This is a genomic window from Aerococcus viridans, assembly GCF_002083135.2.
GTDB classification, from domain to species: Bacteria; Bacillota; Bacilli; order Lactobacillales; family Aerococcaceae; genus Aerococcus; species Aerococcus viridans_C.
This window is the reverse complement of sequence record NZ_NBTM02000001.1, coordinates 230,686-288,356: the sequence shown is the minus strand read 5'-3', so window position 1 is coordinate 288,356 and position 57,671 is coordinate 230,686. Positions and strand designations below refer to the sequence as shown.

Sequence of the window (57,671 nt, the reverse complement as noted above, 5' to 3'; positions counted from 1 at the left end):
ACACGTTGTTCAGTTATCTATGGATAGCTACACGTTAGATTTGCGAGAATCTATTCGTGACAACATTCTTCTAAATCTACCAATTCAGATTTTGACTGAAGAGGAAGAGGCTGACGATGCGTTTCCTGAAGGGAATGACTGGCGAGTTGTAAGTCAAACAGAGTTTGAAGCTGAACGCGAGGAAGAGGAAGTTATTAATCCTGAATTCGCTAAACTTCAAGATTTGTTTAAAGATTCGGAATCGTCGGATGAAGCATAATTGATATTTAATTAGGAGGTGTAATGATGGCAGTACCAAAACGTAAAACGTCTAAACAAAGAAAAAACAAACGCCGTACACATTACAAGTTAGAAGTACCTGGAATGAACGCATGCCCTAACTGTGGTGAATTACGTAAATCTCACCATGTATGTGCAAACTGCGGTTTCTACGATGGTAAAGATGTAATGACTGACCCAGCAGCTGAATAATTTTATTTAGCGCAAGATTCATAGAGGATTACCGCATAGTTGATATGTGGGAAACTTAAATGTTTACTTTGATTATATATAATTAAAAGGGCATTAACCGCTTTTGGTTAGTGCCTTTTTTTGGTTTTACTTGTTCAAAGGGAAAATCATTCTAGACATTTTTAGACATCTTAGCTAGTATTAATGGATGATATACTTATGGTTGATATAGAAAACAATGGAAAGGTTGACGATTATGGCTTTCAAATGGAGCGAAATACTGTTTTATCTACTACCCATCGTGAGCTTAATGCTTGTGGGCACAGTTGGAAAACCCTACCTCTACTTTAACAAGCGGATTAAATTTGCACCGATTGATGTTGTTTTTCCCATTCTTTTAGTTTGCCTCCACTTTATCTCCAAGGATTTATTATTCTTTTCAATTATTCCCCACTTAGTGGTTGTGATTTCCTTATTGGCGATTGGTATTTTAGTTTGGCGATTTGTGAAAAAAAAAGAAGTTATTGTTGGAAAATTCTACCGCATGCTGGTAAATATTACTTTCTCCATTACTTTCATTCTTTATGTGATGGTAACAGTCTGCCGAATTATTCAAGTAGTGACAATGTAAATATTAGCTAGCTATCAATTTCTATTGGTTAGAAACCTAAAATTTTTAAAAATGTACAAGAAAGAAGTTTTGAACTTGTTAAAAACAGGTTGAAAGCTTTTTTTTGTGGAAAAAGATCGAAATTACGTCTTTTCCACAGAATGTTTAAAAAATAGCAAATTTTTGGGGAATTGTGGTGAAAAGTGGGGAGATATGGTAGACTAAAACCAATAAAGGTTAAGGTTAGGCACAGAGGGTGATAAAAGATGTTAATGGGCGAATTCCAACATAATATCGACGCCAAAGGGCGAATCATCATTCCGGCAAAATTACGTGAGGACTTAGGTGCTAAGTTCGTGATTACACGTGGGTTGGATGGGTGTGTTTTTGGCTATCCTTTAGAAAATTGGGAGAAAATTCAAGAGAAATTGAAACAATTACCGTTAGCTAAGAAAGAAGCACGTGCTTTCACACGATTTTTCTATTCTGCAGCGGCTGAAGCTGAAATTGATAAACAGGGTCGTATCAATATCCCATCAACCCTAGTAGACTACGCCAATCTTGAAAAAGAATGTTTGGTCTTAGGCGTTTCGGACCGTATTGAAATTTGGTCGAAAACAAAATGGGAAAGTGTTTCTTCTGAAATTGAAGAAAGCTTTGAAGAAATTGCGGAAGACATGTTAGATTTTGGCCTTTAATTAAAAACTTAAATTAGAAAAACAAATGTAATAAATTTTGAAGAGATAAAGAATTATAGAAGAAGAGGATGGCAGAAGAATGGCAAATGAATTCCATCATATCTCAGTGTTATTAAACGAATCAGTAGACGGATTGGCAATCAAACCTAATGGTATTTATGTTGATTGTACTTTGGGTGGTGCTGGACATAGTTCTAAAATTGCAGCAGCCCTATCTGACGAAGGTCGTTTAATCGCCTTTGATCAGGATTTAGTGGCTATTGGCAATGCCGAAAAAGTATTGGCAGCGGAAATTGAAAATGGCAAGGTTACCCTTGTCCACAATAATTTCAGACATATCCAGTCAGAACTTGAAAAAATGGGTATTACTGGCGTAGACGGTATCTTGTATGACCTTGGCGTGAGCTCACCTCAATTAGATGAGATTGAACGCGGATTTTCATACCACCAAGATGCACCATTAGACATGCGTATGGACCAAACCCAAGTATTAACAGCAGAAACCATTATTAATGAGTGGGATTTCAATGATCTTGTACGTATTTTTTACCGCTACGGAGAAGAAAAATTCTCTAAACAAATTGCCCGTAAAATCGAGCAAAGAAGAGCGGACCACCGTATTACGCGTACAGAGGAATTGGTGGACATTATTAAGGAAGCGATTCCGGCACCAGCACGTCGTAAGGGTGGACATCCGGCCAAACGGGTTTTCCAAGCAGTACGTATTGCAGTCAACGATGAATTAGGTGCGATTGAAGATTCCCTAGAGCAAGCACTGAATTTATTGAATGTTGGCGGACGGGTATCGACGATTTCTTTCCAATCATTAGAAGACCGCATTGTGAAACAAATGTTCAAGGACGCTTCAACAGGCGAGGAATTACCGGCGAATTTACCGGTAATTAATGCAGATATTGAAGCCCCATTTAAATTGGTCAATAGAAAACCAATTTACGCCAGTGAAGAAGAATTGGCGCATAACTCACGCGCACAAAGTGCCAAGTTGCGTATAATCGAACGCATTAAATAGACATTTAAACAACTTTAGACCAACAAGCAAAAGGAAGCCAACCAATAGAAGGGAGCAGTATTTATGGCAATATTTCTACTACAAGACCAAGTAAATATTAAAATGAACGCCATGCCGGCCGAAAGAGCCATTCCAAATATTCCGGCTTACCCAGAAGAAAGTCAACAGGCACAACCAAAGCGGAATATGACTGCTCTTCCGGCGAGTATACCGGCCAGTAAAAGTAGATCAAAAGTAAAATTCTCACTGATGCAGAAAATGTTGATGACAGTAACCTTTCTAGTTATGATTTCGGGACTATTAGGGGTGACCATTATGCGTGCTAACGTGAATGCAGCGTCACAGCAGTTACAAGAAGTACAACAGAACGCAGAAGATTTAGGTGTTCAAAAAGAGAATCTAACCCAAGAAATCCACGAATTATCTAACTACTCACGAGTGGTAGACATCGCTGAAGAACAAGGGTTGAATATGAATGAAGAAAATATAAGGAATGTGGAATAATGAAAGACAGTAAAAAACTCAAAAAGAATCGCAAAAAAACAATAAGAGCGATGATGGGCTTGGCAGGTTTTTTACTACTCATATTTGGCATTCGTTTAACACAAATAATGGTTATTGGGACTGTGAATGGTCAAGATTTATCAGCGCAAGCCCAAAACCTCTATGATAGAAGTAGCATATTGTCAGCACAACGTGGAACCATCTATGATGTAGGTGGAAATCCATTGGCAATGGATGCTACTTCTTATTCATTGTACGCTGTTTTAACGGATGAATGGTCTGAACCAGAGGACCCGCAATATGTAGTGGATAAGGAAAATACTGCTCAAGTCTTGTCGCAATATATCAACCTGACGGCTGATGAAATCTTAGAACGACTAAACACTCAAGATGCTTCTCAAGTAGAGTTTGGTACAGCAGGGCAAGACCTGACGTACGCTGAGATGAAGGCCATTGACGACCAAAACTTACCAGGTATTATGTTTAATGAAATGCCAACTAGAATGTATCCAAACGGCGTCTTTGCCTCTCATTTAGTTGGGTATGCCGAGTATATGGAAGCTGGTACTGCTATCGATAGTCGTTTAACTGGGCAAATGGGCTTGGAACTGTCTATGGATGAAACCCTAAAAGGTACCAATGGCCGTAAATCTTACAAATCTAGTTCGACCAATGTTGAGTTAAGTGGGACGGGTCAAGTGGAGGAAGAACCTACCGATGGGTCTGACGTATACTTAACCTTAGATTCACGATTACAAACTTATTTAGAAACCTTGATGACAGAGGTTTATGAAAAATATCAACCAACGTCAATGACAGCTATGCTAGTTGAGCCAGAAACTGGAGAAATTGTTGCAGCATCACAAAGACCAACCTTCAACCTAGAAACAAAAGAAGGTATCGACGATATGTGGCAAAACTTATTAGTTGAAAAAGCTTATGAACCAGGATCTACGATTAAAGTATTAACGGTAGCAGCAGCCATTGAAGAAGGGGTATTTGACCCAGATTCATTCTACGATTCAAGTCCCGTAACTATGGGTGATTCAAAGATTGCCGATTATAACGGGATTGGTTGGGGTGTGATTACCGAATTAGAGGCGTTATCACAATCATCAAATACCCTGATGATCCATTTAGTAAAAGAGATGGGTTATGACGTTTGGGAATCTTATATCCGTGAGTTCGGTCTACTACAAGAAACGGGTTCAGGATTTGCCAACGAAGCAAGCGGGTCAATGAACTATGATTATGAAGCAGATAAAGTAACGACTGGTTTTGGACAAGGGATTTATGTAACACCTTACCAAATGATGCAAGCCTTCACGGCAATTGCTAACGATGGGAATATGATGAAATTACAATTAGTTAATCGTTATGAAGAAGATGGCAGCATGCAAGTTGTGGAACCAGAAGTAGTCTCTTCACCAATTTCAAAAGAAACTGCCAATAAGACCCTTGAATACTTACAATCTGTTGTTTATGCAGATACAGGTACCGGGGCCGCTTATGACTTAGACGGCTATACAGTATCTGCTAAGACAGGTACTGCTGAGGTCTTCAACCTTGAAACCAATACCTATGAAGCAGGTTTAACCAAATACTTATACTCTGTAGTTGGTTTTGTCCCAAGTGAAGATCCGCAATATGTCCTTTATATCACAACGGAACAACCGAAGAACTTGGAAACAACCGCAAGCGATATGATGACAGAAATTTATACACCACTATTAACCAGGGCCCTAGAATATAATGCCTTAAGTGATAGTGAGTCAGTTGTGACGGCAACCGTCCCTGATGTGTCAGAATTAACTGTCAGTGAGGCACAACAAACCTTATCAGATGCGAGCTTTGTCAATGTAGAAGTGATTGGTGATGGGGAAAATATCGTCAGCCAAACGCCTGTAGTGAACGAGGAAGTGTCTGTTACACAACCAATCTTCTTGATGTCTGACGATGAAAATCCAACCATACCAGATTTTACCGGATTGAACGCGTCAACTAGTCAAGCTCTAGCCTCATTACTTGGTATTGAAGTTGAACTTGAGGGTGAAGGCGTCGTCGTCGGTCAGTCGATCACAGTAGGCGAACAAGTCAATAGCAACAAGACGATTGTGTTACAATTAGCTGAGTCGTAAACACTTAAGAACAAGGAAAATAAATCTACATTAACCTATAAACAAAAGGGAAGAGAAAGGGAAAATTATGGTATTACTATTTATCACGACACTAGTGTTAACACTAGTTGGTATGCCGTTTTTCATTCAATTTATGCGTGAAAAACAATTCGGACAAGTTACAAGAGATGAGGGACCAGCTTGGCATAAAGCCAAATCTGGTACCCCAGCAATGGGTGGGGTGGTTTTCCTATCCGCAGCCCTAGTCAGCTTATTGATCTGGTCTATCCTTACTGGGCAATGGCACGGTGAAGTTTGGTTGTTAGCTGGGACAATGATTTTCTTCGGTGGTATCGGATTTGCCGATGACTTCTTAAAGATTTTCAAGAAACAAAATGAAGGGTTAACTTCACTACAAAAATTGATTTTACAAATTGTGGGTTCAGCCCTAATCGTATTATTAATGCGTGTGATTACCTTCCATGTGTCGATTCCATTTCCATTTACAACAGGCATTACAAATGTCTTGTTCGTATTCGTATTCTTATTACTATGGATTACAGGATTTTCAAATGCCTTCAATCTAACGGATGGACTTGACGGCCTATCATCAGGTCTTGGTGTCATCTCATTCTCAACTTATGCACTGATTGCCTTTAGAATGGGTGAACGCGGCATTGGGGCCTTCTGTATCGCTATCGTTGCCGGCTTATTAGGCTTCCTATTCTTTAACCGCAAACCAGCCCGTATCTTCATGGGAGATGCCGGGTCACTAGCTCTAGGTGCTTTATTAGCTGTTATTTCAGTAATGTTAGGCAACCCTTGGTCATTACTATTGATTGGATTCGTATACGTAGTTGAAACAGCTTCCGTTATCATCCAAGTCACTTCATTCAAATTGACTGGTAAACGTGTCTTCAAAATGTCACCAATCCACCATCACTTTGAAATGATTGGTTGGAGCGAGTGGAAGGTAGATATTATCTTTTGGGCAGTTGGTTTAGTCACAGCCCTAATCGGCTTATTATTCTTTTAACTTAAATTTTTACTAAAGGGGAAATCATTATGGAAGCATCACAATGGCGCGAATCAGTTCGCAATAAAAAAATATTAGTACTCGGACTTGCAAAGACTGGTGTTTCAGTCGTGCAACATCTACAAGCATTGGGGGCAATTGTTACTGTCAATGACTTCAAACCCCTTGAAGAAAATAAAGATGCCCAAGCGCTAATCGATGAAAATAACGCCCGTGTTGTTGCTGGCGGTCATCCCGTATCACTATTGGACGAAGACTTCGCCTTTATGGTTAAAAACCCAGGTATTCCTTATAGCAACCCAATGGTCGTTCATGCGCAAGAAATTGGCCTACCCATCTATACTGACATCGAACTTGCAGATAAGATAACCGATGCCACAATCATTGGTATCACTGGTTCTAACGGTAAAACAACAACTACTAGCCTAGTTGGCGAAATGTTAGGGAAAGCAGATTCACTGGCAGGTGAAAGTTACATTGGGGGGAACATTGGGATTCCGTCATTAGATATCGCTTCTAAAGCTGAAGCAGATGACCGGTTGATTTTAGAATTATCTTCCTTCCAATTAATGGGGACAGATGCATTCAAACCCCATATCGCAGCCATTACCAATATTTACGCAGCCCATTTAGATTACCATGGTTCAATGGACGGCTATATTTCTGCAAAATGGCAAATCACTGCCAACCAAACGGCAGATGACTTCTTGATTTTAAATGCTGACCAATTGGACGTATTTGGTGACCGGACTACAAAAGCCACAATTGTTCCGTTTTCAGCGACATCTATTCAACCTGATGGTGCGTGGTTTGACCAAGATAGCCAAAACTTTATGTGGCATGATGAAATTGTTTTCAATAGAAAAGACTTCTTCCTACCTGGACACCACAACTTAGAAAACATGCTCGTGGCAGTCGCTATTGGTAAATTACTGGGAATTTCAAACGAAGAAATCAGAAACGGTGTATCTGCCTTCCACGGCGTGAAACACCGCCTACAGTTTGTTGCTGAAATCGACGGTCGTCGTTTCTACAATGATTCAAAAGCGACAAATAACGATGCCTCCATTACAGCCCTTGATTCATTCAGTCAAAAACAGGACAATGTCATTTGGTTAGCGGGTGGTTTAGACCGCGGGAATGAAGTGATTGAATTAGCAGGTCATATGGACCGGGTGAAAGGTATGGTTGTATTCGGACAAGCAGCAAATAAATTTGCTGACCTAGGACAAAGTCAAGGTCTAACAGCGATTGATAAAGTAGAATGGATTGAAGAAGCTGTTAAAGCAGCCTATGATATGTCAGCACCTGGTGATACCATTCTATTGTCACCAGCTTCAGCTTCGTGGGATCAATATCCAAACTTTGAAGTCCGTGGTGACCGTTATATCAAAGCGATTGAAGACTTAGACAAATAAATTAATTAGCGAGAAAAAGGAGTTTATTATGCGAATTTTACTTTCCGGTGGTGGGACTGGGGGCCATATCTACCCAGCCTTGGCCCTAAGAAAACAAATTTTAGCGCAATATCCGGATGCAGAATTTCTGTATGTGGGGACTGAAGGCGGATTGGAATCAAAAATCGTGCCTAATGAAGGTGTCGATTTCAAAACTATCCAAATTCAAGGGATCAAACGTTCATTCTCTTTAGACAATGCTAGAACTGTATACTATATGTTTGATAGTATACGCAAGGCAAAACAAATCGTCCGTGATTTCAATCCGGATGTAGCAATTGGTACAGGTGGTTATGTCTGTGCGCCGGTTTTATATGCAGCTGCACGTACAGGTGTACCAAGTATTATCCATGAACAAAATTCCGTTGCAGGGATGACCAATAAGTTTTTAGCGCCTTTTGTAGCAAAGATTGCTATTTGCTTTGAGGATGTCGCGAAAGATTTTAAACGATACGCAAATAAGGTAGTTTTCACGGGTAATCCACGTGCCCAGGAAGTAGCGTCTATTTCAGACAAGGCAGATTTAACTGCTTATGGTTTAGAAAACGGCAAACCGACAGTATTAATTTTCGGTGGTAGTAGAGGCGCTTTACGTATCAACGAAACTGTTAAAGAAGCTATACCTGCCTTTATTGAAAAAGATTATCAAGTGTTAATCGCTTCAGGGGATACTTACTACGAAGAATTTAAAGAAGCATTCGCTGACTTTAATAACTGGGACAATGTACAAATTGTGTCATATATCGATAACATGCCCGCCTTGTTCAACACCATTGACCTAGTCGTGTGTCGTTCAGGCGCAACGACTATGACTGAATTAACCGCTTTAGGGACACCATCTATTTTGATTCCAAGCCCTAATGTGACAGCCAACCATCAGGAAATGAATGCCCGCTCACTAGTGAAGCACGATGGGGCCCGCATGATTTTAGAAAATGAGCTTAATGTAAATGGTTTATTAGATGAGATTGACGGCTTGATGGCTGATAAAAATGAACGTAACCGGATTGCGACGAACGCCTTGAACCAAGGGGTGCCAGATGCGGGGGACCGTTTAATCAAGATCATTGAAAGCCTTGTGAAATAGGAAGTCCTTTTTCCAAATAAAATAGATAGAAAGGGGGCGTGATGATGGATTGGGAAGAAGAACGTATTCGCCAAGAGCGACGCGAGAGAAGACGGCGTGTGCATGAAAAATTAGCTAAAAACGGTCAGACAAATGTCGACAGAAGGCAAGAGAAAGATGCTGACAAATCGAACCAAGATGAAGCACAAAATGGTGTAGATAGCAGTCGTCAATACGAAGATCAGGACCAAGCTAAGCTTGTAGATAAGCAAGTAGCAGGCAAGAAAAAACCTGTGAAGAAAAAAGGTAAAACAAAACAAAAAGCTAAGTGGCGATTCCCTAAATTCAATATCAAGGGCAAAGACAAAGCCAATAGGCAGAAACAAAATCCAGGCCAAGCAGGCAAGCAAAAGCAAATGGTGTCAAGTAATCATGCAATGCCTCCAGCTAAGAAGGGTCAAAAAAGTGAACCGACGAACTGGAAGAAAATGGCCCTATTATTGCTGCCATTTGTAATTGCATTATTTGTGGCTGGTTACTATGCTTCACCCTTTAATCATGTGTCTTCAATCAATGTTGAAGGTGTGGAGGATACAGAAAGTGTGAATTTGTATCCTCTAAAAGAAGGGATGTCAGTGACGGACTTGAAAAATTCTAAGGGTGAGGTAGAACAAGCTATTGTAAACCAAAACCCTTCGGTCAAGTCAGCAACTGTGAATGTGTCGGATTGGAATAAGGTAGCTGTGAACGTGTCGGCCTACCGCCAATTGGGCTATATCCAGATTGCGGACTTTTTCTACCCCTTACTAGAAAATAATGAAATCATCGATACACCACTGCCATCACTTGAAAAAGAGTTACCCTTATTTGAAGGTTATGATATTGCCAATGAAGATCAAAGAGCCAAGCTAACAGAAACGGTTAAGGCGTTATCAAGTCTGTCAGATGATATCGTTCAAAAGATTTCCTGGGTGACTTATACAGGTGATAAAAGTAACACTGACCGGATTGCTTTACAAATGGATGACGGGAATGTGGTGAGGGGCTTTATCAGCTCAATTGGTGACCGGATGAGTTATTATAATGGTATTGCCAGTCAATTGGACGGGCAAATGGGACTGATTGATATGGAAGTAGCCATTTACTTTACTGAATTAAACGATGGGAATAACCCTTATGCTTCGGAAGAAGATAAAAAGGCTTATGATGAATCGGTGGCTGCAGAATCAAGTGCAGCGAGTGAAAGTGAAGCTAGTGAACTAGATGCTTCATCAACAGATTCAGGGAGTGAGACGACAGATAGTTCAACTACTGAATCAACTAGCGGGTCAAATGCTTCATCAGCATCATCTAGTGAAGGTAGTCAGGTCGAAAGTACTGATGCACAAGCAGCATCTTCTAGTGTAGAAACGGATGCAGCAAGTGGCAATTCAGTTGTTGAATCAGTGAGTGAATAAAGTGGCGAAATCATGTGAAGGCAATTAAAAACATTTGCGTGTAGGAAAACGTCATCACTATTGACAGACCGTGACTATGTCAACAATTTCTATGAGAAAGTAGAGGTAATTCCGTTGGTAATTGGTACCGTCTATGTTAAAATAGTAACGATACGATTAAATATTAAATTTTCTAGGAGGTTTCAATAAACATGGTTCAGCCAGAAATTTTTGCAAGTTTAGATATTGGAACCACTTCAATAAAAGTAGTAGTTGCAGAATATGTTAACCAACAAATTAATGTTATTGGAGTAGGTCATGAGCGCTCACAAGGACTCAGTAGAGGTGTGATTGTAGATATTGACAAGACTGTTGAGTCTATCAAGCGCGCGATTAAAAAAGCCGAACAAAAAGCTAATTATACGATTAACGATGTCATTGTAGCTGTCCCAAGTAATCAGGTGAACATCGAACCTTGTTACGGTATGATCGCTGTGTCAAATGACAACAGAGAGATTACAGATAAGGACGTCAAAAATGTTTTAGCGGCAGCAAAAGTTCGTTCAGTACCAGCTGAAAGAGAAATTATTTCAGTGATGCCGGAGGAATTCATTGTTGATGGCTTTGACAACATTAAAGACCCACGTGGCATGATTGGTGTAAGACTAGAGTTATACGCTAGCTTAGTCACTGGTCCAAAAACACTCGTTCATAATATTCGTCGTTGCGTGGCAATGGCAGGTTTGAATATTCGTGACCTAGTTGTTCAATCTTATGCAAATGCATACGCTGCGATGAGTAAGAGTGAACGTGAATTTGGGACAATCTTAATTGACATGGGTGGCGGACAAACAAGTGTGTCTGTATTCCACGATGATCAATTGAAATTTGCAACGGTTGACCATGAAGGTGGGGAACTTGTTACAAAAGATATCTCGACTATATTGAATACCTCAATTGAAAATGCTGAACAAATCAAATTAGAATATGGCTATGCCCTACCTAAAGATACGAGCGATTCAGAATTCTTCCCAGTTGAAACAATTGGTAAGGTGAATCCAGAACGTGTGAGTGAACATTACTTAGCTGAAATTATTGAAGCTCGGGAACGTCAAATATTCGAAACATTGAAAAAACCTCTAGATAAAATCGAAGCCTTTGCTTTACCAGGTGGTACTATTGTGACCGGTGGGGCAGCATCATTACCTGGTGTTTTAGATTTAGCTGAAGAAGTGTTTGGCCATGAAGTGCGTTACTACATTCCAGAATACGTCGGCTTGCGTAACCCAATCTTTACCACAGCGGTTGGTTTAATCCAATATGTGGCGCAATTAGATGACATTCATCACTTAGCACAAGATAATGGGCAACAAGTACAGGTCGCACCAACTACTCGGACTAGTCAACCAACTGCTGCGCCAAAAGAGCCAGTTGCTAGCACAAAGCAAACAGAATCAGTTGACAATTACAAACAAGTAAAAGATGATAGTGCTAACGATAAACCTAGCGTATCGCCTTCTAATAATGAACAAACCTATTATGAAGAAAGACCAGCTAGCCAATATGATGAATTAAATGACGAAACTGAAGCGGGCGAAGAAGAAAGCCCAGTTGATAAAATTAAAAATTTCTTCAAAGACTTTTTTGTTTAATTTAATTACCAGGAGGATATAAAATGGATATGGAATTCGAATACGAAAACATGGATATGAATAACGCATCAATCAAAGTAGTTGGTGTTGGTGGTGGTGGTAACAACGCTGTTAACCGTATGATCGAGGAGAACGTACGTGGCGTTGAATTTATTGTTGCAAATACTGATACACAAGCTTTGAAAAACTCAAAAGCTGATATTAAAATCCAACTTGGACCTAAATCTACTCGTGGTTTAGGTGCCGGTGCTCAACCAGAAGTTGGGGCTAAAGCTGCTGAAGAATCAGAAGATCAAATCCGCGAAGCATTACAAGGTGCTGACTTAATCTTCATCACTGCCGGAATGGGTGGTGGTACTGGTACAGGTGCCGCACCAATCGTAGCCCGTATCGCTAAAGAAGAAATCGGCGCGCTAACTGTAGGTGTTGTGACTCGTCCATTCACTTTTGAAGGACCAAAACGTGGTCGCTCAGCTGCTCAAGGTATCGCAGAAATGAAACAACATGTGGATACTTTAGTAACTATCTCAAACAACCGTTTATTAGAAATCGTTGACAAGAAAACACCTATGCGTGAAGCATTTGGTGAAGCTGACAACGTATTACGCCAAGGTGTTCAAGGTATCTCTGACTTGATTACTGCACCTGGTTACGTAAACTTAGACTTTGCTGACGTTCGTACAGTAATGGCTGACCAAGGTACTGCTTTAATGGGTATCGGTGCTTCTACTGGTGAAAACCGTACAGCTGAAGCAACTAAGAAAGCTATCTCATCTCCATTATTAGAAGTTTCTATTGATGGTGCTGAGCAAATCCTATTAAACATCAAGGGTGGCGACGATTTAACGCTATTCGAGGCACAAGATGCAGCGGATATCGTAGCAGCAGCTTCTTCTTCAGAAGTAAACATCATCTTTGGTACTACAATTGCTGAAGACTTAGAAGACGAAGTTATCGTAACAGTTATCGCAACTGGTATTGATACTGAAAAACGTCGCGATGAAAAACGTGCTAAACGTTCTGGCGGCCACTCTGCTTTCCAACAAAGTTCAGGTCGCGATTTCGCTAACCAACCAGACAACTTTAAAGAAAAACAAGTGACTGAACGTCGCCAAGAAGAAAACCGCGACATCTTCAACGACTTCGATAGCAGCCGTTATGAAGATTCAAACCGTTCACGCAGAACTTTTGATGACGCACCATCTGCACCTGTAGAAAATGATTACTCATCACACAACTCAGATGACGATGAATTAGATACACCACCATTCTTCAGAAAGCGTCGTCGTTAATATGACAATTCGCAATAACGTGCAGTCTATTGAAGGCATTATTGCAAATGCACAACAATCATCAGCGTTATCATCAAATGATGTGACGCTGATTTGCGTTTCTAAGTACCATTCAATAGATGAAGCAAACACAGTATATGATGCAGGCGTGAGACATTTTGCAGAAAATCGTCCAGAAGGCTTCCAGGAAAAATCTGCTGCTATGGCAGACGATATTGTATGGCATTTAATTGGCACCTTGCAAACCCGTAAGGTCAAAGATATCATTAATGAGATCGATTATTTCCATGCCCTTGACCGGTTAAAACTGGCCAAGGAAATTGACAAGCGGGCGGACAAGGTTATCAAATGCTTCCTACAGGTCAATGTTTCTGGCGAGGAATCTAAGCATGGGATTGCACCAGCTGAGCTTGATGCCTTTATCGAAGCAGTGGCGGAATTTCCTAAAGTAGAGATTGTGGGCTTGATGACAATGGCACCAATTGACGCGACGGATGAAGAGATTCACAATTATTTTGCCAACTTGCGTCAATTAAGAGATCAAGTGCAAGCTTTGGGTAAAGACTATGCACCGTGCCAACACTTGAGCATGGGGATGTCAGGTGATTATCCAATTGCAGTCGCTGAAGGCGCTGATTTTGTCAGAGTAGGTTCAGCTATATTTAACACAGAAACCGAGTAAACGGAGGAATCCAATATGGGTTTTAAAGACTATTTTGCAAATTTCTTTGACAATGATGATGATTTTGAAGACGACTACTATGAGCAAGAGACGGTAGATACTAGTGATTCAAAGTCATTTGAAGAGCCAGTTGCTGAAAATCCAGCTAAAGCTGCTCAAACTAGTCAAGCACAATTTACATTTGAACAACCAACTAAGGAGCAAAACAAAACGATGGCAAACGATGCAACGCGAAATAATGTAGTGAATTTAAGTGAGTCTCGTAAAAATGTGGCTACTGTAGAAATTTTTAAACCACGCATTTTTGCTGAGGCTGAGCGAATCAGTCAATCATTATTGGGCGATAAATCAGTGGTCTTAAACCTGTCACAAATGTCAGATGAAGATGCACGTCGATTTATCGATTATATGACAGGCGTTGTATATGCCGTGAATGGGGACTTACAACGTGTAGCAACTGACGTATTTATTGCCGTTCCAGAAACTGTACAAATTGAAGGTTTGTATGAAGAATATACAAATACACATGGCAAAGCATCTCGCGACCGTGGCAATATTTGGGATCGAGAGGGTGAAAGTCGTGAATAGTTTAGTGAACATTCTTCAAGATTTAATCTATGTCTATACACTAGTGCTAGTAGTATATGCTTTATTATCTTGGTTCCCAGGAGCTAGAGATTCTAAATTTGGTCAAATCATTGACCGACTAGCATACCCATATTTATCATTCTTTGATAGTATCCTACCTAGTTTAGGAGGCATTTCATTTTCAGTGATTGTGGGCGTTCTTGTCCTACAATTAGCTTCTAACGGCTTAAATATTTTACGCTAACCATAACAATAACTTTTAAATCAAACGGGTGGGTCTAGGTATCTACCCGATTTTTTTGTATAATAGAACCAAGCAACTGATAGAAAGGGATGGACAACTCTTGGCAAACTATGAAGTTTTACAGCACTTTCAACCAGACGAACATGCCTTTGTTGAAAAAGTGACGGACTGGATGAATCTGGTCTTAGACCAATATGCACCGGTAGTGACCCCGTTTTTGAATCCAAGAGAAGTGGCCATTGTATCAATGATCATTGGCCAAGACGATGAAATTCATTATGAATTTTTCGGTGGCTATCCTAATGCGGAGAATCAACGGTGTGTACTAGCGCCGACTTATTACGAAATTCAACCGGCTGATTTTGAAATTACCCCATTTGATATTCACTATGCCAGCAAGTTTAATACTATTGAGCACCGGCAAATACTAGGAACTATTCTAGGTCAAGGGGTTGAACGTAACCGTATCGGAGATATTATCCAGGCTGGGGAGAAATGGCAATTCTTCGTCGACGAGAAAATCGCCGATTTTCTTAGCTTTGAAATGGATAAGATAGGTGGTTCGAAAGTCAAGCTGGTGAAAATTAATCATTTTGACCAAATTATTCAACCAAAATCTGACTGGCAACCCATGGAAATCACACTTTCTTCATTAAGATTTGATACTATGATTTCAGATGGATTTAGAATTCCAAGAGCGAAGGCCAAGTTACTGATTGAGGGTGGCGCTGCTAAACTCAATTGGGCGCAAGTGCAAGACGCGAAAAGGCTATTAAATCCAGGGGACATTGCTTCAATACGAGGCTATGGCAGATTGAAATATGTGGCTACCCAAATGGAAACCAAAAAGGGTAAAATTAGAGTAGCGATTGAGATCATCAAAAACAAATAGGAGGCTCATTTTATGCGCGCATCAGAAATTAAAAATATGAAATTTAAACAGAAAATCTCAGGTTACGGTAAAACTGAGGTAGATGACTATTTGAATAAAGTCCGTGTCTCAATGCAGAAGTTAGAGGACCAAAATAAATCTTTACAAGACCAATTAAACGAAGCGAATAAAGAAGTAGATGCTGCCCACCGCAAGGAAGCGACAGTTAACCGTTCGATTTTTGTGGCCCAAGAAGCAGCTGACCGTTTGCGTGAAGAAGCGTTAAATGAAGCCTCTTTAATTGTAGAACGTGCTGAAGAAGAAGCCCGTCGTTTGCTTGCTGAAGCGGCTGAGAAAGCGGCTGTTATTAATACGGAAACAGATAATCTACAAGAAGCTGCTCGTACTTACTTGCACCAATCTTTTGGTATGATTTTACAAGCCAAAGATATGTACGAAGACCCACGTTGGGAGAACTTATTCTTTGAAAAACCAGTTGGAGATGTGTCGACGCCACAATTAGATGAAGTGGTGAAAGATTATGATCTACCAGTACGGTCAAATAAAGGGGAAGCAATCTTTGAGGCAGCTGCTGAAAAAGCTGAAAAAGAACAACGTAAAGAAGAGTTCTTTAACAATGATATTCCAGCTATTGCGCCAGTTTTTAGCGGTTTTAAAGACAGTGAACCGGTAGTAGAGGAAGCAGAAACAAGTTCTGTAGCAGAAAATGCTAGCGAATCTGTAGAAACTGCTTCATCAGAAAATACTGGTTCAGAAAATACACCTGATGCGGCTGAAGAAACACAAGCGGTAGCAGCTGATAATACTGATCAAACTGATACAAACCAACCAACAACTGACGTGCAAGATGTGACAGACGAACTGGTACAATCCGAGTCAACAGAAGCTGATTTGACCAATGCAGCAGATAAATCTGAAGAATAATCAGGAGTATTTGCGCGACAAAAGTTGTTTTTACAATATTTTTATAGTAATATTATGACGTATGGAAATAGAACACGTAGAGTGGAACACAATAAATAACGTAATTTATCGAAAGAGAATCTATGTTAGCTGCGAATTAGAGCGAGAGAAGTTATTTATTATCATCCAGGAGTAGTTTGTTGAACAGGTAATGCATTATTGCCCAAGTAGGTTAACCGTTGACTGCGATAAAGTTATTGAGTGTATACCGCATTATTTGTGGTATACAAAATCTGGGTGGTACCACGGTAGCTTCGTCCCTTTTGCGGACGGGGCTTTTTTTATTTCTAGGAAATCGATGAGGGGGCATTACGCAATGAAAATGAAAGAAACATTAAATTTAGGAAAAACAAAATTCCCAATGCGCGGTAACCTACCTGTTAAAGAGGTAGAGCGCCAAGCTGAGTGGAACGAAGAAGACGTGTACGCACAACGTCAAGAAAAAAATAAGGATAAAACACCTTGGATCCTACATGATGGCCCACCATATGCAAATGGGGACATTCATACTGGACATGCCATGAATAAAATCTCCAAAGATATTATCATCCGTTCAAAATCTATGTCTGGCTTCCGGTCACCTTACGTACCAGGCTGGGATACGCACGGTTTACCAATCGAGCAAGCCTTAACTAATTCAGGTGTTGACCGTAAGTCAATGACAGTTGCTGAATTCCGTAAATTATGTGAAGAGTACGCTTGGAAACAAATTAACGGCCAACGTGATGACTTCAAACGTTTAGGTGTTGCTGGTGACTGGGAGAACCCATACCTAACACTAGCACCAGAATTTGAAGCGCAACAAATCCGTTTATTCGGTGATATGTATGAAAATGGCTTGATCTATAAAGGGGCTAAGCCAGTTTATTGGTCACCATCTTCAGAATCTACTTTAGCTGAAGCTGAAATTGAATACCAAGACGTTGAATCACCTTCAATCTACGTAGCCTTTAAAGCACGCGATACAAAAGGCAAATTACCAGAGAATGCAGAATTCATTATCTGGACAACAACACCTTGGACTATTCCATCTAACATGGCTATCGCTGTAAATCCAAATTTTGAATACTCAGTAGTCGCTGTTGCTGACCGTAATTTTGTGGTTGCAACTGACTTAGTGAATAGCCTAGCAACAGAATTAGGATGGGCAGATTACACAGTTGAAGGCGAACCAGTTAAAGGTACTGACTTAGAATATATGGTTGCTGAACATCCATACTACGACCGTGACTCATTGCTAATCTTAGGTGACCACGTAACAACTGAATCAGGTACTGGTTTAGTCCATACGGCGCCTGGGCACGGGGAAGATGACTACTTTGCGTCATTGAACTACAACTTAGACGTTCTATCACCATTAGATGACCAAGGTCACTTTACAGATGAAGCACCAGGTTTTGAAGGTGTCTTCTACGAAAAAGGTAACGAGCTTTCAATCGAAAAAATGAAAGAAAATAATCGTTTACTAAAACTAGATTACTTCTCTCACTCTTACCCACATGACTGGCGTACGAAAAAACCGGTTATCTACCGTGCCACACCACAATGGTTCTGTTCAGTAGAAAAAATCCGGGAACGTACTTTAGACGTCATCGATAATGAAGTGAAATGGTGGCATCCATCTGGTCAAACACGTATCTACAACATGATTCGTGACCGTAAAGACTGGGTAATTTCACGTCAACGTGTTTGGGGTGTACCATTGCCAATCTTCTACGCAGAAAATGGCGAACCTGTATGTACACCAGAAACAATCGAACATGTAGCCAACCTATTTGACGAATTCGGTTCAAATGTCTGGTTCGAGCGCGAAGCGAAAGACTTATTACCAGAAGGCTTTACGCATCCGGCATCGCCAAACGGTGAATTCACCAAAGAAATGGACATCATGGATGTATGGTTTGACTCTGGTTCATCTCACCATGGCGTATTACGCACACGTGAAGACCTAACATTCCCAGCTGACATGTACCTAGAAGGTTCTGACCAATACCGTGGTTGGTTCCATTCATCACTATTAACATCAGTCGCAGTAAACGATGAAGCACCATACCGTTCAGTCCTTTCTCAAGGATTCGTTAACGATGGTGAAGGCCGCAAGATGTCCAAATCAATTGGGAACACATTGTCACCAAACGACATCATCAAGCAACGTGGTGCAGACATTTTACGTCTTTGGGTATCTTCAGTAGACACTTACTACGATGTCCGTATCTCTGACGATATCTTAGGTCAAGTTGCTGAAAACTACCGTCGTATCCGTAATACTGTACGTTTCTTGCTAGGAAACTTGTATGACTTTGATGTGAAAAAAGATGCAGTTGCCTATGAAGATCTAGCATCAATTGACCAATACATGATGAACCGTCTAAACGAAATGGTGCGTAATGTACGTCATGCTTACGATACTTTCGACTTTATGACAGTCAACCATGAAATCACTAACTTCCTAACTTTAGATATGTCTAACTTTTACTTAGACTACGCTAAAGACGTTGTTTATATTGAATTACCAGAATCAGCAAAACGTCGTAACATGCAAACAGTTATGTATGCAGTGGCTAAAGCCGTAACGACTTTACTGACACCAATTATTCCACATACAACTGAAGAAATCTGGGCATACCTACAAGAAGAGGAAGCATACGCACAATTAGCTGACTTCCCTGAAGTAGTAACTTATGACAATGCAGACACTTTAGAAGAAAAATGGTCTGCCTTTATGGCCTTACGTTCTGATGTCAACAAATCATTAGAAACGGCTCGTGAAGAAAAAGTAATTGGTAAATCATTACAAGCGAAATTACATATTTTTGCTAATGAAGAAACCAAAGCATTACTTGATAGTGTCGGCGAAGAATTAGCGACATACTTGATGGTATCGCAGTTAAAAATCCATGACCTTGCAGAAGCCGGCGCAGATGCTACAGCCTACGAAGGTTACAGCCTAGTGATTGAACATGCACATGGTGAAACTTGTGAACGTTGTCGTGGGGTTTACGAAGAAGTTGGTACAATTGAAGCAGCACCGCACTTATGTGCACGTTGTGCTGACATTGTCATCAACCACTATCCTGAAGCTTTAGTTGAAGAGGAGAATTAAGATGACCTATTACGGCTTTGTAAAGACTTTTAATGAAAAAGAAGGCTTTGGATTTATCGAGTTACCAGATTTTCCAGAAGAAGATGATATCTTCGTGCATTTTTCAGCTTTACGTCACTTAGACCAAACTTCATTAGAAGTGGGTCAAAAGGTACAGTTTGAAATTGCCCAAGGAAAACGTGGTCCTCAAGCAGTGAATATTGAATTAGGCTAATGATAGCTAATTGAATAATATAGATAAAGCGGTAGCGATAAGACACTAAGTCTTAGTCGCTACCGCTTTTGACTTCCTCGTCAAATGGGTCAGAGGATTGTTGAAAATAGGGTATAAAAAAAGGACACTGAACCGTTTGATTCAGCGCCCTTAATTGATTGTATAGTTAAACTAGTTTAAACGTTTTAAGACAAAGTTTAATACTAAGATTAATACGATAGCTCCGATTAGTGAAGGGATCACTGCGTATCCACCAATTACAGGACCAAAGTCTTGTAAGAAAGTAGATCCTACCCACGAACCTAACATACCACAGATAATGTTACCGATAACGCCACCTGGGACATCTTTACCTAGGATTGCACCTGCACCCCAACCAATAAGTCCACCGACGATTAAAGACCATAACCAGCCCATGATAATTCCTCCATTTCATTTTGTATTGGACGTTTTGTCCATATATATAGTATAACATATGGGCTAAATCAGATGAAATGAAAACACTTTAAAATGTTCATTTTATTTTTTTTGACTACCATTAAGTAAATGATGTTTTAATTCTTTTTCCATTTGTACCATTTCACGTTCAGCTTGCAGACGTTTAGCCCGTCCTTCTTCTTGAATTTGCATGGTTTCAGTAATGGTATCAATCAAGTTTTGTTGTGAGTGTTTCAAGGTTTCAATATCTACCACACCACGTTCAGACTGTCTTGCTGTTTCAAGTGATGATTGTTTCAACAATTCAGAGTTTTCTATTAATAATTGGTTAGTGGTATCTGTCACAGCGATTTGGGCATCCAAAGCATCTTTTTGACGGTATAGGGATAATTGGATAGCAATTTGGTTTTTCCATAAAGGAATGGCTGTATAAATAGATGATTGAATTTTCTCAGCCAAGTTTTGGTTGGCATTTTGAATTAAACGAATTTGTGGCGCTTGTTGAATAGTAATTTCGCGTGTTAACTCTAAGTCGTAAATCCGTTTCTCAAGTCGGTTAATAAATTGCTCTAAGTCGGCAATTTTTTGGATAGTCATTTGGTCATGTTCACTGGTTACCTGACTCTTTAAGGCAGGTAATTCTTCTTGACGTAGTCGTTCTACTTTAATTTGAGCAGCAGCGATATAGACATTTAAGGCTTCGAAGAATTCTAAGTTTTGTTGGTATAAACTATCCAGCTGCAGATTGTCATTTAATAAACCATTCTTTTGACGGGTTAAGTGGCCAGCAATTTCATCAATTTGGTAGCCAACTTTTTGATATTTAGCGTTCATTTCATATAGAGAGGCCTTTTGTTTCTTAAACCATCGTTGAATGCGGTTCTGCTTTTGATTGGTTAATTGGCTTGGATCAGTATCATTCAAGCGACCTAATAATTCACGCAACTGTTCGCCGACAACGTCAAGGTCTTGGTTTTGTACTTGAGCGATGATTTGGTGTGAGAAATCACCGATTTGTTTTTGGGCCATGGCACCATATGAAACGATGGATTGGCTATCGCTTGCGTCAATTTTTTCAGATAAGGCCTGAGCCTGGTCTTGACGGTCTTTAGATAATTGTTGGTAGATGGTCTGTTCCATTCCCGTTTCTTCATCGGTATTGGCCAAGTCTTCTAAGGGCGAATTGGCTAAAGTCGCATCTTGGAAGGGGTTGGCGATTAAATCATCCACTGATTTAGAAATATTATCCGATTGCTTGTTTAATGATTGGTTTTTGTCTTCTGTCATCATTGTTCTCCTTTACTCAGGGTCATTAGTGAAGCTTTCGAATGAACTTTGCGCTTGGTGGGCTAAGTCAGCAATTTCCTCACGTAAACTAGTCAACTTTTGAATTTTTCGTGCCGATTTATCCATTGCTTGATTAATGGCCGTATATTGTTCAAGTGCGGCCTTTAAATTCGGCAAGACATGATATAAGAAGTTGGTAGCCTGGTTTAAACGATCAGGGGCTTGGGTAATGGCTTGGAAATAACTCTTTAAAACTTTGCTTGTATCATATCGTTTGAACACCATATTTAAATGGGTATTGTAGTTTTCATATCCTAAAATCGTTTCAATATTATCCAAGGCTTCAGCCATTTCGGACCTGAAAAAATGAATCTCTTGATCGGTTAAGTTAGCTTTCTCATAGATGGCCTTTTTTGATTTGGGCACCCGTCCAGGTTTATATTTTTCACGGTTGCTTTGGTGGTTAGCAATATTGGCTGTGTAAATATTATTGATTACAAAGACTAAGAAAGACAGCGCCGACACCCAGAAGGCAATTTGATAGTAGGGGGCACCAAATATAAACAATAGAAAAATGATCGTCACGTTCATCGGCCAGTAAAAGGGATATTGACCAATTTTTGCGATATATTGAAGTGGGCGATTCATGTTTAGTCACTCCTTTGATTGATTTACCTTTATTATAGGGGACAAGTGGTCAATCAACATCGGCCTCTAGTCTTATTTAAAAATGATAGCTTATTTTTATACAATAGAAGCAAGTTGAAAAGGTAAATAAATCCCTAAAATTTCGCCTTCTAGCCCATACTTTAGATAAAAATGCTAAAATGAAGTGGAGTAGCCAACAAAATTACTTGTATAATCGTAGTAAATATACATATAAAAGTAAAGTACAAATATACTGTTTAAGAAAGGTTGACCATGATGACATTTGGTGAAAAAACAATTAAGAAAGAAACCTTATACGAAGGAAAGATTCTAAACTTAGAGAAGCATCAAGTCCGTTTGCAAAATGGTGAACTTGCAGATCGTGAACTCATTTTCCACGGACCGGCAGTCGGTATTTTCGCCTTACGAGACGATAAAATCGTATTAGTTCGTCAGTATAGAAAAGGAATTGAAGCAGTTAGTTTAGAGGTGCCAGCTGGATTAGTCGATCCTAATGAAGATTTATTGGTGGCCGCTAAACGAGAATTTGCGGAAGAAACAGGGATGGCTGGTGAAAATTGGCAGCAACTAGACGGCTTCTATGTGACACCAGGTTATAATGATGAATTCATTCAAATGTATGTCTGCCAAAATGTTACTGACTTACCAGCACCGCCCGCACAAGACGACGATGAAAATATCGAACTCGTATACCTGGACTTTGGCCAAGCGAAAGCAGCCATTGCCTCAGGAGAGATTTCCGATATGAAGACTATTTACGCCATTCAATATTGGCAAATTTTAACATTACAAGGATAGTAGGTGACATATATGACGCCAGATGAAGAACCACAATTAACGCGGGCCCAGTACCGGGCCTTGAAAAATAAAATTGACCACGCTGACAAGACGGGTAGTGAAGTAGCTGACGAAATTCAAGAAAGCAAGCAACCATCTCACTCAACGACATATGATACGGCCCGGGATGCACGTCACAAAAAATTAGCAACCTTTAATCGGGATGTAACTGTTGCTAATACTCAGGTCTTTAAACGTGATGAAGACTTCGATGCGCCAAGAAAATTTTCTGCGGATATGGTGAACCAAGCTCTTTATGAAAAGAAAAGTCAAGAAGCAAAAGCTCGTCAATCTGACCGGGCATCTAGACCAGAACGACCAAATACGAATAGAATAACGCCAAATTCTTCTACGACAAGCCAAAGACGAACCGACCGCAATTCTGCTGGTCAGGGTGAATGGACCAACCAGGACGACCATGTGGTGACAACTGCTAGAACGTCGACGCAGCTTGCGGAAGAACCTTCAGTAGAAGAGACTACTAAGGAAAATAAAAAGCGGCTATCATTTAGAGAACGCCTTTTTGGCCCTTCTAAGGAAGAAGTAGTGGCTGAAAGAGATGACGAAACATTAGTAGACGATAATGAAGAAATTGACCAATCACAACAAGCTTTTGTTGGTACAGTAAATGCTGAAGCAAATCCGGATAAGGCAAATCAGTTTGGACAAAATTCAGGTCAAGTGGATGCGGAGGGTAAACAAGCGGACATAGAATCAAGTAAAGGTAAGACCTTTTTTGGGCCAACTAAAATTGATCGTTTCCTAAATATCGCAATTGTCCTGTTAACCCTAGGGATTATCATTTTGACCATTATCGCTTTTTATGTGTAATTAAATTAAATCAATTTAAATTGAGGAGAGTATATAATAGATGAAAGTAGCAATTATTTGCCCAATGGAAGAAGAAATTGGTTACTATAAAGAACACCTAGGCCTAAGTGCTAGTGAAGTTGTTGGGTCAACAGAAGTATGGACAACATCATACGAAAGGCACGAAATCATTGTAGCCCGTTGCGGGATTGGGAAAGTTAACGCCGCAATCGCGACAACACTCGTTGCCCAAACGAATCCAGATTTAATCATCAATACTGGATCAGCTGGGGCCCTTGCACCAGACCGTCAAATTGGGGATATTGTCATAGGAGAAGCGACGATGTACCATGATGCGGATGCCCGTGCATTCGGGTATGAATTAGGACAAGTTCCTACAATGCCAGCCCGTTATAAGGCGCCAGAAAACTTAATTCAAGGCTTCTTAGATGCTTATCATGAAACAGACTTAAATGCGACAACCGGATTGATTTTAACAGGAGACCAATTTATTGCCGATACTGATAAAGTGAATGATTTATATCAGACATTTAGAGGGGCGCAATGTGCTGAGATGGAAGGGGCTGCTGTTGCGCAAGTAGCCAACCAGTTTGGTATTGATTGTATTGTTATTCGAGCGATTTCTGATACCGCTCAACAAGACGCTAATGTGGTCTTCGATGAATTTGTGGTGACGGCAGGGCAAAACGCCGCTAAGGTGACGCTGGACTATTTAAAACATGTAAATTAAGTTATCATTGACGAAAGTTAAGAATAATGGTAAGATGGAATGCGTGTAAAATAATGCAGCAAAATTGAAGCAAGCTCGTCAACATTTCAACCACTGACAACCGTCAGTAAGCCAAGTAGTCTGCGGCTGCAGAAGACGAAAGCGCTAAGGTGAAATGCACGAATGCGGTCAATTTAAAAGGTTATTTTACTCCAAAATTTTATTTTTATGGAGGAATATATAATGTCTCGTTTTACAGGATCTAACTGGAAAGTTTCTCGTCGTTTAGGTATCTCAATCTCAGGTACTGGTAAAGAAATCGCTCGTCGTCCATACGCACCAGGTGAACATGGTAATGGTCGTCGTGCTAAAATATCTGAATACGGCTTACAATTACAAGAAAAACAAAAATTACGTTTCATCTACGGCATGAACGAAAAGCAATTTGCTAACTTATTCGTTCAAGCTGGTAAAATCAAAGAAGGTAAACATGGTGTTAACTTCATGATCTTACTAGAACAACGTTTAGATAACGTAGTTTACCGTTTAGGTTTAGCGACTACTCGTCGTCAAGCTCGTCAATTAGTAAACCACGGTCACATTACTGTAGACGGTAAACGTGTTGATATCCCATCATTCCGCGTTCAACCAGGTCAAGTAATCTCTGTACGTGAAAAATCTAAAGACGTTAAAGTAATTAAAGAAGCAGTTGAAGGCTTATACGGTCACGTACCTTACGTACAATTCGATGCTGAAAAATTAGAAGGTTCATTAATTCGTTTACCACAACGTGACGAAATGAACCAAGAAATCGACGAATCACTAGTCGTTGAATACTACAACAAATTAATCTAATTTTAGATGACTTGTTAGCGAAAAGGTCGGGACTTTGTTCCGGCTTTTTTTTATTTACTGTGGGGATGGATACGGACCAGAAAGATGGTTAGATTGAAACGGAGAACGTCAATTTGCCAGATAAATTGTATTTTGGGAAAAGGGTTTCAGCAAGAAACTGTTCAATCGATTGATTTGAAATGCAATTTTAATATAACGCATATTTTTTTTGCTTAAATTATGATAATATAGGGGTTAAATAACCTTTAGAAATTTTTATAAAATATCAACGGATAGAAGGAGGCGTGCGTGTGCCGTTTTTAATAGCATTGTTAATCTTAATTATATTGGTATTACTTGGTTACGGACTGATTTATTATTTAGGACGTAAACAAACTCAAGCCAATATTGAATTAGATGAACAAAAACAAGAGATCATGTCTACTCCGGTAGCGGACAAACTATATACACTGCGCAATAAGAATGTTTCGGGAGCAACGCGTAGAGTATACGAGAGTGAACAAGCCAAGTGGCAAACCATCACTCGTTTTCGTTTACCAGAGATCGAGGCAGCATTAGTTTCTGCCCAAGATTACACGGATAAATACAACATCGTTAAAGCAAGAAGTGTTGCTGACGAAGTAGAAACCATCCTAGAAGAAACGAAGGATGAAGTGAATGGCATCAACGACCGTTTAACTGAAATATTAGCCAGTGAAAAAGCGTCTGAAGACAAGCATGAAGAAACTTACGAGCGCTACGCAGCCTTACGTAAACAATTGCTGGCACACGGCTATAAATTTGGCGATGCCCTAGAAACTTTAGAGCACCATTTAGCTTATATCGAACTTGATTTCACTAAGTATCACCAGCAAATGAATGATGGTGATTTCATTGGTGCCCAAGAAGCACTGGTACAAATCGATGCTGACTTAAACGAATTAGAACAGATGATGGAAATGATTCCAGATTTGTATACTAAATTAAACGAAGAATATGTGGAACAAGTGGCTGATATGCAACAAGGTTTTGCACATATGGTAGATGAAAACTTCCAATTCCCAATGGATGTTGATATTCCAAAAGAAATTTCTGTCGCTGAAAAGAAAGTGGCCGAAGCTAAAAAGGCTTTGTCAGATGCTGACTTGACCCAAGCTTCTGAATTAATGGAAGCTGCTGGGGTGCAGATCGACCAAACCTATACTTTGATGGAGAAAGAAATTGCTTCAAGAGAGTATATCGGGAAAAATCAAGGTGCTGTTCAACGCCGTTTGGAACAAGTAACGCAAAGCAACCGATATGGGGCATTAGAAATTGACCGTGTAGCGCAGAATTACCTATTATATGACAATGAAATGGGTAAAATGCAAGAATACGCTGACCAAATTGAACGACAAAAAGATGTGTTGAAAACAACAGATGACCAATTAGCCGAACACCAAATTGCTTATTCAGATATGGAAACACGTTACCGTGAAATCTATGACCAATTAACTGAAATTGACAAAGGCCAATCAGCTATTGTTGTGGCTTTGGCTAACCTACGTCAAAGAGAACGTGATGCCCGTGATGACTTATACATGTTCGAACTTGATTTACGTAACATCAAGCGTTCAGTAGAAATTCATCATTTACCAGGCTTAACTAATGAGTACCTAGATTACTTCTTTGATACAAGCGACCGCATTGATCAGTTATCAGAATCATTAAACCGTGTGAAATTAGACATGGTTGAAATTGAAAATCTAACCGATCAAATTGCTAAGGCGATTGAATACTTGGATGAGGAAACTGAAAAACAAGTCCGCGCTGCCCAATTAACAGAGTCAGCGATTCAATACGCGAACCGTTACCGCCCAAAACATCCAGAGTTGAACGCGGTAATAGAACGGTCATATTATTTATTTGATAAAGAATTCTTATACGAAGATGCCTTTGAAAATATTGCCCGAGCGGTTGACCAAATTCAACCTGGTGCAAGACAAGAAATCATTCAGCAGTATGACAAAGAAAATCAAGTAGGCTAATTTCAGAAAGGACCGAGACATGTGCTCGGTCTTTTGCTGTTTTTAGTCAATAGTAGCTATTTCTCAACTATAAGTTTTAGCTTGGAAAAGGAAGAATCCAGTCTAATTAGCGGGTATTTATTTTTCAGATGGAAGCTGTCAGATAAAGGTTGGTTACTTTGGGGCTAGCTACTTGCAATTTGTGATACATGGCTCTAATATGTTAAGAGTTGAAAAGGGAAAAAGGAAGGAACAACCATGTCAGAAATGATCTATTTTGATAACAGCGCAACCACGAAAATTGCGCCGGAAGCACTACAAACAATGACACAAGTCATGCAAACATATTACGGTAACCCGTCTAGTTTGCATAAGTTGGGGACTGAATCAGCGAAACTGTTAAATTCAGCGCGTAAACAAATTGCCGACTTGCTAGGTGCGCAATCACCGGAAATCTTCTTCACTTCAGGTGGTACGGAGTCGAATAACTGGGCCATCAAAGGAACCGCGATGGAAAAGGTGAAATACCACGGTAACCACATTATCGTTTCAAGTGTGGAACACCCATCTGTCCGCAATACCATTGAAAACTTGAGTCAAAATGGCTATGAGATTACCTATCTGCCGGCTGATAAATCAGGGAAAGTCCATGTTGAAGATGTGGCTGCGGCAATCAAAGAGACGACGATTTTAGTATCTGTAATGGCGGTCAATAATGAGATTGGTGCTATTCAACCGATTGCTGAAATTGGTGATTTGTTAGAAAAATATCCGACCATCCATTACCATGTTGATGGTGTGCAAAGTGTCGGGACTTTTGAAAAACCATTAATCCATGACCGTGTTGACTTGATGAGTTTTTCAGCCCACAAGTTTAACGGCCCTCGTGGTATCGGTATTTTATATAAGAACCAAAACCGTGTGATTAGTCATTTGCTTGATGGGGGTGGCCAAGAAATGGGGCAAAGGTCAACGACTGAAAACTTAGCGGGGATTGCAGCGACTGCAAAAGCCCTTCGGATGGCGCTAGCTGAAGCCAAGGATGTGAAGGACAAAGAGACTGCTATGCAAGAGAAATTGCGTGCTTTTTTGGCCGACCATAGAGACCTTGTCCAAGTCTTTAGTCCTGAAGATGCAGCGCCACATATCCTATGTTTCGCCTTAAAAGGCGTCCGCGGGGAAGTGATGGTTCATGCCTTGGAAGACGAGGATATCATCGTATCTACAACTAGTGCCTGCTCAAGTCGTGCCGTCAACAATAGCTCGTCTACACTTGGGGCGATGAAGGTGGATCCAGTTTGGGCTAAACAAGCCATTCGTTTAAGTTTTGGGAAAGACAATACCATGACTGAAGTGGACCAATTTATCGATGTATATTCGAAACTAATGAAGAAATTTGAACGCATTCAATAATACGGGAGGTAATATGAAAGAATTAATTATGATTCGCTACGGTGAATTATCGACGAAGGGTAAGAACAAGCGTAACTTCGTGACAACCCTAGGCCGAAATATCCGCGAAGCTTTAAGTGAATACCCAGACATTAAAATCAACCAACAATATGACTTTATGTTTATAGAATTAAATGGGGCGCCTCAAGATGAGGTTCTTGCTGGTTTGGAAAAGGTATTTGGTGTTCAAAGTTTCTCACCAGCGATTGAATTAGAACGCGATTTCGACTTGTTAAAAGAAGCAGCTGTTAAATTGGTGAAGGCTGAAATCGCTAAAAATGGCGTCCAATCTTTTAAAGTGGCTACATCGCGTTCAGACCACAACTATTCAATGGATACAAATGATATCAACCAAGCCTTGGGTGGCTTTTTGGCAGAAGAATTCCCTGAATTAAAAGTTCAAATGAAGAAACCAGATTTAACCATTCGTGTCAAAGTGCGCGAACAAGATTTCTTGGTATCGTCAGAATGGATTAACGGGGCAGGCGGATTACCAGTAGGGACATCTGCAAATGCAGTATTGATGTTATCAGGTGGAATTGATTCACCGGTAGCTGGATACTTAGCCATGAAACGTGGGATTCGGATTACGGCTGTCCATTTTGCCTCACCACCATACACTAGTCCACAAGCCTTGAATAAAGCGAAGGACTTAACGGAAAAACTGACGAAATTTGGTGGCTGGATTAACTTTGTGGAAGTGCCATTTACGGAAACCCAGGAAGCCATTAAAGAGCATGTGAACCCAGCTTATTTAATGACCATTACCCGCCGGATGATGATGCGCATTTCAGATGAATTGCGAAAACAATACAATGGCTTAGCGATTATAAACGGTGAATCGATTGGCCAAGTGGCGTCACAAACACTGGAATCAATGTTTGCCATTAATGAAGTGACGTCGACACCGATTATTCGTCCAGTTGTAGCAATGGATAAGTTGGAAATCATTGATATCTCACAAAAAATCGATACCTTTGATTTATCTATTCAACCATTTGAAGACTGCTGTACTGTCTTTGCACCACCATCACCTAAAACCAAGCCAAAATTAGATGATATTGCCTACTACGAAGCGAAATTAGATATCGAAGGTTTGGTACAACGGGCTGTTGAAGGAGCTATGGGAGAGAAAATTATGCCTGGTTCACGTAGCAAGGAAGATTTGGAAGCCTTCAGCGACTTATTATAATGAAAGAGCTAACCCTTTTGAATTGAGTTCTTATTAAAGTTATTGTTATACTATTGATAGACTTAAGCTAATCAATCAAAGGAGGAATTAACATTATGGCAACTGTTACATTTAAAGGCGAAGTTGTAGAATTAGAAGGTACTCCGGTAGAAGTAAACCAAGTGGCACCTGATTTTGAGGTGAATGAAGTAAATGGTGGCAAAGTAAGTAAAGCAGACTTTGCTGGCAAGGTACTTTTATTATCCGTTGTACCAGATATTGACTCATCTGTATGTTCTATCCAATCAAACCGCATCAGCGACTATGCTCAACAAGCTGGTGAGGGCGTAGAAGTTGCAACAATATCTATGAATACTGACGAATCTTTATCTAACTGGAAAGCTGAAAATGATTCAGATATGCGTATGTTAAACGATGCAGCAGCATTCGGTAAAGACTACGGTATTTTCTTACCAGAATTAGGTCAATTAGCACGTGCGATGTTTGTTATCGATAATGAAGGTAATGTTGTTTACAAAGAAATTGTTAATGAAGTAACAAACGAACCAGATTACGAAAGTGCTATTCAAGTAGTTGACTCATTAGCGTAAGTAAAAATAGATAGTAAAAAAAAGGAGGTGTGACGCTTTTGTCATACCTCCTTTAACTATTATATTCACATTCTTACATACCGAAATAGCTATATAAGGCAAATCCTAAAGACAGGACTACTGATGATAGAATCAAGATTAACATGATCCAAGTAAAGATTTTACCGGTTTTCTTGCCTTTTTTATTGTACATTTTATCGAAGCCACGTTTTTCTGGTGTGTGTTTCTTTGGACTTTTACGCATATCAATACTCCTCATTTTTAATTCTCGACCATTATAACACAAAAGGATATTGCTTTCTTCCGGTATCTTCTAAATGAAATTTTTCAAGATAGTGGTATAATAAGAAGTGAATTATGAATAAGCGCTAAAAATAAGCGTTAAATTTACTATGATTATGATGAGATACTTTTAAATTATGAGATTATTTGATACTATATGAAAAGGTTTTATCATCAAGTTGTTACCTTAAGGAGGAAAATAAATGACTGAAGCACATATTGGTGTTGTCGGAATGGCCGTAATGGGCAAGAACTTAGCGTTGAATATCGAAAGCCATGGATATACGGTGGCTGTATTTAACCGTACTACCAGCAAAGCAAAAGCTGTTGTAGATGAAAATTCAGATAAAAACTTAGTTTTTACTGAGACTATGGAAGAGTTTGTAAATTCATTAGAAAAACCTCGCCGTATCTTATTAATGGTACAAGCAGGTAAAGCGACAGATGCAACAATCAGTCAATTAATGCCATTATTAGAAAAGGACGATGTTATTATTGATGGTGGAAACACATTCTTCCAAGATACAATTCGTCGTTCTACCGAAATTGACGGTTCTGGTATCCACTTCATTGGTATGGGTGTTTCTGGTGGTGAAGAAGGCGCGCTTAAAGGCCCTAGCTTGATGCCAGGTGGTCCTAAAGAAGCTTACGATATTGTTGAACCAATCTTAAAACAAATCGCAGCTAAAGCGCCTAGTGATGGCGAACCATGTGTAACTTACATCGGCCCTAACGGTGCTGGTCACTACGTTAAAATGGTTCACAACGGTATCGAATACGGTGACATGCAATTAATTGCTGAAACATACGATTTATTACGTCGTCATTTAGACTTACCTGTAACAGAAATCGCTGATCATTTTGCCGATTGGAACACTGGTGAATTAGACAGTTTCCTAATCGAAATTACAGCTGATATCTTAACAAAACATGATCCAGAAACAGGTAAACCAATGGTTGACGTGATCTTGGATCGTGCAGGTAACAAAGGTACTGGTAAATGGACTTCTCAATCAGCATTAGATGTTGGTGTACCATTACAAACAATTACTGAATCAGTTTACGCACGTTACATTTCAGCATTGAAAGACCAACGTGTCCGCGCTTCTAAAGTGTTAGCTGGTCCAGAAAATACAGCATTCGAAGGCGATAAAAACGACTTCGTTGAAAAAATTCGTAAAGCTTTATACTTCTCTAAAATCATGTCTTACGCGCAAGGTTTCTACCAATACCGTACAGCATCAGAAGAATATGATTGGAACTTGAACTATAAAGAAATCGCAGCTATTTTCCGTGCTGGATGTATCATCCGTGCAGGCTTCCTAGAAAAAATCATGGACGCTTACGAAAACAACGCTGACTTAGAAAACATCTTATTAGATGAATACTTTATGGATATTGCTAAAGATTACCAACAAGCAACTCGTGAAGTAGCAGCAGAAGCAATTAAATCTGGTATACCTGTACCTGGTTTCACATCTGCCTTGTCTTACTACGATAGCTACCGTTCAGAAACTTTACCAGCGAACATCATTCAAGCGCAACGTGACTACTTTGGTGCGCATACTTATGAACGTGTTGATGCTGAAGGTTCTTATCACTTATTATGGGATAAAGAAGAACAAATCGATGCTTAATTTTGGGCTTGCCCATGAATTTGTGCAGGAAAATAGGGTGAAATTATGAGTGAAGAAAAAGCAAAACGCATCTTAATCGTTGAAGATGAAAAAAACTTAGCCCGTTTTGTTGAATTAGAACTTAAACATGAGGGCTATGAAACAGAACTTGCTAAGGATGGTCGTATTGGGCTTGAGAAAGCCCAAGAAGGCAACTGGGACTTAATCTTGTTAGATTTAATGTTGCCAGAGATTAACGGGATTGAAGTGTGTCGTCGTTTACGACCAACTTCAGACGTGCCGATTATCATCATGACGGCTAGAGATTCAGTTATTGACCGTGTATCAGGTTTTGACCACGGTGCCGATGACTATATCGTTAAGCCATTTGCGATTGAAGAATTATTGGCACGTATTCGTGCATTACTTCGTCGTATTGATATAGAAGAAGAACAACAACACAGAAAACAAACGAAAGTAACTTTCCGTGACCTTTCTGTTGAAAAAGAAAATCGCATCGTTCGCCGTGGCGAGGAGATTATCGATTTAACAAAACGTGAGTACGAGTTATTGGTGATGTTAATGGAGAACGTTAACGTAGTATTACCTCGTACAGAATTATTAAATAAAGTATGGGGCTATACAACTGAAGTTGAAACCAACGTTGTAGATGTTTATATTCGTTACTTACGAAATAAAATCGATGTGGATGGTCAACCAGGTTACATTCAAACTGTACGTGGTACGGGCTATGTAATGAGGACCCCAGAATAATGTTTAATAGCGTTTTAAATGATTTTAAAACAAAACTGCAGCACCCATTTTCATTAATTTGGAAGTGGGGCTTAGTTTTATCTAGCTTGTTTTGGTTGGCCTTGAGTGTGAGCCCCATCATTTCAAATATTCAAGAACAACAAGCGCTAGAAGAAGACTATGTGGCTGAGGTTACACAAATTGACACTTATTTACAAACCTACTTAAATTCCTTAGCATCACGCCCAGCTTCAGAAGTGCGTGAAGGATTCCAATCACGCATTGCCATTGAAAATATTTCTTTAGAAGATTATCTAAATGAACATAACGTGAAAATTCAAGTCTATAATGAAAATGGTAACCTGGTTTATAATTCAGGGACTACTGTAGATAGTTTCTCAACTAGTAGAACGACAGGCCGAACGAGATCGGATGAAACTGGCGACTTCCTGACGTATCAATTACTATATGATGGTTCTGACCAAATTGGTTATTATATTGCGACCTTTGATTACCAATCAGTCGCTGATCAATTGTCTGATAAACGGACTGAATTAATCATTATGGCGGGGGTTAATCTAATCATCGCCGTTGTCGCTGGTCTTGGTGTAGCTTATTTCTTTATTCAACCGATTCAAAAGATGAAACGGTTCTTAAAGAACATCACTGCAGATAATATTGCTGACCGCCGTTTGAACGTAACAGAATACCGCGGTGAAATTACTGAAATTTCTGAAAGTATCAACCAGATGCTTGATCAAACGAGTGAGTATATTGACCAACAAATTCATTTTGTAGAAGATGTTTCTCATGAACTACGGACACCAGTAGCCATCATTGAAGGCCATTTAAACATGTTAAACCGTTGGGGTAAGGATGATCCAGAGATTCTTGAAGAGTCGCTGTCAGCCTCTGTAAATGAGCTAGAACGGATGAAAGTCCTCGTACAAGAGATGTTAGATTTATCTCGAGCAGGCCAGGTTGACACACAGTATTATGATAAGACGACGTTAATCAATGAAGTAATCAATCAAGTTTTCCAAAACTTCAAGGTACTATACCCAGACTTCCAATTCTTCTTGGAAAATGACTTGCGCCGTAATTACGAGATTCAGATTTACCGTAACCATCTTGAACAAATCCTGATTATTTTATTGGATAATGCTGTCAAATATTCAACTGATCGCCAAGAAATCCATATTTCTGTTGCGACCAACGCCGTTGACTATATAGAAATTGCCATCCAAGACTTCGGTGAGGGGATGTCTCAAAAAGACCAAAACCGTATCTTTAACCGCTTCTACCGGGTGGATAAGGCGCGGTCGCGTGAACGTGGAGGGAATGGTCTAGGTTTATCTATCGCTAAAGAATTAATCAAAGGGTACAAGGGTTCTATCTTTGTAGAGAGTGAGCTGGGCAATGGTTCTATTTTCCATGTTCGCTTCCCAATCTTGAATACCTTAGACGAAATTTCAGCAGCTGACCGTGAACGAATTGATCAGTTGTTAGAAGAAGCAACAAATGACGAGAACAATCAAATATAAGCATGCTAACAGAAATCTTACGCTAACTAGTGTGAGGTTTCTGTTTTTCTACATAGTTAATTTTAAATATAAAGGCAGGTTTATAAGATGAATAAGAATATTGAAAATATGACAGAAATAGAAAAGTTTACCCTACTCCATGCGAGACAAAGAAGTTAATAGTCAAAAATTGGCAGCTATCTCAGTTTGTAAGAGGTTGAATAGGGTAGATACTTTTGACAAATAGCCCTTGGATGCGGGCAACCACCATTTATTTGGCAAAGTTGAGAAAGAACCATTTGTGGGACCTATTTTTCATTATGATAGAAGGGCTAATATAGAAGTGAACGATCATTTCCTAGTCATTTATAATGCGACAACTCTTGATATTGCTAAAGTGACGATTGGAAACGACGCGATGATTGGACCTAAAACAATGAACTGTACGGTAAACCATCCTATTATACCAAAAGAGCGCCATGATCATTTAGGGATAGCCTATCCCTAACGATGTGGATTAATGTACTAAATATAGCCGCCATTGGTTATTCCTTCTTTCCACATACAATTAAGATATTCTTCACTAACTTTCTAATGTACAAAGTTGACTGACTTTAATTTTGAGAAAAAGAAGAGAATTTGCTTAATTTTGTAACAGTAAACTTGTGTAATAGTGTTATAGATGGTTACTTTTTAAAAGTTCTTTATTTACAAGGATTTCTCCCCTTTAAACTGTACTAATACAATTTTCCTCCTTGTACCACTTTTCTCAAATATAAACAATATTGTACTAAAAATGGGGTATTTTTGGCTAATTATGGCCCTCACAAAGGATATTTGTGGCAATTCATTGGATTGGACTGTTTTAAGTGCTATTATTTCAATTGTGATATTTTTAAATCAAATGGAGGGTAATCTAAATGTCAGATAACAAAATTAACATCGGTTTAGCAGTTATGAAAATTTTAGAGTCTTGGGGAGCAGATACTATTTATGGTATTCCTTCAGGTACTTTAAGTTCATTGATGGACGCGATGGGTGAAGAAGAAAACAACGTTAAATTCCTACAAGTGAAACACGAAGAAGTAGGTGCTATGGCTGCTGTAATGCAAAGCAAATTCGGCGGTAACCTAGGTGTTACTGTTGGTTCTGGTGGTCCAGGTGCATCTCACTTGATTAACGGTTTATACGATGCAGCAATGGATAACATTCCAGTAGTTGCGATCTTAGGTTCTCGTCCACAACGCGAATTAAACATGGACGCTTTCCAAGAATTAAACCAAAACCCAATGTACGACCACATTGCAGTTTACAACCGTCGTGTAGCTTACGCTGAGCAATTACCAAAATTAGTTGACGAAGCGGCTCGTATGGCTATCGCTAAACGTGGTGTAGCAGTTCTAGAAGTACCTGGTGATTTCGCTAAAGTTGAAATCGACAACGACCAATGGTACTCATCTGCAAACAGCTTACGTAAATATGAACCAATCGCTCCAGCAGCACAAGATATCGACGCAGCAGTTGAATTATTAAACAACTCTAAACGTCCAGTAATCTACGCTGGTATTGGTACTATGGGCCACGGTCCTGCAGTTCAAGAATTAGCACGTAAAATCAAAGCACCAGTTATCACTACTGGTAAAAACTTTGAAACTTTCGAGTATGATTTTGAAGCTTTAACAGGTTCTACTTACCGTGTAGGTTGGAAACCAGCTAACGAAACTATCTTAGAAGCAGATACAGTATTATTTGCTGGTTCAAACTTCCCATTCTCAGAGGTTGAAGGTACTTTCCGTAACGTGGATAACTTCATCCAAATCGATATTGATCCAGCTATGTTAGGTAAACGTCACCACGCTGATGTTGCTATCTTAGGTGATGCTGGTTTAGCAATCGACGAAATCTTAAACAAAGTTGACGCTGTTGAAGAGTCAGCATGGTGGACAGCTAACTTGAAAAACATCGCTAACTGGCGTGAATACATCAACATGTTAGAAACTAAAGAAGAAGGCGACTTGCAATTCTACCAAGTGTACAATGCAATCAACAACCACGCTGACGAAGATGCAATTTACTCAATTGATGTTGGTAACTCAACACAAACATCTATTCGTCATTTACACATGACACCTAAAAACATGTGGAGAACTTCTCCATTATTCGCGACAATGGGTATCGCTATCCCTGGTGGTTTAGGTGCTAAAAACACTTACCCAGATCGTCAAGTTTGGAACATCATCGGTGATGGTGCCTTCTCTATGACTTACCCAGATGTAGTAACTAACGTACGTTACAATATGCCTGTAATCAACGTTGTATTCTCTAACACTGAATATGCCTTCATCAAAAACAAATATGAAGACACTAACAAAAACTTATTCGGTGTAGACTTTACAGATGTTGACTACGCTAAAATCGCTGAAGCACAAGGTGCTAAAGGATTTACTGTAAGCCGTATCGAAGATATGGACCGTGTAATGGCTGAAGCTGTTGCAGCTAATAAAGCAGGTCACACTGTAGTTATCGACTGTAAGATTACTCAAGACCGTCCAATCCCTGTAGAAACATTGAAATTAGATCCAAAACTATACAGCGAAGACGAAATCAAAGCTTACAAAGAACGTTACGAAGCTGCTAACTTAGTACCATTCAGAGAGTACTTAGAAGCTGAAGGCTTAGAATCTAAATACATCAAATAATCATTTGATAACATTAGATTAGTAACTAAGATTTATTATATTCAGACGAGATAAGAACAGGTTGGGGCTCTTCCCAGCCTGTTTTTGCTTATATAGGATTCTTGCAAAAATAGTTATTTCTCCCGAATTTTCAACCAACGTGTTCAAAATTTTCTAATCAAGCTTGATAGTTTTTCGATACTTTGATCAAGACATAATAGTTTTGTAGATGTGTTACAATTTATTTAAACAAGTTGGAGGTTTTAGCTATGACAAACAAGAAAATTTTAACCACACATGTAGGTTCATTACCACGTCCAAAAGCATTATTAGAGGCAAATGATCGTCGTGCAAAAAATGAAATTTCAGACGAAGAATACAATCAAATCATCCAAAATTCAGTGGATCAAGTTGTTGCAAAACAAAATGAACTTGGTATCGACATTGCAAATGATGGTGAATATGGTCATATCACATCTGGTCCAGTAGACTTTGGTGCCTGGTGGAACTACTCATTCTATCGTTTAGGTGGTTTAGAAATGACTGACCAAGACCGTTGGGCAAACCCTGAAAAGATTCGTTCAACACCAGGAAATATTAAATTAACATCATTCCCTGACCGTCGTGACCGTGCAATTTTCTCAGCTGCCTATGAAGATCCAGATTCTGGTGTTTTAGGTAAACGTAAAGCTGTTGGGAACCCAGTTTTCGCTGATAAAGTGACTTACGTTGGTCAAGACCAAGTACAACGTGACGTAGATTTCTTAAAAGCTTCGCTAGCTAAAAACAACTTAGATAAAGGTTTTATTGCAGCTGTATCTCCAGGTTCAGCTGCTCGTCTACAAGATAACTACTACAATGGTGATGAAGAAGCCTTATTAAATGATTTAGCAGACGCATTACATGAAGAATATAAAGCAATCACAGATGCTGGTTTCATCGTTCAAATTGATGCGCCCGACTTGGCTGAAGCTTGGGACCAAATCAACCCAGAGCCATCAGTTGAAGACTTCCAAAGATGGTTACAATTACGTATTGACGCTATTAACCGTGCCTTAAAAGGTATCGATCCAGCCTTAGTTCGCTTACATATTTGCTGGGGTTCATGGCATGGACCACATACAACAGATATTCCATTAGAGTACATCGTTGACCAATGTTTAGAAGTAAATGCAGCAGGATTTACTTTTGAAGCATCAAGTCCACGTCATGCGCATGAATGGAAAGTGTGGGAAAAAGCGGGTCGCTTAAAAGAAGGCCAATACATCATTCCTGGTTTAGTATCACATTCAACAAATGCGGTTGAGCATCCAGAATTAATCGCAGAACGCTTAATCCGTTTCGGTGAAATTGTTGGACCAGAAAACGTCGTTGCTTCAACTGACTGTGGTTTAGGTGGACGTTTACACGAGCAAATCGCTTGGGCTAAATTAGAAGCCCTTGTAGAAGGTGCAGCAATTGCTTCTAAACACTTCTACGGAGAATAAGACGAGCTATTTACCTATATAAAAAGGGTTTGTGGCAGAGCTGTCACAAACACTTTTATGCACTTTTTAATAGCATAAGAAAAGCCCTCTGGCTAGCGTATAGAACGCCAAGTCAGAGGGCTTTTACCTTGTTATCAGTTGTTATTTACGTTGTTTGCCAGCGTTACGGTTTGTTTGGCTGTCATTATTTGTTAAGCGTTTGTTTGTAGATTCTTTCTTAACAGAATCAGTCACATCTTTACGGCCGCTAGAAGGTTTCTTCACCTTGATTGGGTTCTCAGCCATTTCTTTATCAACTTCTGCCTGGATTTTTGGCTTGAAGTAGAAAGTTGTAAATAATGATTGTAGAATTGACCAAATGGCACCTGCTAAGAAGTAAAGTGTTAATCCGGCTGGTGTTGTAAATACAATGAATCCCATCATAATTGGTGTCATGAATAGGGTAGAACGCATTTGCGCTTTTTGCTCTTCTGGCACACCTTGCAAGGTAATGAATGATTGAATCAAGTACATTACAATGGTGATAATGGCTAATACCATATGAGATTCTCCAAGTGAGATACCGAAGAATTCAGAGCTGGCAATTGGTTCACTCACGCGAATAGCAGTGTATAAACCAGAGATGATTGGTAATTGTAGTAATAATGGTAAACAACCCATACCACCAAACATAGAAACGTTATTTTCGCGCATGAATTCTTGTTGTTCAGTCGCTAATGCCATTTTCTCCGCTTGCGTTGTGGCATTTTTTTGACGTTCTTGAATTTCTTTTAAGTATGGTTGAAAAGCAGCCATCTTAATTTGTTGACGCGTTGAGCTTTTCAGCTGGTTCAAGGTAAGTGGCAATAGAATAATACGAATGGCAATGGTAATAATGATAATAGCAATTCCGTAGTTACCAGCAAACTGATCAGCAATCCATACGATAAGTTGACCAATCGGTTCTACTGTTAAGCGATACATAAAACCATCTGGATTATTTGGATTGGCACATCCACCCAAAAATACCACGAGTGACATCACTAGCAAAATTAGCGATAGGCGTTTATTTTTTAAACGGCTTGACAATACTTCACGTCCTTTAATTTATATAGTTATTTGATTCTTGTTTAAGTGTCTTGACTAACGTTACTATTGTAGCTAATTTAGGGGGCTATTTCAATAAACCGTGCGAAATTTCACCATTTCCTCACTATTGAAGGTTTCAACGACTTGGATATTGTCGACATGGGCGGATGGGTTTTCCGGCATTTCTTTGACTTCTTCAATAAAAGCACGCAAGGTGGCATCATCTGCTTGAACAAGAATTTCTACTGATCCATCGTTCTTATTCTCCACAGTTCCCGCAACTTTCATTCTCTTGGCGATTCTTTCGGTAAAATAACGGAAGCCTACACCTTGCACACGGCCGGTTACAACAATTCGACTTGTTTTCATAAATATACCTTCTTTCATTGTACTTCTTTCAATATACTTCTTTAATTATACTAGATATTATGCCAATTGACATCAGACTAAGTACTGGTTTTGAATAGATTTTTTATTAAAATGAAGTCCTTTGTTTGCGTTAGGTCAAAACGTCACCAAGATGAAAATCGACCATAAGTTTGGTATAATAGGATGCTGATTGGAGAGTGAAGAAGATGAGTTTCCAAGTATATCAAATAGATGGATTTGACGAGCCATGGTGGTTTGAAGATGACTGGCATGAGCATGTCGTCGCTGTTCAAACGGCTGACAGCTTAGAGGAAGCAGCACTTATTTTTCAAGGTGAATCATTAAAATTGCAGGGCCTATTCCCGAAGACGCGTAGTCGAGTAGAAGGCATGCGCGCTTACTGGCAACCGGGTGAAACGGATTGGTGTGAACCTTGTGCCAATGATGAACAAGTCTACCATAGCCTGGTCCTCTATGAGAACCAACAAGCTTTAAGTGAAGCACGCGTCAAAGAATTAACCAGTATTTTAGACAATATCAATCGCCATTCAAGCGATAAAAATCATATAGAAGAGGAGGGTTAGCGTGGCAAGAAAAAAGAAAAGACGGACTAAGAAACAACAAGAACTTTTCCGCATGCAATTATTTTCTGGGATTTCATTATTTTTCGCCATTATTGGTGTGTTAGAACTTGGTGCATTGGGCCGATTATTCATGCATCTGATGGAATTTTTTGTTGGGGGACTATCCGTTCCTGTATTTATTATTGAAATTATCTTCACAGGCTGGGTGCTTGTGACAGGGCATGGCCCATTAGCTTTAGGTAGAATCATGAACACGGTGATTTGGGCAGTACCTATCCTAGCCATACTAATGCATGCTTGGGATTATCTAGCCATCGCCTTATCCAGTGATGCATCTGTATTAGAGGTGACTTGGCAACGGGCTATCGCCAATTTTACCGCTGAAGGTGCCGGTCAATCCTTAGGTGGTGGGCTTTTAGGTGGTTTATTATATACCTTTACCTTCTACACAGTAAGTCAATTGGGGACCTATATTTTTGTGGGCATCGCCTTAATGATCCTATTGTGCTACCTATTCAGTATTACTTGGTTAGATTTAGTCGAAGGGATTCAGTCCATTACCAGTGTGGTGTTTAATTGGTTAGGTGAATTCTGGGACACAACGAAACAACAATTTTCAAGTTATCGTGAGGACCGGGAAAAATATAAGGCAGACCAATCTAAACAAAAAGCTAGCCGAAGTAAAGCTGCTAAAAAAGGCAAGCAGTCTGGTGAAGACCAAGATAGTTTAGAAAGCAACAACCGTATTAAACCAAAACAAGTGGATACAGACGACGAAGATGTAGTCATTGTTGGCCCAAGCGCCAGTGCGAGTAAAGGCAACCATCCAGCTGAAATCGAACAAACTTCTCTTGAAATTGGCACGCAAGCTGATGAATTACACAAGGCTAAACAAGCAAAGACGCAAGCTAGTCCAAGCACTGATGACCAAGGTGTCGATACTGAACCAGATGACGGTAAAGATATTGTCATGGATATGGCTGCAGAGCCAGAAAATCCAGAGTACAAATTACCACCAGCCACCTTGTTGACGCCAATTAAAGCGACAGACCAAAGTGGTGAATACTCTGTCATTAAAGAAAATGTCCGTAAACTTGAAGCGACTTTCAAGAGCTTTAATGTGGATGCCAAAGTCACTAAGGCTAACTTGGGACCAGCTGTAACAAAATATGAAATTCAGCCAGCGATTGGGGTAAAAGTAAGTAAGATTGTTGGTTTAGCCGACGATATCGCCTTATCACTAGCTGCTAAAGATATCCGGATTGAAGCGCCAATTCCAGGTAAATCCTTTATCGGGATTGAAGTGCCCAATCAAGACGTTTCCTTAGTTTCCTTCCGTGATTCTTTCGAGCATCAACTGCAATCGGGTAAAGTCTTGGAAGTCCCATTAGGAAAAGATATTTCAGGCAATATTCGTTCAGCAGACTTGACCAAGATGCCCCATCTATTGGTTGCTGGGTCTACCGGATCTGGTAAATCAGTCGCTATCAACGGAATTATCGTATCCATTTTGATGAAGGCGAAGCCAAATGAGGTCAAATTGATGATGATCGACCCTAAAAAAGTGGAACTATCAATTTATAACGGTATTCCACACTTGTTAACACCCGTTGTAACCAATCCAAGAAAAGCAGCTCAAGCTTTACAAAAAGTCGTTCAAGAGATGGAACGTCGTTATGAATTGTTTGCTGCTTCGGGCCAACGGAATATTGACGGATACAATGACTTCGTTCATGAAGAAAACCTTAATGAAGGTACTGCGCATCCGACACTACCTTATATCGTTGTGATTGTAGATGAGTTAGCCGACTTGATGATGGTCGCTTCTAAAGAAGTAGAGGCCGCAATTACCCGGCTAGCGCAAATGGCACGTGCAGCTGGTATCCATATGATTCTAGCAACTCAAAGGCCATCTGTTGACGTTATTACGGGGATCATCAAGGCCAACGTACCATCAAGAATTGCCTTTGCCGTATCTTCAGGGACTGACTCAAGAACCATCATCGACCAAAACGGGGCCGAGAAATTATTGGGTCGAGGAGATATGCTCTACCTACCTATGGGTGAGTCGAAACCAATTCGTGTCCAAGGGGCCTTTATCACAGATGACGAAGTGGAACATGTGGTCTCTTTTGTAAAAGATCAACAAGAACCAAATTATGTCGAATCTATGATACCAACTGAGACCAAAGAATCAGCGCCAGGCGAAGATTTAGATGAAATGTGGGATACTGTCCTTGAATTTGTTAAAACCCGTGAAACGGTCTCGATTTCTATGTTACAACGTCAATTTAGAGTCGGTTACAACCGGGCCGCTCGACTAGTAGATGACATGGAGCAACGCGGAATTGTCGGCCCACAAGAAGGGTCTAAACCACGTACAGTTAATATCTTCCAAGAAAACGGCGCCGAACCAACCGAATAGGTTATGTAATAGGCTGATACACACATTTTCCAAGTCAAAAAATGCTATACTATATTTAACATAGCAGACAGTCAACTAGGAGGGATTATTTGAATTTACCAAATAAATTAACCATCATTCGGATCATCATGATTCCAATCTTCATGATTTTCGTATCTATCCCAGCAAGTGGAGATGGTACACAAGTACTCGGCAGTCAGTGGTACTGGCAATATGTGGTGGCAGCCATCATTTTCGCAGTCGCATCATTCACCGACTGGCTAGACGGTTACATCGCACGTCGCGACAACCTTGTCACTAATTTCGGTAAATTTGCCGACCCATTAGCTGACAAGATGCTCGTTGCAACAGCCTTTATCGCCTTAGTTGGTATCGATTTAGCACCAGCATGGTTAGTTTCAATCATTATCATGCGCGAATTAGCTGTCACCGGACTCCGCCTATTACTAGTGGAAAAAGGGACAGTCATGGCGGCTGGGAGTGCTGGGAAATTGAAAACATTCACCCAGATGCTATCCATTATCTTCTTGTTACTCGGGGATTTCCCCTTAGGATTCTTGCCATTTTCAATCGGGCAAATCCTACTATATCTTGCATTAGTCTTTACCATCTATTCAGGTGTAGACTACTTCGTTAAAAATATTTCCGTCTTTTCAGACGGACTATAAGCACAATTTTTAAGGGCTTCGGTTTTTACCGGGCTCTTTTTTGTTCTATAATATATAAGAATCACTATGCGCAAACGCATAAATAAAACGTATATACTAATAGGTGGGAAAAGAATGAAAGTAGAAATTATAGCTGTCGGAACAGAATTATTAATGGGACAAATCGCGAATACAAATGCGCAATTTATTGCACGAAAATTGAATGAATTAGGCTTTGACCATTACGTACAAACGGTCATTGGAGATAACCCTGAACGGTTAAAGAAAGTGACCGCTCAGGCTGAACAAAGGTCGGATATCATTATTTATACAGGTGGTTTAGGACCTACTCGAGATGATTTAACCAAACAAACTATTTCAGCATACTTAAATCAACCGCTCATCCACGATGAAGTGGGGATGGAAACCATCAAAGCAGCCTTTAAAGGCAGAGTCATGACTGAAAACAATCTGGCTATGGGACTGACTTTTGAAGCAGGGCATACTTTCCCTAATGATGTAGGGCAAGCGCTTGGTACAGCGATTGAACATGATAACCATACCTATATTCTATTGCCAGGACCACCATCTGAAATGAAGCATATGTTCAACCATTATGTAGCTGATTATTTACTAGACCAATACCAAAATAACATGGTACTAACATCTAAATACCTGCACTATTTTGGTATCGGGGAATCGCAATTAGCTGACACTATTGATGACTTAATTATGAGTCAAGAAAATCCAACAGTTGCCATTTATTTTGGAAATTTCATGGTAACGGTTAGACTAACTGCAGCTGGTAGAAATGAAGCAGAAAACAAGCCTTTATTAGAAGACTTGGCTACAGCTATCAACGCTCGGTTAGCTGACTATTATGTAGGCGAAGGAGAAAACTTAGGCATCAATGAAGTACTGGTAGAGAAATTGACAGACCGTGAGCAGACCATTGCTTTCGCTGAAAGTTTCACTGGTGGACTGGCAGCTAAAAAAGTTGTCGATGTCCCAGGATCTTCAAAAGTCTTACACGGATCAGCCGTCACTTATACAGAAACAGCCAAAGCCAATGTGTTAAATGTCCAACCGCAAACACTGGAAACTTATGGCATGGTGAGTGCTGAAACAGCGACTGAAATGGCGGAAAACGTACGAGACCTATATCAATCTGACTTTGGAGTATCCTTTACAGGTGTCGCTGGACCGGATGCCATGGAAGGAAAAGAAGTGGGGACTGTCTATATTGGTATCGCCCAAGCTGGCCAAGAAACTAAAGTTTTAACACCAACATTAAGAGGCAGTCGTCAAAATATTCAATATCGTTCAGTCTATTCAGCTTATTTTGATATCATTAAAAATTAACAGAACATTCGTTCGCTTTTCTCTTGCTTATTCAGCAAAAAAATTATAAAATAAAAGAAACGCAGGAGAACATTAGGAGGATTTACGCATGACTATGGATAAAAACGATAGCAACCGTCAAAAAGCATTAGACGATGCAATGAAAAAAATTGAGCGTAACTTTGGTAAAGGCTCAATCATGAAAATGGGTGAACGCGGTGATACTAGAATTTCTACTGTTCCAACAGGTTCATTAACATTGGATATTTCTTTAGGAGTTGGTGGCTACCCACGCGGTCGTATTATTGAAGTCTACGGACCAGAATCATCTGGTAAAACGACTGTTTCATTACATGCAATTGCGGAAGTACAAAAACGCGGTGGTATTGCAGCCTTTATCGATGCTGAGAATGCGCTAGATCCTGAATATGCAGCTAAACTAGGTGTAAACGTTGATGAGTTGCTGCTTTCTCAACCAGACACTGGTGAACAGGGTTTGGAGATTGCTGACGCTTTAGTGTCTTCAGGTGCCATTGATATCATCGTTGTCGATTCAGTTGCAGCCTTAGTACCACGTGCCGAAATTGAAGGTGAAATGGGTGACTCTCATATCGGTCTTCAAGCTCGGTTAATGTCTCAAGCATTACGTAAATTATCAGGTACCATCAACAAAACGAAAACAATCGCCATCTTTATCAACCAAATTCGTGAAAAAGTTGGGGTAATGTTTGGTAGTCCTGAAACAACACCAGGTGGTAGAGCTTTGAAATTCTACTCTACTGTACGTTTAGAGGTACGTCGTGGTGAACAAATTAAAGAGAGCGGTAACGCAATCGGTAACCGTACTAAAATTAAGATTGTTAAAAACAAGGTAGCACCACCATTCAAAGTGGCAGAAGTTGACATCATGTATGGGGAAGGGATTTCTCAAGAGGGTGAACTAGTTGACTTGGCAGCTGAATTAGACATCATTAACAAGTCCGGTTCTTGGTATTCATATGGTGAAGACCGTATCGGTCAAGGCCGTGAGAATGCAAAACAATTTTTACGAGAAAACCCAGAAATTCGTGAGACCATTGATGGACAAGTTCGACAACACTTCGGTTTTGGCCAAAATGGTAAATTAAGCGAAGAAGAACTAGCTGCTTTAGAAGCAAATGATCAAGCACAAGTGGAATTATTGGAAGAAGAAACAGAATAAAATTTATTTTTAAATAGATAACCACCGTGTCTTTCCCATTGAATCACTATGGGAAAGGCTTTTTTTGCCATCTTTTTTGAAAAGGCTATCATGCTTTTGATTGCCGACTTGATTGACATTCATTCCACTTAAATATAAAATGAACTTATGTGCATGTAATGCATGTTTTATAGTATTTTAATATTTATGTAAAATAAGAACACAATTAAATAGATACGGAGGTGAAACTATGGGATTTACTGAAATTGCCTTCGCTATCATTGCTTTAATTGTTGGTGTATTGGGTGGCGTTTATGTAGGAAAAAGATCTTTATTACAAGAACAAGAACGTGAAAAAGATGAAGCCCACATAACCGCACAAGGAATCATTGAAAATGCTAAACGTAGCGCAGAATCTGAGCGGAAAGAAATTATCTTAAACGCAAAAGAAGAATTGCAACGGTATAGAAATGAAGTAGATAGTGAAGTTAGAGATCGCCGTAGTGAAGTTAAGAAACAAGAAGACCGTTTAAACCAAAAAGAAGAAAAATTGGATAGGCGGGATGCATCCATTTCTGACAAAGAAAATAAATTAAGTAATGAAGAACAATCTTTACGTGACCGTAAGAAAAAGGTTGCTGAGACTGAAAAAGCAGCAGACGCATTAATTGAAAAACGAAATGAAATTTTAGTTAATGTAGCGGCTATGTCTCGTGAAGATGCCAAAAACTTATTACTAAAAGAGATGGAAGAGACATTAGCCCATGAGAAAGCCTTATTAATTAAGAAGGCAGAGCAAGAAGCTAATGACACGGCAGATCGAGTTGCAAAACAAATTGTACTTCAAGCTATTGAACGCTCTGGAGCGGATACAGTTACAGAATCTACAGTTACAGTTGTTCACTTACCAAACGATGATATGAAAGGTCGCATCATCGGTAAAGAAGGACGAAACATCAAGACATTAGAATCCTTAACCGGAATTGACTTGATTGTTGATGATACACCTGAAGCTGTCGTATTAAGTGGATTTGATCCAATTCGTCGTGAAATTGCAAAAATCGCTTTAGATAAATTGATTGGAGATGGACGAATCCATCCAGCCAAAATTGAAGAGGCAGTTGAAAAAGCTCGTAAACAAATGGATAGTAAAGTAAGAGAAATCGGTGAAGAAACTATTTTTGATTTAGGTATTCATTCTCTTCATCCTGACTTAGTGAAAACATTAGGTCGCTTATACTACCGAACAAGTTACGGCCAAAATGTTTTGAATCACAGTATTGAAGTTGCAAAATTAGCTGGCGTGATGGCAGCAGAACTTGGTGAAGACGTACAGTTAGCTAAACGCGCTGGTCTAATGCATGATATCGGTAAAGCCGTTGATCATGAAATAGAAGGGTCTCACGTACAAATTGGTACGGAGTTTGCTATCAAATACCAAGAACCAGAAACTGTTATTAATGCCATTGCTAGCCATCATGGTGACGTTGAAGCAACAAGTGTTATCGCTAGCTTAGTTGCCATTGCTGATGCACTCTCGTCAGCACGACCAGGTGCCCGCAGTGAATCATTAGAAAACTACATCCAACGTTTACGTAGCCTTGAAGCTATTGCCAAAGATTATGACGGTGTTCATAATGCATACGCAATTCAAGCCGGACGAGAGATCCGCGTAATGGTTAAACCAGATGAAGTAGATGATTTAAAAGCAATTGAATTAGCACATGATATTTCAAAACGCATTGAAAATGAACTGGATTACCCAGGACAAATTAAAGTAATCGTGATACGCGAAAAACGAGCGGTTGATTACGCCAAATAGTTTACCAAAGGAGCATGCAAATGCTCCTTTTTAGTTGGTCAATGGCCGAGTCTCCAATAATAAAGAACTCTAATACAGGTTTGGTTGAATACAATTTGGTACTCCTAGTGATTACAATAGATAGAAATATTTGGAAATAGATAGATTTACGAGAGGGATCTCGTATAATAAAAAGAAACGATGAATACAGAAGGTGTGAATAGATTATGACAGATAGAGTTGCTGGTTTACCTTATACAGCTGTATATAAGGGGTTAAATTTAATCCTGGCTCAGGATACAGATATTGTGCCAAATATTGTCGGCCACGGTGGGATTGGGAAGTCCCAAATGGTACGTGACATAGCCATACATAACGATTTTGGTTATTTTGAAATTACCTGTTCATTACTGCAACCAGGTGACTTGACCATGCCAGTTCCTAAAGAAGACCATATCCAGTACTATTTAAATCCCCAAATTCAAGGAGCCATTACGGAAGCAGAAGCCAATCCAAACCGCAAAGTCATTCTTTTCTTAGATGAATTTAATCGGCCAATCGCCATGGTGCAAGGGGAATTGATGAACCTGGTCTTACAACGTAACTTGATGGGGCAGGCCTTACCGGACAATGTGGTGATTATTACCGCAGAAAACCCGTCTAGTGATGCGGAAGGTTTTGAGAACACTTCTTATGCTACAAATGCCCGTGACATGGCCATTAACGACCGGACCATGCGGATTCGAATGGGTGTCAACCTAGAAGATTGGCTTACGTCTTTTGCCCAAAAGACACACACAAGTAAACCAGGTCGGACCATGATTCATCCCTTAATCACTGAATTCTTGCAAGCTGATGGGCGTCAATATTTCATTGTCATTGATGAAACAAGGGATAAAAACCCAACCCCACGTGCCTATGAACGTTTATCTAACCTCCTGTACGCTTTTGAAGATGCGGGTCATGATATATATCACCTAACGGATGACTACCTTGAATTCTTGATTGAAGGAATCGAGGGGAATATCGGGGACGAAACAGGTCAAGTTTTTGTGACTTTCTTGAGACAGCAACAAACCGATTTTATTAAACCAACGGAAATTGTTCAAGCACAGGGGACGGACTTAGACCAAGCCATCCTTGACCGCTACCAAGCGATGCCAATCGTGCGTCGTAAACGGGTAATTGAAGATTTAACGGATTATATCGTTAACCAACCAAATTTAATTAAAGACAAGCATCTAATCAGCCGTTATACAGATATTTTCGTCGCTTCTGAACCGGATGAAATTTATATTTTAATCAAACGAATGCATGATGGGCCGGATGATTCAGCTATGGCGAACTTCTACAAGGCCTTGAACCAACATCCTAGATTTGTGGAGAAAACGTTTGATATCACTATGGCTGTGAACGCCAACCAGTAGACAATAATCAGGAAGAAAGAGGGTGCCTAAGTGAGTGAGCATACATTATTTTCCGCCTTTGAATTTGAAAATATCGAGTCGACCTTTCGGAAAATGAGAGTCGCTTATATAACCTTTCTAAACCATGGTCAATACGAGGATTATGAGAAATTTGCTGACGCCCAAAATCAATTGTTGGGGATTTTGACGGCCACCCTTATGAACAACCAAGACTCGCAAAAGGGGGCAAGAGATGTACTTTTTGCGGGGATTCTCTTCCATACCGACCGGGAGATGAATGGATCACTAGCAAAACCTATTACCATTGGTTTCCGTGGCTTAGACCTGGTCATGACCATTAATCCAATCCTATTCTACCTTTATTATGAAACGCCTGAGGGGATGCTAGCGGCCATTAGACAGATGTGTTACCACGTTTTATTTGGGCATATCGTTGAGTATGATTGGGCTTTTAAAGATGAGGAATCAGCTAAAGTCATGAGCGTGGCTATGGAAGCTGAGGTGAACCAATATGTGGATGACCTACCTGATACGGTGGTGACCTTGAAATGGATCAAGCATATTACGGAAAATAGACTCATTTTGCCTAAAGCAGGGACCTTGTACTATTATAATGAGTTAAAAGCGGTCAAAAACGACCCAAAAAAACAGGGGCACAACCAGACAGAGTCGACCTTCAATAAGATGCTTGGGTCTGGGCAAATGGACGACTTGTACAGCCAATTAGCCGGCAATTTCGATTCTAATAAGGCGGAAGAATTGCGGATTGACTCGGCCAAACAATTGAAAGAGGAAATGAAAAACAACCGGACCATGCAGCCGATAACCCCAAACAGTCAGCACGCGGACTTATACCGGAAATTGATGAACGGGCTGATCAAAGATTCTTATAGTCAGATGACTGAAGAATTAAGGTTGAAATTATCCAGTGAAGTCAAGGTCCACATCGACCAAATCACCAAACAACGGGCCTTAAACTGGCGGGATGTGATTAAACGAGGCATGGGGACGTCATTAGTGCCTTATAAAATGTCTAAAAACCGGATGAACCGCCGGCAACCGCACCGGGTAGATTTACCGGGCCGAATTTTGGATACTGCCAGCCGCTTGGTGGCCTTCTTTGATACCTCAGCATCACAAAATGAGGAGGCTTTAGCTTATTCCCTAGGTGAATTGGCCAATATTCAAAAGACCCTGCATGCAGAAGTGTGGGTTGTTCATGTGGATACGACAGTCCAATACGCCAAGCCCTTATCCTTCCAGTCTTTGAAAGATATGGAATTTGCGGGTCGCGGGGGGACTTCTTTTGCACCGGCCTACCAGTGGCTACATGAACAAGGCTTTACCAATGAAGATACGGTAGCCGTTTATTTCACAGACGGCTATGGAGACGACGACTTTGAACGATACGGTTTTACCAATATGTATTGGGTACTGACTGAAACAGAAGTGGGCGATCCCTCAACTCTATCTACAGATGGTGGCGGAAAAGTTTTATATCTGAAAGCGGACGAACGGTATAACCGACATGTCTTGCATCACCATAAAAACGCCCCAATCAGTAACCAAGACAGTGACCATTTCTAGGAGGTTCAAATGGATACCATCAAAATCAAGAAAGCCTTGGTAAAGGCGCAAATGGGTGACTACGCCCCTATGGTAAAAGATATTCCCTATGCCACCTTTAAACAGTGGCATATTCCCTTTCAATTTAATTTCAAACAAATTGACGAAGAAATCGCAGCTTATATTGTGGCCAATGGCTATTTAGATATGTTTCCAAGTCAGATGAACCAGTTAAACCTATTGCAAAAGGGCAACCATTTTAGAATGGAAACAGGGATTTCAAGTGACAAGGACCCTCAATTTCTAGCCAATGCATGGGCAAAATACGAAACCATCAAGCGGGCTGACTTAGCCAATACAGCTAAAGAATCTATGATCAGCCGCACGGGTAGCCAAGTATCTATGTGGGATAAATTAATCGGACAAGATATACCAGAATTAAAAAAACAGCAAGAAGCATTATTAGCAGAATTTATATGAATACTCGTGTAAAAATACTAACGAATATAAAAGCTGACTAAGGCAGGTCAATTGGATGTGCACTTTGTCAGCTTTTCTGTCTATCATTTTGGGTTGCATTTCAATTTGCCTTGGCGCATTATGGAAGGTAAGAATAAAATGAGTGAGGGGAAGCGAATGGAAAAGCAAGACAGCCTTAAACCGATTAATTTCGAGCGTAAAAGGTTTGATCTCGATGACATCCGGGAGATGCATACTTTATACATTGAAAATTACCCAATTGTTTATATCCTGCATCAAAATAAAGAAACGAAATCTCGTCCTAAAGCCTATATCGGCCAAACAGTCCATGTTCACAACCGGATGCGAGACCATTTAAAAAATAAGGCACGTAAAGAATTAACCGACGCCTTGTTTATTGGCCACCAGACCTTTAACCAGTCGGCGACCTTTAATATTGAAACCAACCTGATCAACTATTTTATTGCGGATAACCAATTTTCCTTGCAAAATATCAGCCAGACGGCCAACTTGTCCATGCATAATTATTATCAAAAGTCCTTATTTGACGATGATTTATTTGAGGACATCTGGGAATCCTTACGGCGTGAGGGGTTGGCCAAGGAGACGACTGATAACCTTAAAAATCGAGACATCTATAAATTATCGCCCTTTAAAACTCTGTCTGAACCACAGCGGGCCTTAAAAGAAAATATCCTCGATTATTGCAAGCGGGTTATGCAGGATATTCACCAAGAAAAAGACGTCAAAAAGAAAGTCTACGTCATACATGGGGAAGCTGGAACGGGTAAGAGTGTCATTTTGTCATCCTTATTCAATACCTTACAAGAAGAGGCTCGGCAAAGCCATTCCGTATTGGCGGGGACTAAAAACTTCTTATTGGTCAACCATTCGGAAATGTTGAAAACTTACCAGCAAATCTCAGAATCACTGCCTTATCTAAAGAAGAAGGATTTCGCTAAGCCGACCACTTTCATCAACAATCAAAAAATAGAGGAAGCGGATATTGTCTTAATTGATGAAGGCCATTTGTTGTTGAGCCAAGCGGATCCCTACAACAATTTCTACGGCGAAAACCATTTAGACGCCATCATGGACAAGGCCAAGGTTGCCGTCCTAATTTTTGATGAAAAGCAATATTTGAAGGTCAAGAGTAAGTGGCAGTCGGACGATTTAAAGTCTATTTTGAAGAAATACGACGCCGACGAATACCATTTGACCGACCAGTTCCGTATGAACGCCTCTCCAGCAGTCATGAATTGGGTGAATGATTTTGTTGGGCAAAAAGTGATGCCACTTCCACCTTCTGACGACCACTTTGAATTCAAGGTCTTCGACGATCCAACCGCCTTTAAAGATTATATCTACCAAAAGAATGCGGATAAGGGACTGTCACGAATTGTGTCCACCTTTGATTTTGCCCATAAGAAGAATGGCGACGTCTACCTGGTGGATGAAGCTGGCATCAACCTACCTTGGAATACGACCAATAGTAAGGTGACCTGGTCAGAGCGGCCAGAAACCATCAATGAAGTCGGGTCCATTTACACAGTCCAGGGATTTGATTTAAACTATGTGGGTATTGTACTTGGACCGTCAATTGATTATGATTTTGAGACCGAAAGATTAACCATCGATCCAAGCAAATATCAAGATACGGGTGGTTACAGCGGTGCTAATCGTTTTGCCAGTCACAAGGAGGCCATGGCCGCTAAAGAGCAGATTATCTTGAATTCAATCAACGTCTTGATGAAGCGGGGAATATACGGCTTAGCCATTTATGCGGTCAATGACAATTTGAAGCGGAAATTACAGGACATGAGAGTGGAGGCAATGAAGAATGGCATCTAGTATGGACAAGGTCAATCAATTTCGGGATGAGCGAAACTGGCGACAATTTCACAATGAGAAGGATTTAGCCCTATCAATCACCTTGGAAGCGTCGGAATTACTGGAAATCTTCCAGTGGAAAACGGCAGCCGAGGGTGTTGAGGATTTGGACGCTATTAAAGATGAATTAGCGGATGTGCTGATTTATGCCTACATGTTGGCGGACAATTTAAACTTGGATATCGATGACATTATCGAGCGCAAGTTGATTAAAAATAAGGAAAAATATCCCGTTGAAAAAAGCCGTAATAATAATAGTAAATATACTGAATTATAAATAAAATCGTGACCAGCCTCATTTAAGATTGGTCGCGATTTTATTTGCGATTTGTTTTATATATAAATGTTTATTTTACCAATGCCTTATTGCCTTTATATAAGGTGAGGATGGTCCAAACGAGTAAGGATAGGATGAAGGCCATAGTTAAAATAACTAGGACATGGGCTAGGGAAATTTGCCCAGCAGTCGGATTGTCACCGAAGAAGGACAAGATTTCATCCGGTAAACCAAGCATGTTTAAAACAGTTAAACCAATAACAGATACCCAACCTAAAAATTTGACGATAAGGGTATTTTTAAAGCGATGACCCATATCTTTTTCAGCGTCGGTAATCATGAGTAAAGGAATGATTGAAAATGGTAGGGCAAGGGCTAAGAAGACTTGGGAATTGTTCATCAGGTTATTCAAGGCGATATGCTCTTCAACGGTCCCTTTTTGGCTCGTATATATGACACTCAATACGACTGGGATAATGGCGATTAAACGGGTAATTAACCGACGAACCCAAAGTGGTAATTTCATTTCAATAAAACCTTCCATAATAACTTGACCGGTAAGGGTCCCTGTAATAGTTGAATTTTGACCCGAAGCAAGTAGTGCAACGGCGAATAATGTGGCCAATACACCTTTTGACGCTAAATCTGCTAAGACAGAATTGGCCATAAATTTTGGATTAGACAAGGCTTCATATAAACCAAAGAATGACGGGTCTTGAACGACGCCGGTTTTGAAAACTGCAGCCCCCATGACAAGTAGTAAGGCATTGACGACAAAGGCGAGCCCCAATTGAATGTTAGAGTCCCACATGGTAAACCGTACTGCAGCCGCCACTTGATCTTGATTCGCGTGGTCTATTTTCCGACTTTGTGAAATAGCGGAATGCAGGTACAAGTTGTGGGGCATGACTGTTGCACCGATAATACCTAGAGAACCAGCTAAGGGTGTCATCCCGTTCACAGCTGGACTAGTTTGGAGGACATCACTGGTTGGGACAAAGGATGCGATAATGGCTGACCAAGTTGGATTTGATAAGGCCACTTGGTAGATAAATACGAATAGGATAACAAAAATCAAACAAACGACAAAGGCTTCAATCTTCCGAAATCCGATGTGGGCAAGTAATAATAGGAGCAGGACATCTAAGACTGTAATCAAAACAGCAATGAGTAAGGGAATATTGAACAGGAGGTATAAGGCAATGGCTGCCCCAATAACTTCTGCAATATCAGTTGCCATAATCGCCAATTCAGTAATGATCCATAAGACAAAAGCTAGTTTTTTACCGGTCCGTAAGCGGATGGCCTGGGCCAAATCTTCTTGGGTGACAATCCCTAGTTTGGCTGCCATATATTGGAGTAGCATGGCCACAAGTGATGATACTAAAATCACAGACATCAGCATGTATTGAAAATTTTGCCCACCAGTAATGGAAGTTGACCAGTTGCCTGGATCCATATAACCGACGGCAACCAGGGCACCTGGTCCGGAATAAGCTAAGAGTGTCCGCCAAAATCCTTTACCGGTTGGGACTTCAACTGTTCCGTTTATTTCACTTAGTGAAAGATCGCTGATTTTTCTTTTATTTTCTATACTTGATTCTTCTGCCATGGGCTACCGTCTCCTTTGAACATTTTTGTTGCAAATATAGTATACGCCTATAAAAGGTAAAGGTAAATAAAAAAATAAGGGTAACCTAAAATAAATACATAAGAAAACCGCAAATGGTTAGATGATGACTTAGCTAGCTAAACTTTCTTCACCTATATAGACAAAGGCCTTACTCGTACAAGTCGTCAGATATGTGGTAAAATAACAGAGATTAGGAAAAGTGAAGGGATGACCTTTTTGTCACGACCTTATAAGTAAAAAGTGAAGTAAAAAAGTGAAGTAAAAAAGATAAAGCGAGTGAATCCAAGATGCCTCAAAAAACCAAACAAACGCCAATGATGGAACAATATAATGAAATGAAGGGCCAATATCCGGATGCCTTCCTGTTCTTTCGTCTAGGTGATTTTTATGAAATGTTTAATGATGATGCCTTAAAAGCGGCCCAAATTTTAGAAATTACCTTAACCTCGCGCAATAAAAATGCGGAAGATCCAATCCCTATGTGTGGGATTCCATACCATTCAGCCAGCGAATATATTAAAACCTTGGTCAGCCAAGGTCATAAGGTGGCAATTGCTGAACAATTGGAAGACCCCAAATTAACCAAAGGCATGGTCAAACGTGGTGTTGTTAAAGTCTTGACACCGGGGACTTATATGAATGACAGCATTGGCGTGGTTGAAAACAACTACCTTTCTGCCCTAGATTACGTTAATGGCCAATACATTTTAGCCTTTTCGGATGTGGGTACTGGGGAGTTAAAAGTGACTACACTAGACGACTTTAATGCTGTTTTGACAGAATTTGCCCAATTACAATCAAAAGAATTGGTTGTTTCCCAAGCTATACCAAAACACCAGGTAGAAGAATTACAACACCTACAATCCTTCACCTTATCACCTTTTGAGTTAACAGCTGAAGTAGGGGCGACAACAAGAGAAAGTTACAAGCAAATCCTAGCTGACATTTCGGATGACCAGGAATTGAATGGTCTCTTATTACTATTGACTTATGTAAATTCTATGTCCCACCAAGCAATTGACCATTGGCAGGCGGCGACCCACTATGAAGTAGCGCATTACCTCCACATGGACTACTATGCCAAAAGTAATTTGGAATTAACCGAATCAGTTAGAACCAAGAAACGGCAAGGGTCCTTGTTAGCCTTCTTAAATAAAACAGAAACGGCTATGGGCTTTCGTTTACTAAAAAATTGGTTGGATAGACCACTGATTTCCCTACCGGCAATTGAACGGCGTCAATCCCAAATTGAAGATTTGATCGAACATTATTTCCAACGTCTTGAAATTAAAGACCTATTACACGGGGTGTATGACTTGGAGCGGTTAGTGGCAAAAGTAGCCATGGGGAACGTTAACCCTAAAGAATTACTACAATTAAACCAGTCACTAAGTCGGGTCCCAGGAATTATTGACACCATTGACCAAATTGCAGCGGATAATGAAGATGAAAGTGTCTGGGCCAATATCCAAGGGCAAATTACAGCCTTACCAGCATTAACCGATACGATTGCAAGGGCCATCAAGGAAGATGCACCGGCGACTTTAAAAGATGGGAATGTCATTGCGGATGGCTTTAACCCGCAATTAGACGAATACCGGTATGCCATGCGTAACGGGCAACAGTGGATTGCTCAATTGCAGGCGGATGAACGGGCCAAAACGGGTATTAAATCCCTTAAAGTTGGCTATAATAAGGTCTTTGGTTACTATATCGAAGTGACAAAAGCCAACCTGCATTTACTTGAAGAAGGCCGTTATGACCG

General features: G+C 40.0%; 53 protein-coding genes (2 of these 53 only partly in view). 46 read left to right on the top strand and 7 right to left on the bottom strand.

What is annotated here, in order from left to right; genetic code table 11:
- The 20 genes from A6J77_RS01445 to A6J77_RS01350 all read left to right on the top strand — a co-directional run.
- Positions 1–259 carry the final stretch of a YceD family protein gene (locus A6J77_RS01445; RefSeq protein ID WP_083067743.1) on the top strand. It extends 299 nt beyond the left edge of the window, so the window shows 259 of its 558 coding nt (coding positions 300–558); its start codon lies beyond the left edge, outside the window; its stop codon occupies positions 257–259.
- 26 nt (positions 260–285) lie between these two features.
- Positions 286–471, top strand: a complete 186-nt coding sequence (rpmF, locus tag A6J77_RS01440; RefSeq protein WP_083067742.1) for a 50S ribosomal protein L32 — start codon at positions 286–288, stop codon at positions 469–471.
- A gap of 235 nt (positions 472–706) precedes the next feature.
- The gene (locus A6J77_RS01435) at positions 707–1,081 is read left to right on the top strand and encodes a DUF3397 family protein (protein WP_083067741.1); all 375 of its coding nucleotides are present in this window, start codon (positions 707–709) and stop codon (positions 1,079–1,081) included.
- A gap of 245 nt (positions 1,082–1,326) precedes the next feature.
- Positions 1,327–1,758, top strand: coding sequence for a division/cell wall cluster transcriptional repressor MraZ (gene mraZ, locus A6J77_RS01430; RefSeq protein ID WP_016897668.1), 432 nt, complete (start codon positions 1,327–1,329; stop codon positions 1,756–1,758).
- A 79-nt stretch (positions 1,759–1,837) separates the two neighbouring features.
- A complete protein-coding gene (rsmH, locus tag A6J77_RS01425) occupies positions 1,838–2,788 on the top strand; it encodes a 16S rRNA (cytosine(1402)-N(4))-methyltransferase RsmH (protein ID WP_083067740.1) in 951 nt (316 codons plus the stop codon).
- A 63-nt stretch (positions 2,789–2,851) separates the two neighbouring features.
- A complete protein-coding gene (ftsL, locus tag A6J77_RS01420) occupies positions 2,852–3,292 on the top strand; it encodes a cell division protein FtsL (protein ID WP_083067739.1) in 441 nt (146 codons plus the stop codon).
- Complete coding sequence (locus tag A6J77_RS01415) at positions 3,292–5,430, top strand: penicillin-binding protein (protein ID WP_083067738.1); 2,139 nt, start codon at positions 3,292–3,294, stop codon at positions 5,428–5,430. Before ftsL ends, A6J77_RS01415 begins: the two co-directional genes overlap by 1 nt.
- Before the next feature lie 67 nt (positions 5,431–5,497).
- Entirely contained in the window at positions 5,498–6,445 is a 948-nt protein-coding gene (gene mraY / locus A6J77_RS01410; protein ID WP_083067737.1) for a phospho-N-acetylmuramoyl-pentapeptide-transferase, read from the top strand.
- A 29-nt stretch (positions 6,446–6,474) separates the two neighbouring features.
- Positions 6,475–7,863, top strand: coding sequence for a UDP-N-acetylmuramoyl-L-alanine--D-glutamate ligase (gene murD / locus A6J77_RS01405; protein WP_083067736.1), 1,389 nt, complete (start codon positions 6,475–6,477; stop codon positions 7,861–7,863).
- 28 nt (positions 7,864–7,891) lie between these two features.
- Positions 7,892–8,989, top strand: coding sequence for an undecaprenyldiphospho-muramoylpentapeptide beta-N-acetylglucosaminyltransferase (murG, locus tag A6J77_RS01400; protein WP_083067735.1), 1,098 nt, complete (start codon positions 7,892–7,894; stop codon positions 8,987–8,989).
- 44 nt (positions 8,990–9,033) lie between these two features.
- On the top strand, positions 9,034–10,425 hold the full coding sequence (locus A6J77_RS01395; protein ID WP_083067734.1) for a cell division protein FtsQ/DivIB: 1,392 nt from the start codon (positions 9,034–9,036) through the stop codon (positions 10,423–10,425).
- 191 nt (positions 10,426–10,616) lie between these two features.
- A complete protein-coding gene (gene ftsA, locus A6J77_RS01390) occupies positions 10,617–12,056 on the top strand; it encodes a cell division protein FtsA (protein WP_083067733.1) in 1,440 nt (479 codons plus the stop codon).
- 23 nt (positions 12,057–12,079) lie between these two features.
- Positions 12,080–13,348: a cell division protein FtsZ gene (gene ftsZ, locus A6J77_RS01385; protein WP_016897659.1), complete on the top strand. Its 1,269-nt coding sequence runs from the start codon at positions 12,080–12,082 to the stop codon at positions 13,346–13,348.
- Between the two features lies 1 nt (position 13,349).
- Entirely contained in the window at positions 13,350–14,030 is a 681-nt protein-coding gene (locus A6J77_RS01380; RefSeq protein ID WP_048726590.1) for a YggS family pyridoxal phosphate-dependent enzyme, read from the top strand.
- Positions 14,031–14,045: 15 nt separating this feature from the next.
- The gene (locus tag A6J77_RS01375; RefSeq protein WP_048726587.1) at positions 14,046–14,618 is read left to right on the top strand and encodes a cell division protein SepF; all 573 of its coding nucleotides are present in this window, start codon (positions 14,046–14,048) and stop codon (positions 14,616–14,618) included.
- Positions 14,611–14,862: a YggT family protein gene (locus tag A6J77_RS01370; RefSeq protein ID WP_016897656.1), complete on the top strand. Its 252-nt coding sequence runs from the start codon at positions 14,611–14,613 to the stop codon at positions 14,860–14,862. Before A6J77_RS01375 ends, A6J77_RS01370 begins: the two co-directional genes overlap by 8 nt.
- A 100-nt stretch (positions 14,863–14,962) precedes the next feature.
- On the top strand, positions 14,963–15,754 hold the full coding sequence (locus A6J77_RS01365) for an RNA-binding protein (RefSeq protein WP_048726584.1): 792 nt from the start codon (positions 14,963–14,965) through the stop codon (positions 15,752–15,754).
- A 12-nt stretch (positions 15,755–15,766) separates the two neighbouring features.
- Positions 15,767–16,678 (top strand): DivIVA domain-containing protein, encoded by a 912-nt coding sequence (locus tag A6J77_RS01360; RefSeq protein WP_083067732.1) that lies wholly within the window; start codon positions 15,767–15,769, stop codon positions 16,676–16,678.
- 355 nt (positions 16,679–17,033) lie between these two features.
- The gene (ileS, locus tag A6J77_RS01355; RefSeq protein ID WP_083067731.1) at positions 17,034–19,820 is read left to right on the top strand and encodes an isoleucine--tRNA ligase; all 2,787 of its coding nucleotides are present in this window, start codon (positions 17,034–17,036) and stop codon (positions 19,818–19,820) included.
- Position 19,821: 1 nt separating this feature from the next.
- On the top strand, positions 19,822–20,034 hold the full coding sequence (locus A6J77_RS01350; RefSeq protein WP_026465385.1) for a cold-shock protein: 213 nt from the start codon (positions 19,822–19,824) through the stop codon (positions 20,032–20,034).
- A gap of 171 nt (positions 20,035–20,205) precedes the next feature.
- Here the strand turns inward: A6J77_RS01350 and A6J77_RS01345 are convergent, their stop codons facing one another.
- The 3 genes from A6J77_RS01345 to A6J77_RS01335 all read right to left on the bottom strand — a co-directional run bounded on the left by A6J77_RS01345 (position 20,206) and on the right by A6J77_RS01335 (position 22,407).
- Positions 20,206–20,451, bottom strand: coding sequence for a GlsB/YeaQ/YmgE family stress response membrane protein (locus A6J77_RS01345; RefSeq protein WP_048726574.1), 246 nt, complete (start codon positions 20,449–20,451; stop codon positions 20,206–20,208).
- Between the two features lie 102 nt (positions 20,452–20,553).
- Positions 20,554–21,759, bottom strand: a complete 1,206-nt coding sequence (locus A6J77_RS01340) for a toxic anion resistance protein (protein ID WP_083067730.1) — start codon at positions 21,757–21,759, stop codon at positions 20,554–20,556.
- Positions 21,760–21,771: 12 nt separating this feature from the next.
- Positions 21,772–22,407, bottom strand: a complete 636-nt coding sequence (locus A6J77_RS01335; protein WP_083067729.1) for a 5-bromo-4-chloroindolyl phosphate hydrolysis family protein — start codon at positions 22,405–22,407, stop codon at positions 21,772–21,774.
- Between the two features lie 273 nt (positions 22,408–22,680).
- Between A6J77_RS01335 and A6J77_RS01330 the strand changes: the two genes are divergently transcribed.
- The 8 genes from A6J77_RS01330 (at position 22,681) to A6J77_RS01290 (ending at position 30,879) form a co-directional block, all read left to right on the top strand.
- Positions 22,681–23,226 (top strand): NUDIX hydrolase, encoded by a 546-nt coding sequence (locus A6J77_RS01330; protein WP_083067728.1) that lies wholly within the window; start codon positions 22,681–22,683, stop codon positions 23,224–23,226.
- 12 nt (positions 23,227–23,238) lie between these two features.
- Entirely contained in the window at positions 23,239–24,096 is an 858-nt protein-coding gene (locus A6J77_RS01325) for a hypothetical protein (RefSeq protein ID WP_083067727.1), read from the top strand.
- 40 nt (positions 24,097–24,136) lie between these two features.
- Positions 24,137–24,826 (top strand): 5'-methylthioadenosine/adenosylhomocysteine nucleosidase, encoded by a 690-nt coding sequence (locus A6J77_RS01320; protein ID WP_083067726.1) that lies wholly within the window; start codon positions 24,137–24,139, stop codon positions 24,824–24,826.
- A gap of 222 nt (positions 24,827–25,048) precedes the next feature.
- Positions 25,049–25,660, top strand: coding sequence for a 30S ribosomal protein S4 (gene rpsD / locus A6J77_RS01315; protein ID WP_083067725.1), 612 nt, complete (start codon positions 25,049–25,051; stop codon positions 25,658–25,660).
- A gap of 290 nt (positions 25,661–25,950) precedes the next feature.
- Positions 25,951–27,666: a septation ring formation regulator EzrA gene (locus A6J77_RS01310; protein WP_083067724.1), complete on the top strand. Its 1,716-nt coding sequence runs from the start codon at positions 25,951–25,953 to the stop codon at positions 27,664–27,666.
- Between the two features lie 246 nt (positions 27,667–27,912).
- Complete coding sequence (locus tag A6J77_RS01300) at positions 27,913–29,058, top strand: cysteine desulfurase family protein (protein ID WP_083070214.1); 1,146 nt, start codon at positions 27,913–27,915, stop codon at positions 29,056–29,058.
- Positions 29,059–29,071: 13 nt separating this feature from the next.
- Complete coding sequence (gene thiI, locus A6J77_RS01295) at positions 29,072–30,289, top strand: tRNA uracil 4-sulfurtransferase ThiI (protein ID WP_083067723.1); 1,218 nt, start codon at positions 29,072–29,074, stop codon at positions 30,287–30,289.
- Between the two features lie 95 nt (positions 30,290–30,384).
- Positions 30,385–30,879 (top strand): peroxiredoxin, encoded by a 495-nt coding sequence (locus A6J77_RS01290; protein ID WP_083067722.1) that lies wholly within the window; start codon positions 30,385–30,387, stop codon positions 30,877–30,879.
- 73 nt (positions 30,880–30,952) lie between these two features.
- On the opposite strand, the gene A6J77_RS01285 is transcribed toward A6J77_RS01290, so the two are convergent.
- Entirely contained in the window at positions 30,953–31,123 is a 171-nt protein-coding gene (locus A6J77_RS01285) for a MerR family transcriptional regulator (RefSeq protein ID WP_227645091.1), read from the bottom strand.
- Between the two features lie 241 nt (positions 31,124–31,364).
- Between A6J77_RS01285 and gndA the strand changes: the two genes are divergently transcribed.
- From gndA to A6J77_RS01255, 6 genes are all read left to right on the top strand, one after another.
- Complete coding sequence (gene gndA, locus A6J77_RS01280) at positions 31,365–32,798, top strand: NADP-dependent phosphogluconate dehydrogenase (RefSeq protein ID WP_083067720.1); 1,434 nt, start codon at positions 31,365–31,367, stop codon at positions 32,796–32,798.
- Between the two features lie 45 nt (positions 32,799–32,843).
- Positions 32,844–33,551: a response regulator transcription factor gene (locus A6J77_RS01275; protein ID WP_003143523.1), complete on the top strand. Its 708-nt coding sequence runs from the start codon at positions 32,844–32,846 to the stop codon at positions 33,549–33,551.
- Positions 33,551–35,074 (top strand): sensor histidine kinase, encoded by a 1,524-nt coding sequence (locus A6J77_RS01270; protein WP_083067719.1) that lies wholly within the window; start codon positions 33,551–33,553, stop codon positions 35,072–35,074. Before A6J77_RS01275 ends, A6J77_RS01270 begins: the two co-directional genes overlap by 1 nt.
- Positions 35,075–35,396: 322 nt before the next feature.
- Complete coding sequence (locus tag A6J77_RS09325) at positions 35,397–35,561, top strand: hypothetical protein (protein WP_193756622.1); 165 nt, start codon at positions 35,397–35,399, stop codon at positions 35,559–35,561.
- Between the two features lie 412 nt (positions 35,562–35,973).
- Positions 35,974–37,752 carry a pyruvate oxidase gene (spxB, locus tag A6J77_RS01260; protein WP_083067717.1) on the top strand — a complete coding sequence of 593 codons (1,779 nt, stop codon included), beginning with the start codon at positions 35,974–35,976 and terminating at the stop codon, positions 37,750–37,752.
- A 248-nt stretch (positions 37,753–38,000) separates the two neighbouring features.
- A complete protein-coding gene (locus A6J77_RS01255) occupies positions 38,001–39,218 on the top strand; it encodes a cobalamin-independent methionine synthase II family protein (RefSeq protein WP_083067716.1) in 1,218 nt (405 codons plus the stop codon).
- A gap of 141 nt (positions 39,219–39,359) precedes the next feature.
- Here the strand turns inward: A6J77_RS01255 and yidC are convergent, their stop codons facing one another.
- A complete protein-coding gene (gene yidC, locus A6J77_RS01250) occupies positions 39,360–40,286 on the bottom strand; it encodes a membrane protein insertase YidC (protein WP_083067715.1) in 927 nt (308 codons plus the stop codon).
- Positions 40,287–40,376: 90 nt separating this feature from the next.
- Positions 40,377–40,655: an acylphosphatase gene (locus A6J77_RS01245; RefSeq protein ID WP_016897631.1), complete on the bottom strand. Its 279-nt coding sequence runs from the start codon at positions 40,653–40,655 to the stop codon at positions 40,377–40,379.
- A 206-nt stretch (positions 40,656–40,861) separates the two neighbouring features.
- Between A6J77_RS01245 and A6J77_RS01240 the strand changes: the two genes are divergently transcribed.
- The 11 genes from A6J77_RS01240 to A6J77_RS01190 all read left to right on the top strand — a co-directional run bounded on the left by A6J77_RS01240 (position 40,862) and on the right by A6J77_RS01190 (position 54,273).
- Positions 40,862–41,239, top strand: coding sequence for a DUF1033 family protein (locus A6J77_RS01240; protein ID WP_083067714.1), 378 nt, complete (start codon positions 40,862–40,864; stop codon positions 41,237–41,239).
- A gap of 1 nt (position 41,240) precedes the next feature.
- The gene (locus tag A6J77_RS01235) at positions 41,241–43,664 is read left to right on the top strand and encodes a DNA translocase FtsK (RefSeq protein WP_083067713.1); all 2,424 of its coding nucleotides are present in this window, start codon (positions 41,241–41,243) and stop codon (positions 43,662–43,664) included.
- An 89-nt stretch (positions 43,665–43,753) separates the two neighbouring features.
- Entirely contained in the window at positions 43,754–44,332 is a 579-nt protein-coding gene (gene pgsA / locus A6J77_RS01230) for a CDP-diacylglycerol--glycerol-3-phosphate 3-phosphatidyltransferase (RefSeq protein WP_016897628.1), read from the top strand.
- 114 nt (positions 44,333–44,446) lie between these two features.
- Positions 44,447–45,673 carry a competence/damage-inducible protein A gene (locus A6J77_RS01225; protein ID WP_227645090.1) on the top strand — a complete coding sequence of 409 codons (1,227 nt, stop codon included), beginning with the start codon at positions 44,447–44,449 and terminating at the stop codon, positions 45,671–45,673.
- 88 nt (positions 45,674–45,761) lie between these two features.
- Positions 45,762–46,853 carry a recombinase RecA gene (gene recA, locus A6J77_RS01220; RefSeq protein WP_083067711.1) on the top strand — a complete coding sequence of 364 codons (1,092 nt, stop codon included), beginning with the start codon at positions 45,762–45,764 and terminating at the stop codon, positions 46,851–46,853.
- Between the two features lie 229 nt (positions 46,854–47,082).
- Complete coding sequence (rny, locus tag A6J77_RS01215; RefSeq protein ID WP_083067710.1) at positions 47,083–48,654, top strand: ribonuclease Y; 1,572 nt, start codon at positions 47,083–47,085, stop codon at positions 48,652–48,654.
- Positions 48,655–48,860: 206 nt separating this feature from the next.
- The gene (locus tag A6J77_RS01210) at positions 48,861–50,060 is read left to right on the top strand and encodes an ATP-binding protein (protein WP_083067709.1); all 1,200 of its coding nucleotides are present in this window, start codon (positions 48,861–48,863) and stop codon (positions 50,058–50,060) included.
- Between the two features lie 30 nt (positions 50,061–50,090).
- The gene (locus A6J77_RS01205) at positions 50,091–51,647 is read left to right on the top strand and encodes a VWA-like domain-containing protein (RefSeq protein ID WP_083067708.1); all 1,557 of its coding nucleotides are present in this window, start codon (positions 50,091–50,093) and stop codon (positions 51,645–51,647) included.
- 9 nt (positions 51,648–51,656) lie between these two features.
- Positions 51,657–52,106 carry a hypothetical protein gene (locus A6J77_RS01200; RefSeq protein ID WP_083067707.1) on the top strand — a complete coding sequence of 150 codons (450 nt, stop codon included), beginning with the start codon at positions 51,657–51,659 and terminating at the stop codon, positions 52,104–52,106.
- A gap of 156 nt (positions 52,107–52,262) precedes the next feature.
- Entirely contained in the window at positions 52,263–53,957 is a 1,695-nt protein-coding gene (locus A6J77_RS01195; RefSeq protein ID WP_083067706.1) for a DUF2075 domain-containing protein, read from the top strand.
- Positions 53,947–54,273: a nucleotide pyrophosphohydrolase gene (locus A6J77_RS01190; protein ID WP_083067705.1), complete on the top strand. Its 327-nt coding sequence runs from the start codon at positions 53,947–53,949 to the stop codon at positions 54,271–54,273. Before A6J77_RS01195 ends, A6J77_RS01190 begins: the two co-directional genes overlap by 11 nt.
- A 70-nt stretch (positions 54,274–54,343) precedes the next feature.
- On the opposite strand, the gene A6J77_RS01185 is transcribed toward A6J77_RS01190, so the two are convergent.
- The gene (locus A6J77_RS01185; protein WP_083067704.1) at positions 54,344–55,885 is read right to left on the bottom strand and encodes an Nramp family divalent metal transporter; all 1,542 of its coding nucleotides are present in this window, start codon (positions 55,883–55,885) and stop codon (positions 54,344–54,346) included.
- Between the two features lie 308 nt (positions 55,886–56,193).
- Between A6J77_RS01185 and mutS the strand changes: the two genes are divergently transcribed.
- Positions 56,194–57,671 carry the 5' portion of a DNA mismatch repair protein MutS gene (mutS, locus tag A6J77_RS01180; RefSeq protein ID WP_083067703.1) on the top strand. 1,132 nt of this gene lie beyond the right edge of the window, so 1,478 of the gene's 2,610 nt are visible here — the first part of the coding sequence; the start codon lies at positions 56,194–56,196; its stop codon lies off the right edge, out of view.

Bases quoted from the DNA above. Each gene is read 5' to 3' on its own strand.
- rpmF (WP_083067742.1), top strand. From the start codon at position 286: ATGGCAGTACCAAAACGTAAAACGTCTAAACAAAGAAAAAACAAACGC.
- A6J77_RS01435 (WP_083067741.1), top strand. From the start codon at position 707: ATGGCTTTCAAATGGAGCGAAATACTGTTTTATCTACTACCCATCGTG.
- mraZ (WP_016897668.1), top strand. From the start codon at position 1,327: ATGTTAATGGGCGAATTCCAACATAATATCGACGCCAAAGGGCGAATC.
- rsmH (WP_083067740.1), top strand. From the start codon at position 1,838: ATGGCAAATGAATTCCATCATATCTCAGTGTTATTAAACGAATCAGTA.
- ftsL (WP_083067739.1), top strand. From the start codon at position 2,852: ATGGCAATATTTCTACTACAAGACCAAGTAAATATTAAAATGAACGCC.
- A6J77_RS01415 (WP_083067738.1), top strand. From the start codon at position 3,292: ATGAAAGACAGTAAAAAACTCAAAAAGAATCGCAAAAAAACAATAAGA.
- mraY (WP_083067737.1), top strand. From the start codon at position 5,498: ATGGTATTACTATTTATCACGACACTAGTGTTAACACTAGTTGGTATG.
- murD (WP_083067736.1), top strand. From the start codon at position 6,475: ATGGAAGCATCACAATGGCGCGAATCAGTTCGCAATAAAAAAATATTA.
- murG (WP_083067735.1), top strand. From the start codon at position 7,892: ATGCGAATTTTACTTTCCGGTGGTGGGACTGGGGGCCATATCTACCCA.
- A6J77_RS01395 (WP_083067734.1), top strand. From the start codon at position 9,034: ATGGATTGGGAAGAAGAACGTATTCGCCAAGAGCGACGCGAGAGAAGA.
- ftsA (WP_083067733.1), top strand. From the start codon at position 10,617: ATGGTTCAGCCAGAAATTTTTGCAAGTTTAGATATTGGAACCACTTCA.
- ftsZ (WP_016897659.1), top strand. From the start codon at position 12,080: ATGGATATGGAATTCGAATACGAAAACATGGATATGAATAACGCATCA.
- A6J77_RS01380 (WP_048726590.1), top strand. From the start codon at position 13,350: ATGACAATTCGCAATAACGTGCAGTCTATTGAAGGCATTATTGCAAAT.
- A6J77_RS01375 (WP_048726587.1), top strand. From the start codon at position 14,046: ATGGGTTTTAAAGACTATTTTGCAAATTTCTTTGACAATGATGATGAT.
- A6J77_RS01360 (WP_083067732.1), top strand. From the start codon at position 15,767: ATGCGCGCATCAGAAATTAAAAATATGAAATTTAAACAGAAAATCTCA.
- ileS (WP_083067731.1), top strand. From the start codon at position 17,034: ATGAAAATGAAAGAAACATTAAATTTAGGAAAAACAAAATTCCCAATG.
- A6J77_RS01350 (WP_026465385.1), top strand. From the start codon at position 19,822: ATGACCTATTACGGCTTTGTAAAGACTTTTAATGAAAAAGAAGGCTTT.
- A6J77_RS01345 (WP_048726574.1), bottom strand. From the start codon at position 20,451: ATGGGCTGGTTATGGTCTTTAATCGTCGGTGGACTTATTGGTTGGGGT.
- A6J77_RS01340 (WP_083067730.1), bottom strand. From the start codon at position 21,759: ATGACAGAAGACAAAAACCAATCATTAAACAAGCAATCGGATAATATT.
- A6J77_RS01335 (WP_083067729.1), bottom strand. From the start codon at position 22,407: ATGAATCGCCCACTTCAATATATCGCAAAAATTGGTCAATATCCCTTT.
- A6J77_RS01330 (WP_083067728.1), top strand. From the start codon at position 22,681: ATGATGACATTTGGTGAAAAAACAATTAAGAAAGAAACCTTATACGAA.
- A6J77_RS01325 (WP_083067727.1), top strand. From the start codon at position 23,239: ATGACGCCAGATGAAGAACCACAATTAACGCGGGCCCAGTACCGGGCC.
- A6J77_RS01320 (WP_083067726.1), top strand. From the start codon at position 24,137: ATGAAAGTAGCAATTATTTGCCCAATGGAAGAAGAAATTGGTTACTAT.
- rpsD (WP_083067725.1), top strand. From the start codon at position 25,049: ATGTCTCGTTTTACAGGATCTAACTGGAAAGTTTCTCGTCGTTTAGGT.
- A6J77_RS01300 (WP_083070214.1), top strand. From the start codon at position 27,913: ATGATCTATTTTGATAACAGCGCAACCACGAAAATTGCGCCGGAAGCA.
- thiI (WP_083067723.1), top strand. From the start codon at position 29,072: ATGAAAGAATTAATTATGATTCGCTACGGTGAATTATCGACGAAGGGT.
- A6J77_RS01290 (WP_083067722.1), top strand. From the start codon at position 30,385: ATGGCAACTGTTACATTTAAAGGCGAAGTTGTAGAATTAGAAGGTACT.
- A6J77_RS01285 (WP_227645091.1), bottom strand. From the start codon at position 31,123: ATGCGTAAAAGTCCAAAGAAACACACACCAGAAAAACGTGGCTTCGAT.
- gndA (WP_083067720.1), top strand. From the start codon at position 31,365: ATGACTGAAGCACATATTGGTGTTGTCGGAATGGCCGTAATGGGCAAG.
- A6J77_RS01275 (WP_003143523.1), top strand. From the start codon at position 32,844: ATGAGTGAAGAAAAAGCAAAACGCATCTTAATCGTTGAAGATGAAAAA.
- A6J77_RS01270 (WP_083067719.1), top strand. From the start codon at position 33,551: ATGTTTAATAGCGTTTTAAATGATTTTAAAACAAAACTGCAGCACCCA.
- spxB (WP_083067717.1), top strand. From the start codon at position 35,974: ATGTCAGATAACAAAATTAACATCGGTTTAGCAGTTATGAAAATTTTA.
- A6J77_RS01255 (WP_083067716.1), top strand. From the start codon at position 38,001: ATGACAAACAAGAAAATTTTAACCACACATGTAGGTTCATTACCACGT.
- A6J77_RS01245 (WP_016897631.1), bottom strand. From the start codon at position 40,655: ATGAAAACAAGTCGAATTGTTGTAACCGGCCGTGTGCAAGGTGTAGGC.
- A6J77_RS01240 (WP_083067714.1), top strand. From the start codon at position 40,862: ATGAGTTTCCAAGTATATCAAATAGATGGATTTGACGAGCCATGGTGG.
- A6J77_RS01225 (WP_227645090.1), top strand. From the start codon at position 44,447: ATGAAAGTAGAAATTATAGCTGTCGGAACAGAATTATTAATGGGACAA.
- recA (WP_083067711.1), top strand. From the start codon at position 45,762: ATGACTATGGATAAAAACGATAGCAACCGTCAAAAAGCATTAGACGAT.
- rny (WP_083067710.1), top strand. From the start codon at position 47,083: ATGGGATTTACTGAAATTGCCTTCGCTATCATTGCTTTAATTGTTGGT.
- A6J77_RS01210 (WP_083067709.1), top strand. From the start codon at position 48,861: ATGACAGATAGAGTTGCTGGTTTACCTTATACAGCTGTATATAAGGGG.
- A6J77_RS01200 (WP_083067707.1), top strand. From the start codon at position 51,657: ATGGATACCATCAAAATCAAGAAAGCCTTGGTAAAGGCGCAAATGGGT.
- A6J77_RS01195 (WP_083067706.1), top strand. From the start codon at position 52,263: ATGGAAAAGCAAGACAGCCTTAAACCGATTAATTTCGAGCGTAAAAGG.
- A6J77_RS01190 (WP_083067705.1), top strand. From the start codon at position 53,947: ATGGCATCTAGTATGGACAAGGTCAATCAATTTCGGGATGAGCGAAAC.
- A6J77_RS01185 (WP_083067704.1), bottom strand. From the start codon at position 55,885: ATGGCAGAAGAATCAAGTATAGAAAATAAAAGAAAAATCAGCGATCTT.